The following is a 42,760-nucleotide window of genomic DNA, read 5'->3' on the forward strand; positions in this document are numbered from 1 at the left end:
TGATGAAAATGGTGACTTTGTTGTTCCAGTCAGCCCTGCATTAACAGATGGCAACACTGCTGACGTTATTGCAAAAGATGAAGCTGGTAATGAGTCTGAGCCTGTAGAAATCACGGGCGAGAAAGATACGATTGCACCTGCAGTCCCAACCGATGTTGTAATGGGTGAAGATGGTTTAACTGTTAGCGGTAAAGCGGAAGCTGGTTCAACTGTAGATGTAACCGACAAAAATGGTAACGTTATTGGTACGGGTACTGCAGATGAAAATGGTGACTTTGCTATTGAGCTTAAGCGTCCGGTAACGGATGGTGAGGTCGTCGATGTCACTGCGAAAGATCAGGCTGGTAATACATCTGAACCTACAGAAGTTACCGGTAATAAAGATACGATCGCGCCAGATGCACCTGAAGTTGCGATTGATGATAGTTATTCTATTTTAACTGTGAAAACGGAGCCGAATGCAACTGTAAAACTTTATGATTCTGAAGGTAATCCAATGCTAGATAGCAACGGTAATCCAATAGAGATTAAAGCGGATGCGAATGGTGATGTAACTTATGAGTTTAGTCCGGCATTAGAGCGCGGAAGCGAGCTTAAAGTCACTGCCACAGATGAAGCAGGTAATGAATCAGCACCAGTCGATATCATTGTTGGTGTTGATGAGATCTTTGGGGCGGTAGATAATAATGTTGACGTAATCTTGGATGCCACACCTTCTAGAGAAGAAAACCAAACTCCGAGTGATTTAAATAAGAAGGGCTTTACTGTTGCAAATGTAGGGCTTGGACCTGTACTGGGCTTGAATGTATTGGCTGATGTTATAAAAAATTCAGTTCAACTTGAAGTAGGTAAAGACCAGGTTCGTGAAGTCACTATGTATGGTGATGCTGGTGGTATTCAAGTCCTTGCCACGATGGATCTGTATGTTTATAAACTTAACGAAAGTACAGGGCAGTGGGAACAACAATCAGTTACAAAGAACTGGGTTATTTCTTATTTACTTGGAGGAAAGTCAAAAGAAACAGATTTCACTTTGACAGAAGGGAAATGGATGTTTGTGATGGCTGGTGGTGAAGGTATCCAAGCATTGACTGGATATGGTCTCAACTTTACTAAAGATGTCGTTTTGGATTATGCCAATGCTGAAAGTATTTCTGGTTCTGCTCAAGGAAATATGATTACAGATGATGATTCTGAGTATGGTAGTGATGAGGTACCAGCGGGTAGTACCGTTACCCAAATTAAAGCAGAAGATGGCGAATGGGTAAGTACTTCCACTAGCGGTGAAATTCAGATTGAAGGTAAGTACGGTACCCTGACTGTTAAAGCGGATGGTTCTTATACTTATACTGTAAATGAAGATTTCCGCGGCTATGGTGAAAAAGATGTATTTACTTATCGCGTTACTTCGCCATCAGGAAAAGTCTCTGAAGCTGAATTAACCTTTGAATTAGATCTGACAGCAAAAGAGGATCGTATTGAAATTGATAATACGGTTATTCTAGATGTAGATCCTATCATTGCGTTTGATTCTGATAAAAGTTCTATTGCAGATGCTGTCGGCTTTAAAGTGATTGATATAGGTTTGTTAGGACCTATTTTAAGTGCAGAAGCCTTAGGTGGTGCTGGTGCAATGGAGTTTAATGTTGGTGAAAACGAAGTTAAAGAGCTAACATTCCATGGTAGTGCTGGCGGTGCAGCTGTAGGCGTTGGCTATGATCTCTTTATCTATAAATTAGATCCTGCAACAGGCAACTATAATCAAGTCCATGTTCAAAAAGACTGGTTTATGGCTGTTTTGTTAGGTGGAGTATCTAAACAATTGACTTTACAGTTTGGTGAAGGTGAATATAAAGCACTGTTACAGAGCTCTGGAGGTCTGGGATTACTAACCGGTGCTGGATTATATGTCGATCATGAAACAGTTTATGATTATGGAAGTCCAACCAAATTCACTGGAACTGTAGAGGGTGATGCAACGCCAGAAGACTCAATCATTTTATTGAAAGTAGATGGAGAGAATCTAAAAGTTGGTAAAGAAACGGTCATTCAGGGTGAATATGGTAAGTTAGTAATTTCTTCTGATGGAACCTATACCTATACTGTTGAAAAACCAGATAATGCTCCTCTCGACTGGAAACCACCTTATGGTGAAGTTGATCGCTTTAAATTGGTGATGCAGGATGAAAATGGTAAAACTACTGTTGAGTACCTGAATATTAAAGTGGGTACGCATTCTGCTGAGGATGACTTTGATATTGTATCTGTGTCTGAAACGAACAAGGTGTCGAAGATTGAGTATAACGAAGTAGATAAAATCGGTGACTATGGAAAATCTTATACAAAAGAATTTGACGTAGCGAAACATGATTTAGATGCAGGCGTAACACTCAAAATTACTGGTAGTCCAACTATTATAGGTCCTCTAGGTAGTTATCTTGTTCTGACTTATACATTAACGAATGCGACAACAGGAAAGATATATTCTGATCGTGTTGAAGCGGCAAGAGGGAAGGACGGAGCGCTTGAGTTTACCTTAGACAATTTGCCTGAAGGAAAGTATAAGTTAGATATTACTGCGCAAAATGGTAACTTAGAGAGTATCCATTTTGTGACAGATGAGATCATTCACTCTGAAGAGTACATAACAACTGAATTACCAGAAATCAAAGGTGCTCTGTTTGCCAATGATGAAGGTATTCAAATACTTGATACGTTGAGCTTTGGCAACAAAGTTGTTTTTGTCAATGATCCTAATCAAGGTGCTCAAACTATTACAGTTGAAGGTAATTACGGTACATTGGTTATTGGAAAAGACGGTAGTTACACTTATACCCCTAAAGGTGGTGTATACGGCATTGAGAAGTTTGTCTATGAGACGACTTCTAAGGTAGGAACAATCGAAACAGCGATCCTAGAAATCAATGTTGGCAAAACCGTAACTGCATCTGAACATGCTGATAGTGTGGATAGTTCAGCAGGTAATGATAGCTTTACTATGGGAACAGGTGGTGACACTGTCATCTTCGATCTATTAGCTGACGATAATGTTGGCGGTAATGGTCACGATGTTTGGAGTGACTTCAGTATGGAAGAAGGTGATAAGATCCAGGTGAGTGATTTACTGAGTGAAGGCACAACACTTGCTGATGCCATTACATTAACTGAAGATGCAGAAGGTAATGTCGTCTTGAATATTGACCGCGACGGTACAGCTGGTACTAGCTATCAGTCAGAATCATTCTTAACTTTGGTTGGGGTGGAGAAGACAGATACATTGTTAGATGACTTAATTAATAACGGTCATTTATTTTAATTAAATTTTATCTGAGTAATGAAAAAGAGGGTCTCTAGAGACCCTCTTTTTTATTCTATATTCTTTAATATTATTTTTATAAGCGTTATACCTGTAAATGAAATATTAAATAATATACAATAAGGCTGATTGGCAGGGTTAAGTATGAGAGCAATATGGCTATATCTAAATATAATGATCTGCAGGGATTTAAAATAAAACTAACAGATTGGTTATTCTCATTAAGAGAGAATCAGCAAGATTTTTATAGTGTATTTTTTTCATATGGAGATAAAAGTATACGCTGTCGTGTTTGGAATACAGCGGATAAAAATTACGATAAAGTAGTTAAAAGAACTCTGAATTTTATCGATAAATTATATGAAAAGAATAATCGGCTTCCTGAATTTTTAAAGTTTGACTTTGCAAAAAATATTGAAGAAAGAAAATGGACAGATCTTGTTAAAGAAGTAAGTGAGCAAAAACATAATAATCATTATCGAAAAGGAATTGCTTTTGATGAAAATTTAAGTATTTGCTTTTTGGAGCAAGAGATTTATGCAAAAGCAATTATTCGAGGGGTTGTATATAATGAACCCAATTTTTTTGATGAAAAAAATTTAAATGATGCTATTAGAAAAAAATATACCAATGTTAAGCCAAATTATTCACTAAATAAAATTGAAAAAGTCTGGGTGTTTGATACACAAGCTGTTTTTTTTGAAAACAACCAATTGATAGATTTAATATCTACGGGTCCAGAAAATGGTATACGTATATTAAAGGGTAATAAAAAAGAACATATAAAAGAACTTGTTTTAAATAATGCCAAGTTTTTACATAATGAAATTTTAGAGAGTGGGAGGCTGGTTTATGGCTATTTCCCTGCCTATAACCGGGAAATTAAAAGTTATAATACAGTCCGTCACTGTACTGCCATATATGCCTTACTTGAAACACTTGAAGTCAATTATAATGAAACATATCTACCGAAAATTAGAACTGCTATGCAGTATGCCATTGATCATTTATATAAAGAGGTAGATGGAAAAGCCTTTATGATTGATGATAATGAACCTGATCTAGAAATTAAACTAGGTTCAAATGCCGCTGCAATTTTTATGTTTGCTAAATATCAGGAAATTATTGGCGACTCAAAATACCAAAAGTATGCCGAAATGCTTGCTGAAGGCATTCGCTTTATGATTGATGGTAAAGGGGAGACGACACATGTATTAAGTTTCCCATCACTTGCAGTCAAAGAAAAGTTCAGAATTGTTTATTATGATGGGGAAGCTGCTTTAGGTTTACTCAGACTCTATCAAATTAATCAAAACCCAATTTTGATTGAAACTGTTAAATTAATGTTTGAGCATTTTATTACTAAAAAATATGATAAGTATCATGATCATTGGCTAAGTTATTGTACCAATGAGTTAACTAAGATTTGCCCAGAAAAAAAGTATTTTGAATTCGGTTTAAATAACTATTTAAAACACATGGATTTTATTAAAAATCGTAAAACAGCATATGCAACATTTTTAGAAATGATGATGTCTGCATATAAGATGGTGGTGCGATTAAAAGAGCAAGGATTTACCAATTTAGTTAATATGGCTAAATTCGATGAACTAAAAGACTTAATAGAACTACGAGTCGAATTTCAAAGAGCAACAGGGTACTTTTATCCTGAAATGGCAATGTATATGGCTAAGCCTGAAAAAATTCTTAATGCATTTTATGTAAGGCATGATCGTTTTAGAACACGTATCGATGATCAGGAACATAATTTATCTGGGTATGTGGCTTATTTAAATTATTTTATTTAGAGGTTGATAATGTTCTTTTTTCTAAGTGCAGGAATTGGGGAAAAGCTAACCGGTATTGAGCATGCGATTTTAAAAAGAAAACATGTTTTTGATAGCTGTAGTTTAGCGCATAAGATTGTAACCTTAAATTACAACGCTAATTATTTAAAGAATTTAAATATCCATCATATTCGAGCCGATAGTTTTCTGAATTTATATGACGATTACCAATATTTAATTTTTGCTGCTTTGAGATCAAATACTTTAGAAGATTATTTGAGTCATATTGCAGGAGAGGTTACCCTAGAAAAAAACAATGCTAATACAGATGTAAAAGTATATATAAATGGGAATTACCTATTTTATATCCACTTTTTCTCAAATGGGAATATTTCATACATTAATTATTTTGATAAAGCGAGAACGAAATTCAAGCGAGCTTTGTATACGGAGTCAGGCTATTTATCTAAAGAAATCTATTTAGAGAAAAACCAAGTCAAATCATGTCTTTACTATAATCAGCAGGGGATTGTGGTTTTAGAGGAGCACTACACCCAAGATAATCAGCTTAGTTATTTAAGTCTAAAAGAATCCAATGGTTCATCTTGTTTTTTTCAAGATCGTGATCAGTGGATTAAGCATTGGTTTCAAAAAATTATTACCTCTTATAAGCAGCCCGTTTTTTATGTCGATAAAAACAGACTTTATAATCATATTTTAGTGGAGTTAAAGTCTCCTGCATTTAAGTTAATTTCGATTTTCCATAGCGTGCATGTCAGTAATCCTCAGAAGATGGGAGACGGGCGAATTAACTCCAATTACAAAATATCTTTAGCAGAAACAAATAAATTTGACGGTTATATTGTATCCACAGAGCAACAGCGGCAGGATCTTTGGGCACGTTTTGGTTCAGAATTAAAAATTTGGGTGATTCCTCCGACATTTGCCCACATAGAATCTGAACTCACTGTCAATGCCGTAGCATCCCCATTCAACGTCATTTCTGTAGGGCGATATTATGTAGAAAAAAGACTTCATCATATTATTCAGGCTGTTGAAATTTTAAAAGAAAAGTACCCTGAAATTCAGCTTGATCTTTATGGTTTTGGTGACTCTAGAGATAACTTTATATATGAAAAAGAAATTCGCAAATATGTAGATGATCACGACTTAGAGACGAATGTACATTTCAAAGGCTATGTGCACAATATCTCGGACAAAATCCGAAATGCACATGTCTCTGTTGTGACGAGTACAATAGAAGGTTTCTGTATTGGAATTTTGGATAGTTTAAGTGTAGGAACGCCTGTAGTGGCCTACGATATTAAGTATGGTCCAAATGCACTAATTGAACAAAATCTTTCTGGTGTTTTAGTTGAAAATGAAAATATTCAAGCCTTAGCTATTGCAATCGAGCAATGCTACTTAAACCCACATATGAGAACCCATGCGATTAAGTCGGCGAAAAAATATGATTTGAATGGCTATAAAAAGAAATGGTTAGATCATTTGTTGGAGTTGAGTTATGTATAACTATTTAGTACAAAAAAATGGTGTGTTATTGCCGCACTCCAAACCCCAATACGTCGATTTTTCTGACCAAAATGAAGGGCTAGGTCCACTTTTGGTGCTTTATGTAGTTTATAAGTTATTAGATGAACGTAAGTTAAGTTTGGATGATAGCGTTGAGATTACAGAGACGGCCCTCCAAGAAAGAGGGCGAGGTGTTGTTGGTTATGCATTACATGATAAAGTCAATTTATTACAAGTATTAATGCATTACAAAGTAACAGCGGGTGTAGATTCTCTATTTCTTTTGGCTCAGCATGTTTATAATAAGACCCAAAAGCGCATGAGCCATTATTTTGAAGAGTTAATAAAAAAACATAACTTGAGTCCAAATAGTGCCAAAAATCTTTCAGGTAAAAAGAATTCAAAATTTATTCAGCAATATACCTTAAATGATGTGCTTAAAATCGCTGAATTAATGACTCAAATTAATCCTTTTTATCTGCAAATTTTAACGCTGGGTAAAATTGCATATAAAGCTAGAAATTTTCTAAGCCCAACATTTTTACTCGATCAAGGCAAGGTTACTTACTTTTTCAGCTTTCTTAATATTTCCATAGCATGGCAAAAGCATACATCATCTGATTTTACGATTGTCATTACACAGGGAATCGAGAGTAGTTTTCAACAAGATTCTGTGATTGAACGGCACTTATTGGGCCATGAAGGGCTGGATCGACTTATTTCTGATTTAAATGTAGTGACTACCCTCAATCAAGATCGTGCCATTGTAAATATTATTGGCGATACCTATTTAGGTGAATATTACACTGAGCGACGTCGTAAACGAAAAGTATTTGATCCTTTATTGAATCATGGCTATGACTATAGCTTTGAAAAACTAAACTTTTTTTTAAATGCAGCCGATATTAATCTAGCCAATCACGAAGCATGTTTTGTAAATAATCAAATTCAATCTCCCTTGGTTGGATTGAAAAAATTTATATTGGGTGCACAGGATGTACCAACAGTCAATGCGCTTAAAAAAGCCAATATTCATTATTTATGTTTAGCAAATAACCACACTGCTGACTTTGGTGCAGTAGGTATCACACATACACTAAAAACGTTGCAAAATGCGCAAATACATTATGTAGGAGTAGGAGAAAATGAGTTTGAAGCATGCACGCCCATGAGAATTCAGATTAATGGTCGTATTATTTCTTTCTATTCTGGCTATTGGCATCGAGCCACTAACGAAAAAATATTTAAATTTTATGCCACACCTTCTTCTTCTGGTGTTGCGACCTTAGAAAGTGTGTTGTATGAAGCAGTTGCATTAGAAAAGCAAAAATATCCATCGCATTTTATTGTGGTGTTGGCACATTGGGGAGTAGATTTCTTACCGACTCAAGCCTATCAAAAAACACTCGCAAACCGATTGGTTCAACAGGGGGCAGATTTGATTCTAGGTCATGGTGCTCATACTTTACAGTCGATGGAAACGATCCAAGATTCAACCGTTATTTATAGTTTAGGTAATGGTATTTTTAATAGCGATGGTGAATATGATGGTTATCCAGATGCTTTGCCATTTGGCATGATTGCACAATTGATTTTTGAGAAAGATAGTTTAAATCTACGCCTATTGCCAATTCAATCTAATAACCGTGAAACCATGTGGCAACCCGATTTTGTACAATTAGATGATTTTAATCAAGTGGCTGATTATTATGGAGATATCGATTTTAATGCTATTAACCGCGCGCAATGGCCCTATTATTTCGAGAAAAAAATTCTCTAGTTTAGCGGGACTTTAATTTTTGATAATGTTCTTTAATGATCTGAATTTGTTGATCATTAAAGCCTATATTACGTTGCCCACCACTGCCGTCACAGCCACCTTTACTTGCCATCAAGTTAGTGGTGTCTTTAAATTTTGCACCTTTAACACAAACATGACGTAAACCAAAGGCATGTCCCATTTCATGGGGGAGAGCAGCTTGAATGTTGTAATTTAGTCGCTCCCAATCAAGTAGTATGATAGGTCGTCCATTGTTATGAAAGCCCCAACTATCTGCTGCCTTAAATCCTGATTTTGAGCTGTAGCTATCAAAAATAAATATATAAACTTCAGCTTCTTTACTCTTTGATGGAAAGCACTGCCGGAAAATTTTAATAAGTGCCGGTCGTTCCATAGGTTTAGGGCTTTCTAAAAGATGGCTGAGTTTGCAGTTTAATTGTTTGAATTTTTGATATGGAATGTATTTATTTAACTCGAATTTAAAAATGGGTTGATTTTTCTCAGTGACAAAATAGCGATTTAAAATATCTACTTCTTTTTTGATTTGGCTTAGGTTATCAAATTTTTGGGCTTCAACGTGGTTAGTTGAAAATACAAAATTTACTTTAATAATGGGAAGTGCCATCGCACATTCTCCAAGAAAGAATAGAGGAATAGTTGCTAGTATTTTCATATTAATCATATTATTTTTCGGTGGTGTTTCAAAAAGTATGCTGAGAACAATATGGCTTTTGATAAAATAGAGGTATGAAAATAACGCTACAAATCAAATGTCCTACCTGTCTAAGTAACAATATAAAGAGAAATGGCATCAAAGTAGATGGGAACAAAACCATCAGTGCAAAGATTGCAAACGTCAGTTTATTGGTGATCATGCATTAAGCTATCAAGGGTGTAACTCAGGTATTACCGGCAAGATATTACATTTAATGGTCAGAGGAAGCGGTGTAAGAGATATTGCTGAAGTCGAGCGTATCAGAATTGGCAAGGTATTACGAACCTTAAGTGAATCGATCTATCAGATTCAGCCTAAACAAAGTCACTACGAATGTCTTGAAGTCGATGAACTTTGGACTTTTGTAGGGAATAAGCAAAATAAACAATGGCTTATTTATGCCTACCATCGAGAATCTGGAGAAATTGTTGCTTATGTTTGGGGTAAGCGGGATTTAGCAACGGTTCAACGTCTTAGAGCTAGACTTAAAAAGCTTGGGGTTCAATATGCTCGAATTGAGAGTGATCACTGGGATAGTTTTATCACAGCATTTCAATGTTGCAAGCAAGTGATCGGTAAGTTTTTTACCGTCGGTATTGAAGGTAACAATTGTAGAATTCGTCATCGAATCAGGCGTGGATTTAGGAGAAGTTGCAACTTTTCTAAAAAGCTCGAAAATCATTTTAAAGCCTTTGATTTGACTTTCTTTTACCTTAATAACGGATTTGTTTAACGCCAGCATACTTTTTGAAACACCACCGATTTTAAATTAGAATAACTAAAAACTATAAAAAATTGGAAGAATAAAATTTAAAAAGATATTTTATTACAAATGCTTACTAACTTTATTTTGATTTGTGAAATAAAAAATAAAAAAGTGTTATAACTATTTGTATTAATATTTTGACCTAATTTTGTCATGAGTTTTGATCAAACGATAAAAATACTCTCGTATTTTTTTATCAATTTGTTCTACCCTTATCAACCAAAACAGAAGACTTGGAATACATCAAAGCTAAGCTGAAACAACTAGAAAAAATCAGGCCAGGCAACAACAAGAGTAAGCAGAATAATTTTAAAAAAATTTATGTAAAACTCTGGCATCGTATTTTAGAACTTTTGAAAACAGATAGAGCAGTACGTGCAAATGTCCAATATATTCCGCAGATTCAGCTTATTTGCGATATGGAAAAATATATCGATTCAAAAATGGCATTAGAAATTTTTAATACACGTAAGGAACTCACTACACCACTACTACTTGAATTTTTTGACATACGTAACGATGAAACGAGACAAAAAGTCATGGAGAAATGTTCTAAGAAGCAGCTTGGTATGATCGAGACTTCAACTTTAATCAATGCAGAGCAAGAGTGAACGAATGGAAGTTCAAAAAAAGAGAGAACGGAGACAAGATCTCTTTTTAACACAATACCAAGAGTACAGAACAAAGTTTATTTCGCATGCTGTATTTGATGATTTAGATGAAAGTGATAAGCAGACTTTTAGTGATTTTGGAAAAACTGCGCATAAGGTTTTTCACGAGATAATTAAAGCGCGTAAACTGGGTGAAGAATATCGAGTTGCAGCCTTAAGCTTTTTTGCTTCGGGTGATGTATTAGACCATGCTGGATGGTCATACCTCATTTTGAGAACGAGTTATTTTGTTGAAGCGCTTTATATAAAATTAGCCGTTATCCCAGATTCCCAAGCTAAACAAAAAGAAATTTTTGATTTATTTCGATATATTGCAAAATCAATTCTACAACAAAGTGAAGAAAGTTCTTTAAAATACGAGAGTAAAAGGCTCTTAGAATACTTTATAGAATATATGTTAGAACTCGAACAGGACAAGGTGACGAGTGACTGGGAGAGTTTCCTTAAGAATAAAATAAATCAAAAATTGCCCGAGTTCACTCAAACTAAGGTGCTAAATTATATAAATGACTTAAAAATTATCTTTAAACGATTAAAACAAGGGAGGATTGTAAAACGCTCGCGTCGTAAAAAAATAAAAATTTCAGATTGGCCGACAAAGAAAAAATTAAGAAGTTTCCAAAAGAAGAGAGAACAAAGACAGCTTATTAAAGGATATCCAGCATATATTCAAGCTCGACAGGAGATCTTTTATGCTGATGATGGAGATGTTGAATTTATAGATGAGGGGATTGCTGTACATACAACATCTAAATCTACAGCTCGTTTTAATACAGTATTGAACAATCATAGTGAACATTTGATGAGGCATCGTCAAAGACGTCTACAACCGTTTGTAACCAACACAAATTACATGAGCAAAGATGTGATTCAACATCTTATCTATATTTTGAAGGGTGAGTTATATAATGCTCCTACTCAAGATTCAGCGATTGCAGCAGCATGCTTATTGAGTTTAGCGACGGGTTTATCACCAAGGCATTTGCTTCAATATAAACAACTGATTGATGAGGGAGTGCTTATTAAAGGTGGTAGTTCTAAAAAGCCGGAGTATCGACTCAGATTACATTTAGATATTACAAAACAAAAAGTTGAAACTTTAAAGATTCACCAACTGAATAAAACAGTGACGCATGATCTCCATGTATCAAGCAGTTGGTTTGAATATCTTATTTTGAATGGATCACAACAGGTACTTACAGTACAAGAGATCAATCAAAGACTCAAAAAATGGACTCAGAATCAGGGGCTAGGTTCAATTACTGTTGAGAAACTCCAAGCCCAGCTGTATTTCTATATTTTTCACCGTACTTTTAATGAATATATTGCCCATGTGCTATCGGGCAAAGATAGCACCCATGAGCTACCGAGTAGTTTCTACAATGGTGTGAGCGCATCGGAATTGAATCAGCATTATTTGATCTACTTAGAGACACTCAGTGTTGAAGAAACGAAAACAGAAATTGAAATGCTTAAAGAGCAGTTTGTTAAACATGAACCTGCGTCTATATCACGTTTTGGTAGCCAATTAGCACTCAATCAAAATTATGTTGGTCAATTTTTTACACGATTACATGCCATTTGCGTTGATAAAATACAGATACATCAACATATAATTGAGCGAATTAATGCCTATAGTGCTTGGATGTGGCATATCAGCTTATTGTGTCTAACACGCCGTCCTCGGGAAAACTTATTAGGAAAGTATAGTGACTACGACTTAAAACTAAAGTTGTTGTATGTAGATGATAAGCAAAACAGTCAATCACGAAAAGATGGTCGCTATATACCGCTCCCAGCATTTTTTATCCAAGCTTTTAAACGTTATACGCAATTTTTAAATACGGTCACTCAGCAGTACGCAGAGCTCCTCCGATTTGTATTTGGGAAAAAGATTACATTGCAAGATTTGTTTGGCCAAGTGATCCATTACCCGAAATCGTTACCGACCACTGCTGAGGAATGGGCAAGTAAGAAAATTAAGATTGCTGCGCTTAACCGAAGTTGGATTAATGACTATATTGAAGGTCATCAACTCAGCAGTTTATATAATAACTGGCTACGACACTTTGATATGAATATGTTGATGGAGCAAGGTTTGGCTTTTAATGTCATACAAGCAGTTTATGGACATGATCAGCGTAATCAGGAGCTCTTTTATCGCTATTCATCTGCATCTTTACCACAATATATCAATCAATTTACCCAAAATATTGATCGCATGATTAAGCAATTGCAGATTGAGCATCTGTCATACATTTCAGTACTACAATCTGAGGGCTTATCATGAGTATAGATGAGTCATTGATTCAAAAAATTCAGGTTCAGGTTGATTCTGTATTTGCCGAAATGAAAAGTCAGATTAAGAGTTTAAGAGACCGACCTGAATTATTAGATAACACACTAAATACCTTGTGGTACGAGTTTTATGATGAATTTATTTGTTTTTTAGAGCAGAAGAAATTTACTCGGAAAGATACTCAAAAACCGTATATTCAAGCTATTGAAAAATATTTTTTATCTTTGCGTCAGACCTATTTATCTCAAGCAAAGAATGCGTATCCAATCAAAGTATGGCCTAAAACTACTTTTCTAAAACCTATACCCAGACAACTTCGTAGTACTGAATCACATCTTCGGCAAGGACAAAAACATTATCATATTGCTATAGCCTTAAAATCCTATTGGAATTGTCCATACAAGGATGAAGTTACTCCGGAATGGTTATGGGGGAATTTTTATTTAAGTCTGATGTACTGCTCTGGCTGTACTGATCTAAGTCAATTAACAGCAATTGGTAATACCCTGGTCAACGCTATTGTCAAAGATGAACTCCAAATCTGTACTAAACTTTATCATGCTGGATATAAAACAATCATCCAACCACTCGCACTGCATTATCGAGTACCACAGCGTGCTTATGGTAATCAAATCGAAAATAGACAGGTGTATCAGTGGCGTTATATTTGGCTTAATCCCTATGCACAGTTGTTTATACAAGGGATAAAACAGCATGGCTCTCAAGCCTTGAATCAGCAGATGCAACGATACGTTTTGGAGTCTATCTCTACTGTATTAGGGAAATTACCTAAAGAAATTGATTTGAGTCATCAGATCGTAGGTCTGAAAAAACTACTACGCCATAATGATAAACAGTTAGCAGAGCTTCGTTCACTTACACCTTTTGATCATTCAAACTTAGCCATTGAGCTTGACTCTTATTCGGGCTTAGATATGTGCTTAAGCGAGGTTATGCGAGGTCGTCTCAAAACGGTGTCGTTAACACCTATTGATCAGGCGAGAGCATGGTTAGATCACAACATCTTGCAGACGCAGTTAACACATATTGAGCGGGATATACCACTACAGACAGAAAAGGCGGTACCAGACTTAATTACAGCTCACCAGCAACTCAAAGAAATTCCATTTGAATTGATGCTATTTGAAAAAGAACAGACTGAAGTTGATAAGCGTCAGAAACGGCAGCGTAAAAGTGAACGTGTGAAATGGATCAGATGGACAAGCATTCAGAAGCGACTAGAAGAAAAGAAGCCTCACGTTGGCCTGTATGAAAAAAATCTAATAGAAGCACAGCTCAGGCTACTGGGTTGGATTTTTCATCTTAAGTCTCAAAAGATGAAACTCAATAGCATCGAGCGGTATTTAAGTAGTATCGCTAAAGATTACTTATTCCATGTCTATATGTTCCCAGGTGATATAGATAACATGGATCAAGAAGATTGTGAGGAACTGTACGACGCTATCCTAGATAGTATTGATGATCGAGATCAAGCCAAACGTGAGACTGATCCTAAGGCCAATCACGGACGTGCACAGTATGCATTTGGCAGACTTAAAGCATTTCATCAGTTTTGTATGAAACAATACCGTGTCCCTAAGGTCGGTACCTTTCAATACAATGATTATCATCGTGTACAATTTTGTCATGCCAAATTAATTAGCCCAAAATTGTTCAATCAGCTTAAACAGGTACTAAGTTTAAAGATTGAAAAATGTCAAACAACTAAAGAGCAAGCGTATCTTTTTCAGCTACAGCTCATGTATTTACTCGCATTTCGTTTGGGGATGCGATTGAATGAAATTAGGGGACTTACATTGGCAGAGGTCATTTGTCCTGAACTGATTTGGCGTAATGATACGCTGACCAAACCTGTGCAGATCCGTTTTAATTTACGTAACAATGTTTATCGGAAACTCAAAAGCCAAAACGCTAAGCGTCAGCTTGATCTGAACGCCGTCATGCTCGATGAAGAGTTGGCATTAGTACAGCAATATCTAAAACAATGTATTACACATAATCCAGCGAAAACTAATCATGCGGACAAATTGATTTTTGCCCAAGATGGCGAAATTTTAAGTGAAGCTTATATTAGTGAAATGACCCAAGTGATTTTTGATGAGATATTGGGTGAAGGGCATGGTTATACTTTCCATAACTTTAGACATAGTGCCGCGAATCATTTAGCAATCGCTTGGTTAGGCTCAAAAGAGATGATCATGACCTATACGGATTACACTTGGAGCCGGTGTAAAGTCATGCGTCAGCATTTATTTGGAGAAACTGCAATTCAGCATGAAGCTGTCATACAACATAAGTGGCGGTTACTAGCTGACTGGATGGGGCATGCAAACATAGAGCAAACAGCATCTCACTATCTACATGTGCTGGATTTGTTGGTGATAGATCGAATTTATCATTTGCCTTGTACAATTCATCGGGACACGATCAAACTGATACTTCAAAATGACTTAACAAGTGCTAACACAGAAATTGTAGATCTTAATCATATAATACGAAAAGGCCAGTATTTCGATTTTTATCATGCCACTTATGCACTCAAAAAAGTGGATTCAGTTAAACCTGTTCAGCCTAAAATAAGTAAAAATGTATCTGTATCTACCATCATCCATGATTACATTAAATATAGAGCTTATGAGGACCATGATTGGGTATTACGCAGTAAAAAGCTCGCTACTAAGTGGATGGCGGTAAAAAAGCCTCAAAATAATGAGGATTTTAGTGAAGATGAACTCATCTCCTTATATGAAAAAGCCTTAAAGAAAGGTTTTGAAGCAAAGCAATGCGTAGAGATTTCAGCACTGCCAAAGCGGGTTCAACATCAGGTTTTAGAAGCCTTGAGTATTTTAATTGAACATGGAAAGCTGAGAAAAAACTTTATTCATTTTCAATATCGTTTTGATAAGCAAAATAGGCCACGTGTCGATTGGTCCATTCAACATCTGATTACGGGACTGAAGTATTTACTCCCTGAGGATACGCAGCTAAAAGTTGATAATGATCCACCGGATAAGTCACAAAAAAGTCGTGAAGTGAAATTAAGCTTTATCAATGAAAACAATAAAAATACGACACTTTGTATTGCGTTTATTATGTTGATACATGCGATTCAGCAAGAAAAATTGAGCATTTAAAATGAATTGTTTTAATGTGTCTAAGGCAAGCTGTATTGAATATAAATCAATATAGAAAGGGACGAGCGATATCGTCGCTGAAGTTGTAGGTTAAAATCGTTTCTCAATGATAAGCGAACTCTGATATCGTATATATACATGGCTGAGATGTATCCAACTGAATGAAAACAATAGATTATTACAATAAACAGGCTGATCAATTTATAAAGTCGACCTTGAATGTGGATATGGAAGCACTATACCAACCTTTTTAGAGCAATTAGCACATGATGCCTACATTTTAGATTTAGGTTGTGGCTCAGGTCGGGATACTTTGGCTTTTAGAAAAAAGGGCTATTACGTAGATGCGATTGACTATTCTGAAGAACTTGTAAAAAAAGCGACTGAACTTACAGGGTTGAAAGTACGTTATCAAAGTTTTTATGACTAGCAGAATATGAAACATATGATGGTATTTGGGCATGTGCCTCTTTACTACATTGTGCTCGTAATAGACATCTCTGATGTTTTAAAATGTATTCATGCTGCATTAATGAATAGTTCATCTTCATATCAGCATGTTGAAGAGCAAGATCTTGAAAAATTTGCAGATTATTGGATAGGTCTGTCACCAATTCTCATTCATAGTTTGCCAGTTACTTGTATTCCTAGTAGACCACTTTAATTAAAATTAGGAATTTCATTCACTGGATATATTAATGTTAATGGATTTGATGTTAAAGAAATGAAGCCAAAACGCTGATAAAATTCCATCGCTTTTTGATCTTTTGCATGTATTACAACAAAATTTACACCAATAATTTGAGCAACTTTTGAAACTTGTTTGAGAGCATGTGCTAAAAGCACTTTTCCAATTCCTTGCCCTTGAGTCACTTTATCAACGGCAAAGCGACCTACAACAACACAAGGGAGTGGATAACGAGGTAAGCGTTTGGTGAGTACGGTATCTACTAAATCGAATCCAATAGAGGTACTAGATAGACAGTAAAACCCTATCACATTTGAAGCATGATCAACAGCAACATACGTTTTACTTGTCCCTGATTTCTGATGTTGGGACGCATATTGTTTAATGAACTTATTTAAGTCATCTTGCCCACAATTAAATGATTTTCTTTGGTGATGAGTTTGTAAAATCTCAATTCTCATCTAATAAACCCATTAATTTCTTCATTTCATCGTTTGCTGGGCGTGGATTTTCAAGCAAATTCATTAACATATCACGATCAGCATTATTTACTTTCAACTCATGGTTAGATTTAAGTAAGTCTTTTGCTCGTTCAAAGGAGGATTGCAGCATAAAAGAACTTACACTGAGGCCTAATAAATTCGCAGCTTGCTCAATCACATTCTTTGCATCTGCTGTTGAACGAACATTAATTCGTTCAGTTGCTAAATTAGCCATTTCTTCACCAATAAGTACATCATTTTGATGTACAAATTATAACATATCAAGATGTAGCATCAAGAGTTAAATTTTTCGTACTGATCTGAGGATATTTGATTAGAAAATAACTGGTTTACCAGAAACAGGAATGAGTGGTAGGCTTACAAAAGAATCCGCAAAAAATTAGTAAGATGAAATATTGACATCCTCCCCCTTAAAAGAGGGTGATTCCTACAGCTAGACGCTTATGGGTAATCCTCCCATAAATAACCGAAGTTAAAAGTAGAGGTTAAGCAGCCATGAGAGGTGGCTTTCCTTTGTTGGCTTGATGTGGCCTTTCATGGTTGTAATGCCTGAGTAGCACTGCTACGCAAGAGTTTGTTGCATAATCTTGCACTTCATCCAAAGTATCAAATAAATGTTTGCTCAGCCAACTATAACGTATGGTTCGATTATAACGCTCAACATATGCATTCTGTTGTGGTTTGCCTGGTTGGATATATTCAATACGAATACCTTGTTCGGTTGCCCAACGTACAAATTCGTTACTGATAAACTCTGGTCCGTTGTCGCATCGGATCACTAAAGGCTTTTCCCGATATTCCAGTAACTGATTGAGTGTTCGAATCACTCGCATTGCTGGCAATGAGAACCCCACCTCAATCGCTAAACCTTCACGACGGTAATCATCAATCACATTCAATAATCGGAACTTACGACCATCAGCAAGCTGATCGTGCATGAAATCTAATGACCAAACCTGATTTGCACGGATTGGCTCTTTCAGTGGTTCAGGTGCATGTCTTTTCAGCCTTCTTCTTGGTTTAATGCGCAGATTTAATGCCAATTCACAGTAAATACGGTAAACACGCCTTGCGGAGCAGTGCTCCTCATTCCAATCGTAATTTTCAACATGGCGTAAATAAGAGAAACACAGACTAAAACCCCAATCGGTGTTTTCCTCTGTCAGCTCAATGAGCTGTTGCGCAATGAGTGCATTATCATCACTATGTTTAGACTGATAACGGTAGCAGGTTTCACTGATGCTAAATGCACGGCAAGCTAGGCGAATGCTAATAGCATGCAGTGCTACTGCCTGTTGTGCCATCTGACGCCGGTGAGATGGCTTCACCACTTTTTTGACATCGCTTCCTGGATGATCTCTGCCTTTAATCGTTCCTCAGCATAAATCTTTTTAAGTCTTGTATTTTCTGCTTCCAACTCTCTGAGTCGAGCCATTAATGATGTATCCATACCACCATATTTGGCACGCCATTTATAGAAAGTAGCATTACTCATACCGTGTTCACGACAAAGGGCAGCTACGGGTGTCCCAGATTCAGCCTGCTTCAAAATGGACATGATCTGGCTATCAGTAAATTTAGATGTTTTCATGCAGAATCTCCTGCTCGTATCTTAAGAGAAAATTCTACTTTTAGATCCTATTATTTTTAGGGGGGATTACCATGGCTTGGATCCGTATGCCTATTTAAGGGATGTGCTGAAAAGGCTGCCGACGCATAAAGCGACCCAAATAGAAGAATTACTGCCACATCGCTGGAAATCCAACTCAAATTAAAAAATAGGCATGGGGTTCAGCGGACGCTTACAATTATTTTTCATTCACTATGTTTGTAGGCTCACCTGCCACATTCCAGAAAAAAACCGAGACATTAAGCTCGGTTTTCAATAGAACTCTAAATTTTAAAGATACTGTTCTAAAAAGTATGCAAAAAATAGGAGGAATGTACCTGAAATACCTGACACAATAACCAAATAATGTAAATAAAAGAATAAGGGATAATTTTTCAACATTTCTTTTAGTTGTGAATCACCTATTTTTTGATATACATTATTCCCATAGTAAGCTTTAAATGAAGTATTAAACTTTATATTTGATATTTCTCTCCAATAGGCACTGGGCAACATACTCAAATGAAAGAAATCAAAGGGCTCCATCAATCTTGTAAATCGTTTCTCATTCTTATATAAAATTTGGCAAATTCCTTTTAGATAAATATTGGTATAGATATAAAGGCTTATGAAAAATACCCACAGCAAAATAAAAAATAAAAGCCCCAACGTTATGAATGGAATCTTTTTAAATAAAATTAGTATAATTTCCATACTTATTTGCTTACATTTTCTTCAATAACATCATAAGCCGTTCCTGCACCCCATCCAACAATCTCAGCTGTACCTTTAGCGGCAATAGCAGCTCCAGCAGCAACAATACCAATTAATCCTGTTCCACCTGTCGCAAGTCCGACAATTAAATAACTTGCATAAATTCCAAAACCAATACCAGCGCCAACTTTAGCAGTCTCAACAACTGTTGTTCTTGCTTTGTCTTCGGGTGCAGCTTCATACACTTTTATGCTCGAACCTACAACATCCGTAGCAATAGACACATAACCCGCTATCTTTAGTTGTGTCGCAAACTTACCTATTTTGCCCATTTCTTTGGCGTATTCTTTGAGTCCACCTTTAAAGTTATTGTCTCTAACCAATGCCGATTGCTTCAACATACGGCGCATATTGGTAGTTTTAATCGACTGATCCCAACGCAAGAATTTCTTAGTTCCTTCGTTATCTAACTCCCTATACAAGTTTGCATACTTCTGTTTGAACTGGGTAAAGTTTTTAGGGTTTGCTAACCCTAAGCCTTTGGCTTGTTCTTCAGCATACTTTAGAGCGAGTTCACCATGTATTCGATATTTTCGACTGGTTTTCTCTTCTGCCATTACTAAGGCAGCATCTGAAAGGTCTCTTATCTACCTCCCCCCAATAAATCAATACTTTATCTAAATATCTTGCTGTAAAATATATCCTGCTACTAAAAGCAATAATCCCAAACCTGATGAAATAAAAATAAGATATTGAAAAATAAAGTAAAACCTATACCCACTAAGCAACTCTACTAACTGCTCCTTATTTAACTGGTAATAAAACTCCTTGCCATACAACTTTTTAAAAGATTTATTATATTTAATATTTAATACCTCTCTCCAAAAAGTAGTTGGTAGAAAACTAAGGGCGATAAAGTCAAAAGGTTCTAAAGGACTACTATATTTTTTCTCATTATTAAATATAATTTTGCAAACACCCCTTAAATTAATATTTAAATATATATAAAATACCAAATACATGAATATAGAAAGAAGAATAAATATAAAACCAAAAGCGAACAAGGCAAATATATGATCTGAAACCAATAAGTTGATAATTTTATTCATTTATACTTTCCACTTTATCATGGCTGTGTTGCACAAAGATTTCATAACTATATGATTTTAAAAGTTTTGATTGTTTTTTGATCCAAAATTAAATTTATTTAAATCAGATGCTTACATATTTATGCAACAAAGCCTCAATAACATCATAAGCCGTTCCTGCACCCCATCCAACAATCCCAGATGTACCTTTAGCGGCAATAGCAGCTCCAGCAGCAACAATACCAATAACAATTAATCCTGTTCCACCTGTCGCCAGTCCGACAATTAAATAACTTGCATAAATTCCAAAACCAATACCAGCACCAACTTTAGCAGTCTCAACAACTGTTGTTCTTGCTTTATCCTCTGGTGCAGCTTCATACACTTTTATGCTCGAACCTACAATATCCGTAGCAATAGACACATAACCTGCTATTTTAAGAAAAAAACCGAGACATTAACTCGGTTTTCAATAGAACGCTAAAATTTATTTAAAAAATATACTTCTCTAATCCTACACCCAAAAATAGAAGACATATACCGAGAAAACCTGACAACATGAAAGAGTAATGAAAATAAAAGAACATTGGATAATTTCTCAACAACTCTGTTAACTGAGAGTCACCTATTTTGTAATATACATTATTCCCATAGTAGGCTTTAAATGATGTATTAAATTTTATATTTAATATCTCTTTCAAATATGCACTGGGTAAGATACTCAAATAAAAAAAATCAAAGGGTTCCATTAATCTTTTAAATCTCTTCTCATCCTTATATACTATTTTACAAATTCCTTTTAAATAAATATTGGTATAAATATAGAGAATTATTAAAAAAAACCATAGTAAGACAAAGAAAAAAAGACCTATTAAACTAATAAATAAACCTGGTCTATCTTCAAACATGGACAATAAAATTCCCAACATTATTTATTCCTAGCTTCATCCACATAGTCATAGGCTTCACCTACAACATATCCTGTAAGTTCTGATGCACTTTTTGTAGCAAGTGCAGCAGAAAAAGCAACTATACCAACTACCACTAATGCTGTTCCACCCGAAGCTAAACCAATAACCAGTACGGTTGAAAGTGCACCTAAGCCAATACCAGTACCAACTTTAGCAGTCTCAACCACTGTTGTTCTTGCTTTATCCTCTGGTGCAGCCTCATATACTTTTACGCTTGAACTTACAACATCTGCACCAATAGACACATAGCCTGCTATCTTTAGTTGTGTCGCAAACTTACCAATTTTGCCCATTTCTTTGGCGTATTCTTTGAATCCGCCTTTAAAGTTATTGTCTCTAACCAATGCTGATTGCTTCAACATACGGCGCATATTGGTGGTTTTAATCGACTGATCCCAACGCAAGAATTTCTTAGTTCCTTCGTTATCTAACTCCCTATACAAATTTGCATATTTCTGTTCGAACTGGGTAAGGACAGAGTTTTACGCTCCATTTGATAAAGTGTGACGATCTCAGGTCTATACTAAACGCAACTAATCAACCTCCTATGAAAATCGTCAGAACTGGTCAAGATGTCATGGAGTTTTTAGAGGATTGATTTTTAAGACATTGTTTTATTTTTATTTGATCAGTGTGATTTTAATGAAGTATTGCGGGATTATTACTCAATTTTAATTTATGTCATAATTTATTAATCTTAATTTCAGATAAAAATCAAGGAAAAAATTAATGTCGAGAAAGGTAATAATGACTACAAATGAAAGACATCTTCAAGCATTAAATCAAATGCGTGCTAGCTACCGTGGTGTACAGCTTTTAAGGCAAGATAGAACTAGATTTATGCAAGATGAGTCTATTGTTCAATCCAGCTTATCTTCTACAAGCGATAGTAGGTATCCTGCATGTGATGAATTATCAATAGAAATGGATGATAGAGATGTGTTGAAAGAAACTGCTGAAGCTATGTACGCATCTACAGGTGATACAATTTGGTTAAGCTTTTAAATATAAAATTTAAGTGCTTTATATCGTTTCAATGAGCAGAGTTCAAAATTGCTTGAGTACGTCGTCAATTGATATTTCCTCTTCTACATAGAAAACACCATTTTGGTCTGCTTTCATTTTTTTAATAGTATTACCTTGGATTTTATGGATGTCTAGTAGATCTTTAAGTATTTGATCTGCAATTTTATTTTTCCAATCATTTTCTGGGTCTAAAGGATTCGACATGAGTTTCTCCTAGTTCATGGTGTAGAAGCTAAATCAACAGTTCTATAGGATGTAAGATATTAGAGTTGGTTTAAATTGCTTCAATACGAGTATGACTACTTAAACTTCGATGATCAAATTTTCTCTAAACCCATTTTTACCTTGCTCTGGCGGATAACCCAATGGATTGATCACTAATCTACATCCATCGACTACAGTATCCACTGATGTATGCGTATGTCCTGCAATCCATAACTTAAAGCCTTTTATATCTAAGTCATTAATAAAATAGGGATTGAGTGCAGATGCAACAGGATGCGTACCCCAATATGGATCAAGACAAGCTAAATGAGGCGGGAAGTGAGTAATGACAATCACATTATCTTGATCCTTAAATTTCATAATATTTTCATGATATTTTTTAAATAATTCTATGTAGTCATTAGCAGTTATCGTTCGATGATCACTGTCAATCATGATTTGATCGAAATCATAAATCGATTGTTCAGCATCTTTTTGGGACTGTAAAAGTACCTCAGGAGATGTAAGTGGTGAATTGGAGCGAAAGTTCGTAAATAACGTGCCACCTACAAATATTTTATCTTGAATTTTCATATGGTTGTCATCAAGTAGTGCATTTTTTGGGTAGTTTTCTTTCAAGAAATTCACGACTGAACTGTAGTTAGAGCTGTAGTAATCATGATTACCTAAAACAAAGATAAATTTTTTATTCAGAGATTTACATTTTTCGGCAAACTCAATTGCACCACTTAAGCGATTAGAAAAATCGCCAGCGTGAATAATGACATCAGCTTGCTCTGATATTGAATATTTGGAATTGTGAGTATCCGATAAAATTTGCAGTTTCAATCTACTTCCTTTATTAAATCACGCTGCTTAAATATATAGAGTTTCATTGCGATCAGTTTACATCAACTAAATATTAGAAATTATAAGATACTCATCTGTATCCTTAAGCCTATAAAAATATAGGTAATTATTTTTGAATCAATTGATCAAATATTAATCATAAAATTTGACCAATTGAATTTATGCACATAAGATAAAGATGTTACAGCAAAATCTGTGACCAGGCGTGGAAACCTGAATTTACTACAGAAGCAGTAAACCGCTTTGGCGGTTTTTTGCGTTAACTATGTTTAGTCTATCGTAATGGTAGGCCAAGCAGGGCAGTCTATGACTGGCCGTCTTCTGTAGTACGGTATTTCCACCCCTGTTTGGCTTGCCTCCATCTCGTGGAAAAGTTGGAAGCTTGTTTGTAATTAATTACTACAGGAACTAGACATGAACACTTTCTATAATATCCCTTATTTTCTCAAAGCTATTTCTTCTGTTCTTAAAGAATAAAATTTTCGAAATAAATTTTCGTCATGTTTAATTAATTCTACTTTTATAAATTTCGTAATCTTACGAGATATAGAGAAGTATTGCATAGAGAAAATAAAATGGCCCGTACTAAGCTTTTAACCAATATTATTCAAAGAAAAATGATGGTGCCTGACGAAATGTCGCACTCAAATCTGCACCATAACTTTGAAATATCACTTTATGACTTCGCCAACCATGAGATCCTAGAAAAACTATATAAAGCAGACAATCAACGCTCCACAGAGTGTTGGAGCCCTGCTGAAATTCAGGAGTTTATTCTAAACTGTTTGAATGATCGTAATGTCAATTTATGTGTTCGCTATTGGAAAGATGCTGCTGGTAATATTTATATCATCGATGGTGGGCACAGGATTTCAATCATTTATGCTTGGATCAAAAGATACTTTATTGATGAGCAAGTAATAGGAGCCCCAAAATTCACGGCACCACAAAAACGAGATATTCGTCAGATTCGTAATCGATTAGGTGAATTAGCTGATTTTCAAGAGTTATGTAGCGATTCTGAGTTTCAGCAAAAATTAAAATCAACCAAAATTAATTTTATTGAAGTGATTGGGACGCCTGAGGAAGCTCGAAAAGCCTTTTGTTCAATCAATTCGGATACGAAGCGATTAGATCCAGATGAAGAATATCATTTACAAAATAGGGGGAGTGATGCTTTTTATGTGATTTATGCGTGTTGTTATATAAACGATAATAAATCTAACTTGGCTGAACTGAATTACGAGCGGATAAATGAAGTGATCACTTTGGGTGAGCAAATTCATGATCATCTTTTTAAGATAATACTTTTAGAGCCGGATTTAACACACGGTAAAAAAATCGGCTTGGTCAATGAACTCCTGAATATCATGTGTGGTGATACTTGTCAGAATACTGTGAGTATAGACCAAGGTCAGCGTGTAGAAAATTTAATGCTAAAGCTTAGAGTTGTACTGTGTCGTATCGCTACACCACCGATTAGTATTCGGATTCCAAGTTTGGGCTTACACCCAAAACTATATTTTTATAAAGATAATCGTTTTCAAGTGACATCCTTTTTGGCTTGGTTCTCTATCGTCTATGAAATTGAAGAAGATTGTTTTGAAATACAGAATAAGAAGTTAGATTTTATTGGTTTTACCCGAGCACGCCGTGGTGTTGAAAGTTTAATTGAAAAAATTCCTGTGGCGATCAAAGAAACTGTCGGTAAGTTTGGTAGCGGGATCAGATCACATGAGCGATTGAAAAACGTCTATCAAGCATTTATCTGTATTGGACTCAATATGGATTTAGATTTCGAAGATGAAGTTTGTTTGAACACCGTCATTCTTTCGATGAGTCAATCATTTGATTATATTAATTTTAATAATTTTTACCTTGAACGTTTTGGTGGTGATTATGATGAGACCATTGTGGATGATGTTGTGAGCTTTGTGAAATCAGTAAGACTAACAAAGAAGAAAAAACCTCTAAATTTTTCACTCGCGACCAAAAGAAATCTTTATCAACGTGAGGAAAGGAAAACATGGAGCTATTGCGAAGTATGTGATAGCGCTCTATACCTTGAATCGACTGAAGTAGATCATCGAGAATCGAAAGCAGAAGGTGGTTACGGTGTTTTAGAAAATGGAGCAATTATTCACCCGATATGTAATCGTTTTAAGTCAGATCGTGCTTTGGAAGAAGTAAGAGCAGATTTATTTGACTAAAAAGATAAGGGAGCAAATGCTCCCTTATCTTTTTGTTTTTTAGTAGACTGGGGGTCAGTGTTTAGCCTAAGCAACCAATATGAAAACAATAGACTATTACAACCAATACGCAGATCAATTTTTACAAGCCACGTTGTATGTGGATATGGAAAGCCTATACCAACCATTTTTAGCTGAGTTACCAGATTCAGCACGCATCCTGGATTTAGGCTGTGGCTCAGGGCGTGACACTTTGGCTTTTAAAAATAAAGGCTATCAGGTAGAAGCGATTGACTATTCAGAAGAGCTGGTCAAAAAGGCAACGATACTGTCGGGTGTTAAAGTGAAACTCCAAAGCTTCTATGATTTAAGTGGGGTTGCTATCTATGATGGAATTTGGGCATGTGCATCTTTGTTGCATTGTGAGCGCAGTCGATTAGTTGAGGTTATTGGAAAATTAATCTCTGTTTTGAAGCCAGGCGGTGTGCTGTATATGTCATTTAAGTATGGCAATAGTGATCGAGAAAAAGAGGGGCGTCAATTTACGGATTTAGATGAGGCTCAAGCAAATGATTTACTTGAGCAGTTTGATAATGTTCAACAGATACAGCAATGGATCACGGTAGATCAGCGACCTGATAGACAAGAAAAATGGCTTAATCTGCTTTGGAAAAAACATGCTTAATTTTATTCCCACTGCACAAGAACAACTCAAATTTCTAAAGAATATTCAGCTGATTTTACAGTCAGGGAGTTTTAGTAGTACTTATAAATTTGCATTGCTAATTAGCCTAAGCCGATTGGCAATTGAAAAAGGTGAAGACTTAGGCGAGAGCTTAGCTCTTGAATATACCGATATTGCTGAAAAATTTATTGAGTTGTATTGGAAGCAGGCTGTGCCATATACCTTTAATGATGAAGGGCAACTCATCTTAAATCAAAATAATGGTAAACAAGCTGCCATTGTGAATCGCATTATACAGCTTCGGCAAAGCTACTCTTCTTTGGGGTTATTAAGACGAGATTCATTGGTGTGGTTGAAGCTAGTTAAAGATGTCGCTCGCACTGTAAAAGACATGCCAGTCCGCTACTTGCAAAACATCAATGGTCAAAATTTTGAGTTTTTATATCAGCTTGATCGGTGTGGAAAGCAGCTCATCCTTTTGCCTCAAGTCATGTTTTGTTTACGACAGTTCAGTGAAATCATCGAAGAGCTTTGCCAGAAACGTTGGATTGACTATATCCGTAAGAACAGCAGCAATGCACCTATTTTGAATCAGTTGCCGAATCTTGAACAATTCATGTTTGAGCCGAGTCGGAACCAATTAAATGCTGTGGCTAATGTGTTGGTCGAGCTACAGAACTGTAAATGCTTCTACTGCAGTAAACCGATGCGCAATGGCAATTACGCCGTTGATCATTTCATTCCTTGGTCTATGTATCCATCAGATACAGGTCATAACTTCGTGTTGGCAGATTCAAGCTGTAATTCTAAGAAAAGTAATCTACTCGCATCTGATGAGTTTTTGCATAAATGGCAGGAGCGAAATGAAGAGCAGAATTTGATTATTGTGGATCGGATATCAGTGCTCGGTTTTTTGACGGATAAAGAGCGGTCGCATAAGGTGGCTGAGTGGGCTTATGCACAAGGAAAAGAAAATAATTATTTGATGTGGACGGGGTAAATTTATAAGGAAGTGAAATGGCACGTTATCAGTATGCAAAAAATGAACATGGTGAAATTGTCAAAGCAGTTGATTTAGTCGGACAAGAAGAAAAATCTGAATACATTTGCCTGGGCTGTGACAATCCTTTAATTGCTAAGGTGAATGGCAAAATCAAGAAACCTCATTTTGCCCATAAGACTGTACTAGAGTGCAAGGGTGAAACTTACTTACACCGTTTGGGTAAACGTGCTTTTTTTGAAACATATCAAAAATGTTTAGCTGAAAATGAACCATTCTACATTACTTTTCATGTGCCTAAGAAATGCCAAAAATTTAAAAGAACCATTCGAAAACATTGTGATCTTGGTTATGCAGAGAAATGCTTTGATCTCACAAATTATTTTTCACAAATACAAGTTGAGAAGAGGCATGACCAGTTTATTCCAGACCTATTGTTAACCCGTCAAAATAATGCCGAAGATTGTATTTATATTGAAATTGCTGTGACTCATTTTTTGAGTGAGAAAAAAGAAAGCTCAGGCAAACGAATTATTGAAATACCATTAGATTGCGAAGAGGATGTCGAAAAAATATATAGGGCAGATTTAAAGCCAAGCGATGCTCACTTTTTGGGATTCAATCAAGAAAGTGCTCCAATCGTTGATGCTGATTGTAAATGTATGCACAAACGGTATTTTTTATTTCTTGTTTGGAATTCAGGTAAGGCTTGGCTAGGTTTGGAATATTTAGCAGATATAAAAGCTAAGTTATCGAAGTATCAAGATAAAATTGAATATAGCAATATTATTGAAACTGATTTGGAATTTGAGAACTCAAATGTACTGATGGGTTATGCACATGGGGATATGTTTATTTCACAGTTAAAACTTGCGGTTGAAAAGAAAGTACCTGTGAGGAGTTGTTTTTTGTGTAAATATAGTGGTGATAATTATAACTATACAGAAGGTCTACCTATCTATTGCAAAGCGAAGAAGAAGGCCTGTAATTCTAATCAGGCTGCGGAATGTGATTGGTATCGGCTGGCATAGGAAAAAAATAAATAAAATGATGGTTGTTTAATTTTTAACCTAATTTGTTGGGTTTTAGGCAAAATTGAGAAATTTCTTTCTTCATAATTCTTACATCGGTCTAGAAACGCCATGACATTCGTATATGTAAGGAGATAAAGATGAGTAAAGCAGGCTGGCCAAGTACCACAGGGAATCCTTCAGGCGGTGGTCGTGATAATAATCCACCACGTAAATAGGGAGCGCTACGAATGCACTTAAGATTGCAAGTAGCAGGTCCAAAAGGAGTTGGACTTTTTTCACCTGAAACTGTTGATGAATTGGAAACAATGTTAGGACATAAAGTTGTTCTATTAAAAGAACCACGTTCAGAATTTGGACTCGGTAGTGTTGTGAATGTCTTTAAGACTGCACAGTCTTTGAATATGCATTTAGACATTGGTGATAAAGATGATACATGGGATTTTCTTTTATTAGCTTATAAGCCTTTTGATAAATCAATTTTGAAAATTTATAAGAATGATGCGCTTTGGAAAATCAGACGTAGTTATGAAACTTTCCCAAGATGGTCACAAATTGATTATGAAGAAGCTGTGGAGTTCTTTAATGAGATTTCACAAGTAGCAGGCTGGCCTAGCACCACCGGGAATCCTTCAGGTGGTAGTCGTGATAATAATTCACCAGCTAAGTGATAGATCATATGAAAATTAAATTATTGGTCTCTGAAGCAAATGGCAAATATTTGTACGAACCTAAAACTGTTGCTGAACTTGAGCATATCTTAGGTGCGCCAGTTGTGCTTTTGAAAAAGCCGATCTATGCATTGGGGCTTGGCTGTGTGATTAATGTGTTTAGAACAGTTCAAGCTTTAAACATTAGGCTTGAGGTTGGTACAGCAAAGGATGATTGGGGTTTTATCATTCGTCCTGAGAATAACTTTAATCCAAGTACGGATATTGTTTACGAAGAAAATGCTTGGCGGCAGATTAGAAATTCACATACGGACTATCCTTTGTGGTCACAGATTGATTATGAAGATGTAGTAGCTTTCTTTAAGGAAATTCGTTTCGGAGGAGGTTGGCCGAGTAAAACAGGCAACTCCTCAGGTTCAGGTCGCTACAATAATGTCTAAGTGACTTTAGCTACATCATTAAACTGGGTAGGCCACTGAAAAGTGGCCTTTTTGCCATTGGGTACATAGAACATTTTCCATAAATCCATAAACTCACGAGTAGCGCTGAGTCCCTGTAAAACCTCAGGAGAATTTGTTTTCTGTGCTTCGTAGACTAGGAATTGGAAGTAATAGATAAGCCATAGAGCATTCATATCATTGAAGCTTATGAAATCATCATCCTTGATGGTTCGTGAAAGTAGAAAACGAGCATTCGATTCTGAAACTTTTTCATAATTTTCATCGCTAAAGAAATCACTCACATCAGAAGCAAATTTAAAAAATAGATCAATATCGGTTAAGTAGCAGAAGCGATCTTCAGCTCTCATTTTTTTTAGTAATTGACGCATCGTTTTAATACTTGGGTGCTCTGTACCATCATTGTCACTGTCATCATCAACGAGTTCTGTATTCAGATATTTGTCAAATGAGCTGATCGTCGGGAGTTTCTCTAATGGTTTTTTATTTGCGTGTGAGGCTAGTGAGTAGATGATGAAATCGGAAAAACTACTGGATGGACCATAGGGTTTATTTTTCTTAAAACGAAACTTAAACAACTGCGTAAAGCATAATGGCTCCATATTACTGTCTAAGGTTAGGATTGCATCAAGATGAATGAAGAGCAACATAATCAGATGAATCGGTTGTTGCATTTTTTCTAATGAAAGATAGTTATGTTCATGTCCTGTAACCACAATACTTTGGATAAAGCGATGCAACTCAGCAATACTTTGTTCTGAAAAACCAGTCAGTTCAGCTCGGTCGAATAGCGCAACATGCTTATTCCAATTTTGATACATCTCATTTTGCAAAGGGTAGAGCGATAGGCATTTCAAAATATACGCAAATGTGATCTGGATATTTTCACCCTGATCAACCACTTGACTGGAGTTGCTATCTAAAATATCTAACCCAAGAGCTTCACAAAGCATGCCCTTTAATTCAATAGGTGAAAGATCTTCTTCGATGGAATCTGCATTTTTAACCAATCGTTCTATATTGCTTTCAAGCGTTTGATCAAACTTTTATAGTATTGAAAAATTAAATTGTGTTAAATCCATGAAATACCTTTGAATTAAGTGGTGATCTCAGCGACAAGCTTTGGAGTATTATCCTGAAGTTACCCATATATACACTGCCACAAGACTTTAAAATAGTGTTAAATACGGGCATTAAAATTTAATACTTTATTTGGGTTCTTATGGATCATTCAGTACATAACAAATTGGTTTCATTTATCTGGTCGATTGCTGATGACTGTCTTCGAGATGTCTATGTACGTGGTAAATATCGTGATGTCATTTTGCCGATGGTGGTATTACGCCGTCTGGATACTTTATTAGAGCCGACCAAAGATGCAGTACTCGAAGAAGTCCGCTACCAACAAGTCGAAATGGAACTCACCGAGTTTGATGATGAGCCACTTAAAGAAGCATCAGGCTATGTGTTCTATAATACTTCTAAATGGACATTACGTTCACTGTATACCGCGGCATCAAATAACCCTGAAATTTTACTGGCGAACTTTGAAGAATATTTGGAAGGTTTTAGCGACAACGTTAAAGAAATCATTCAATGCTTTAACCTGTACGCTCAAATCCGCCACATGTCACATAAAAATGTGCTGTTAGATGTGGTCGAGAAATTCTTATCGCCGTACATTAACTTAACCCCTGAAGATGTAGTTGATCCAGACGGCTACCGTTTACCCGCATTGACTAACTTAGGTATGGGTTATGTCTTTGAAGAATTAATTCGTAAATTTAACGAAGAAAATAACGAAGAGGCGGGTGAGCACTTTACTCCACGTGAAGTGATTGAGTTAATGACACATTTTGTCTTTGACCCAATTCAGGAAAAATTACCTTTAACCATCACTGTCTATGACCCTGCATGCGGTTCAGGTGGGATGTTGACCGAAGCACAAAACTTTATTGAAGAGCGTTATAGCGTTGAAAATGGCAACCGTGATGTGCTTTTGTATGGTAAAGAGATCAATGACGAGACGTATGCAATCTGTAAGTCAGACATGATGATTAAGGGTAATAACCCTGAAAATATTCGTGTTGGTTCAACACTGACAACAGATGAATTTGTTGGCACCAAGTTTGACTTTATGCTGTCAAACCCGCCGTATGGGAAGAGCTGGGCATCTGAGCAAAAGCATATTAAAGATGGTTCAGATGTAATTGATCCACGTTTCATCGTGAAATTAAAAGACTATTGGGGCAATGAAGAAAGCTGTGATGCCACACCACGTTCAAGTGATGGTCAGCTTTTATTCCTCATGGAAATGGTCAATAAGATGAAATCGCCTGAGCATAACGGCATTGGAGGTCGTATTGCTTCTGTTCATAATGGTTCAAGCTTATTTACCGGTGATGCAGGTGGTGGTGAAAGTAATATTCGTCGTTATATCATCGAAAATGACTTATTGAATGCGATTGTGCAGTTACCAAATAACTTGTTCTATAACACAGGTATTACCACTTATATTTGGTTGTTGTCGAATAACAAACCAGTACAGCGCAAAGGCAAAGTACAACTGATTGATGCAAGTTTGATGTTCCGTAAGTTGCGTAAAAACTTGGGCAATAAAAACTGTGAATTTGCGCCTGAACATATTGCTGAAATTATGCAGACTTATCTTGCAGGTCAAGATGTAGAGCGTCAGCTTGATGCAAAAAATGATCCTATAGGTATTGCAAGCAAGGTGTTTGATAACCAAGACTTTGGTTATTACAAAGTTAATATTGAGCGTCCAGACCGCCGTAGCGCACAGTTTAGTGCAGAGCGTTTGCAAGGTTTACGTTTTGATAAGTCTTTGTCTGAGCCGATGGAATATATGTATAGCACCTATGGCGATGATATTTATAGCGAAGCGAAGCTTGATGCGGTGAAAAAAGAAGTATTGGCATGGTGTGAAGATCAAGAGATTAGCCTTAACAATAAAGCGCAAGCCAAGCTGTTTGATGTGAAGCATTGGAATGCTTTAAAAACAGCGTTGGAGAATGCGTTAAGCATCATGCAACAGGTGGGTACAGATGAGTTTTCAGACTTTAACTTATTTAAGAAGAAAGTTGATGAAGCGATCAAAGCTTTAAAAATTAAGCTGTCGAATTCTGAAAAGAACAACATTTTAAATGCGGTCAGTTGGTATGATGAAAACGCAGAAAAAGTGGTGAAAAAAGTCGTGAAGCTGAATGACGCTGAGCTTGCCGATTTGCTTGCACACTTGGGCTGTACAGAAGCAGATTTGGCTGACTTTGGTTATTATGCAACAGTGAAAAAAGGCGAATTTACCACCTATGAAAGCAATAGCGATTTGCGTGATAGTGAATCTGTACCGTTAAAACAGCAGATTCATGTGTATTTCTTAGATGAAGTAAAACCGCATGTGGCTGAAGCATGGATTAATTTAGATTCTGTGAAGATTGGTTATGAGGTGAGCTTTAATAAGTATTTCTACCAACATAAGCCTTTACGTTCCTTAGAAGAGGTAGCTCAGGATATTTTAAGTCTTGAAAAGCAAGCGGATGGTTTGATTGCACAGATTTTGGGTCTTTAAGGGGAAGCATGATGTTTGAAAAATATGATGCTTATAAAGATTCGGGTGTGGATTGGTTGGGGGAAATACCTAAGAATTGGCAGGTTAAAAAATTAAAGCATATAGCTAGCATGAAAAGTGGTGATGGTATTACCAACTCACAGCTTTTAAATAATGGTCTCTATGAGGTTTACGGAGGTAATGGTTTTATTGGATATACTAATAAATTTAATTGTAGTGGTAAAACTATCGTTATTGGTCGTGTAGGAGCATTATGTGGTAACGTTAGATATATTAAGGAAAATAAATATATAAGTGATAATGCTTTAATTTTGAAAGCTTATAACGATCAAAATTATGATTTTATAGCATTAATTTTGCAAAGTGCTAATTTGAATAAATTAAGTACTAGTAATGCTCAGCCACTTATTACTGCTACTAAAGTAATGAATTTAGGTATACCTGTGCCAAATACTTTGGAGCAGGAAATGATAGTCAATTTCTTAGATCAAAAAACATCAGAAATCGACCAAGCCATTGCCATTAAAGAACAGCAAATTGCGTTATTGAATGAACGTAAGCAAATTGTGATTCAAAAAGCGGTGACTCAAGGTTTAGATCCAAATGTACCGATGAAAGATTCGGGTGTGGAATGGATTGGTCAAATTCCTGAGCATTGGGAAATAATAAAAGTAAAAAACTTGTTTAAGCTAATTATTGAACCTGCACCTAAAAACAACGACTTAGAACTTTTATCTGTTTATACAGATATAGGTGTCAAACCTCGTAAAGAATTGGAGGAACGAGGAAATAAGGCATCTACTACAGATGGATATTGGAAAGTTAAAAAAGGCGACATCATTGTCAATAAATTGTTGGCGTGGATGGGTGCAATTGGCTTATCTAATTACGATGGAGTTACAAGCCCAGCGTATGACATATTGAGAGCAACTAAGCCATTAAATCCATATATTTATCATTTGTTGTTTAGGTCTCCAACTTGTAGTGCAGAATTGAAAAAACATTCTCGGGGAATTATGGATATGAGACTGCGTCTGTATTTTGATAAGTTTGGTGACGTATTAGTACCTTATGCTCCAATTGCTGAACAGAATGAAATCATTAAATATATTGAAGTAGAAGAGCAGAAAATTAATGCAGGAATTGAATTAATCAATCAGCAAATCGAAAAGTTAAAAGAATATAAAACCACACTTATTAATGATGCTGTCACAGGCAAAATTAAAGTGGCATAAAAAATTTAAACCTAGCGAACTTCGGTTGGCTAGGTTTTTTAATATTTCGGGGGGGATATGAGCTTATATACAGTAGACACAGCCAACAAAAAATTGAAACCATTAAATGGTACAAAACTCAGCGAACAACAGCTTACAGAGCGTTACGACTTACAAGAATGGTTAGTGAGCCACCCTGAAGCATTGGGCGAAGAACTGCTGATTATCCAAAAAGAATTTGATGGCTTTGATGGCACAGGCGAACGCTTAGACCTGTTGGCCTTAGACACCAAAGGACAGCTTGTACTGATTGAAAACAAACGTGATGACAGTGGACGTGATGCCGTGTGGCAGGCACTCAAGTATGCGTCTTATGTTGCACCGTTTACGGCAAAAGATATTATTAGTGTTTATGCAAATTATATGAGTAAGTATCGACCCATTGATCCTGATTTGAATGCCGATGCGTATGAGCCTGAACATGTTCATCACACAGCACGTGTATTGATTGAAAAATTTCTAGGTGAAAACTCTGATATAGATTGGATGAGTAAGCTCAATCCTAAAGCAACTCAACGCATTATTCTCGTTGCAGGCGAATTTAGAAAAGAAGTCACCAATACTGCGCTTTGGTTAATTGAGCGCGAGATTGACGTTAAATGTGTAAAGGTTTCGCCATATATATTGAATAGTCAGTTATTGGTCGATATTCAGCAAATTATTCCTGTACCAGAAGCATCAGAATATATGGTGCGTTTAAGCCGTAAAGATGCGGAAATCAAAGTCATTAAAGAAAGAGAAAGTTCACTTGGACAATTGAGAATAGCCTATTGGACACAGTTGTTAGAGGATTTTCAAAATCGGAACTTTGACCTTTTCCGCAATGTAAATCCAGTTGGTGCAGGATGGCGTAGTGCAGGTGCAACAATTGCACAGTGTAACTACAACTTGATTTTCGCCCAAAAAGAACTCCGTGTAGAACTTGAGTTTGCAACGAGTAGTACTGAACATAATAAAAAGCTCTTTGATTTCTTCTATGCACGTAAAGCAGAAATTGAGCAAAGTTGTGGTCTACAGTTAGATTGGCGTAGATCAGAAGATCAAAAATTATCAAAGATTGTAATTGCTAACGCCGTAGAAGGTTATAACAAAGCATTCTGGCCTGAATATATTCAATGGCATTTTGAACACGTGCAAAAGTTTGAGCAGGTGTTTAAGCCGTATATGAAAGATGCGTATCAAGTAATTAAGTAAGAAAGCATAGATCTAAGAATTGAAAATTGAGGGTGGGTTGTGTCAGAACAACAAGGGTTGATTAAAGTCGCAGTGTGCAGTGTGGCACAGTTGCTCAGTGGTAAACACATTAAAACAGAAAATCAAAGATATATTCAGGGGCAATTGAGCATTCCTGAGTATCAGCGCCCCTATGTGTGGGGTGAAAAGCAAATTGATAAACTGATTGAAGACCTTAAAGATCATCAAGAACAATTTACTGACAGCCCTTATTATCTTGGAAGTGTGATCTTACATGAACAAGATGGATATTTAAATATTATTGATGGGCAACAGCGCTTAACTACACTTGCTTTACTGGGCTATCTAAATGCTGAGCTTGATGATGTATCACTCACTTATCAAGCAAGTTTGAGTATTCAGCATATAAAGCAAAATTTACAGTACCTTGAAAAAAATCGGAGTAAATGGGAAGACTACATAAACTTTGAAAGTATTGTTGTATCACTTGTAGTCACTGAATCTGAAGATGATGCTTATAAGTTTTTTGAAACACAAAACACAGGTGGGGTAAGGCTCACAGGACCAGATATTATTAAAGCGCATCATTTGAGAGCTGTACCTGTCGATTATAGAAATCATTATGCGAAAGAGTGGGAAGATTTAGGTGAGTTACAAGGCATAGTCATGACGCTATTAAGAGGGCGTTATTGGAATAGTCTGAAAGGGCGAACAGTTCCGTTTTATCAAGAAAAACAAAAAATTCGAGATGAAGTAGTTGAAGAGTTTGCCAACCGAACCCTAAAACATCAAGACGATGTTGCTTATGGTCTTATGCGTGTGACATATACACCTATGACCAAACAAGCAAAGCAAGATTTACAAAATAGTTACCAGCTTAGACAGCCGTTAAATGAAGGTATCAATAGTATTTCCTATATGGAATACTTTCAAAATTTATACCGTAAATATTATAAAGATTTAAAAGTCAGCTATTTACCAGAGTATTCTAAGTTTATTCATTGGTTAAAAGAACTGGAAGGTTGTCGTTTCCTAGAAGAACTTTTCGTCACTGGGTTGATGTTATACATCAGTCAATTTGGTGAGTATAAGCTAGGTGTCTTTGCTAAGAAGTTTTTTAGGGTAGCCTATTCAAAACGTGTCAGCAATAAAAAAGCAGTAAGGGCAGATTCTATTCCAGAGTTTTTAAGAGAACATAAAGTCTTAGATCACATCGCTTATAGTTTTACGCCAGAGCAAATATTCGAAGGTTTGGATTACTTTAATTTAAAAGTGGATCAGGATGGACTCAATGAAAACACGGTCAAAAGACATTTTGTTGAAGAAACGAATACACACTTTGGATTAGGAATACGCCCAACTCAGTATGCTGAACAATTTGCAGACCAGTTGAGCCAAAAGATACGGAATTTGGGGTAATAAGAATGAATCAAGCAGTAAATACAGAGCTTTTATGTTTAAGGCACGTTGTAGATGAGAACTATCAATTCATTATCCCTAGCTATCAACGTCCGTATGTATGGAGTTCAATTCATATTGAAGATTTACTCAATGATATTGAGCAAGCATTCAAAAATAAAGAAGCTCATTATTTTATTGGTACGACATTGTCATCAAAAAAAGATCATTCAACTTATGAATTAATCGATGGGCAACAGCGCACAACAACATTGATGTTATTTGCTTTGGCTTGCCATGATTACAAAGATTCAGTGTTAAAAGGGCATTCGATACTAAAAGTGTCGACTTATGCTAAAAAGCCAAGATTGCATTTTGAAATTCGGGAAAGAATTGAATCTTATTTGGGTTCTCAAGTTGGGCTTGATGGATTTGGTAAGCCATCGCAAGATCAACTGGCTGAAGATGCTTATTTGAAGCATATACATGCAGGTCTCGAATACATAAAACAAAGACTAAAAAAGATTAGTGAGAGTGAGGTAGAACTTAAGGAATTTATAGACTACATCTTTGAAAATGTAAGATGGATTAATAACATTATCCCTGAAAAGACTGATTTGAATAAACTGTTCTCGAGTATGAATACTTCGGGAATACAGTTAGAGCCAGTGGATATTCTGAAATCCAAAATTTTTAAAAAAATTACGAAGAATAAGAAGCTTTATGAGGCAATTTGGGATGCTTGTCAAAATATGAATACATATTTTGAACGGGTGTTACGTAAAAAGATTGAAGCTTCATCATGGAATAAATTGAGTTATGAGGATCTTGAGCAGTATGATGCAGAAAGCATGGTGTTTGAGGTTGAATCTGAAAGTTCTAAAAAGTCATTTTTGAAAGGTTTATCTATTCAAGAGATAGATAGTAAACGTAATATTTCAAATTATGAAAATGATAGTGAAAAAGAAACAGAACATGAAGATCAGATAGAAGCAGATATTCCGGAGGAAAGTAAAAATCATTGTCGATCTTTTATTAGCTTCGAGTTGTTATTAATTCATGCATTGCGTATCTACAAAGTGTTAAACGATGAGAATGATATTGAAGAGCGTTTGATTGCTTCAAATTTACAAAAGATTTTTAAAGACTTTGTAATTCAAGCCAGTGAGAAAGAGATAAAAGATTTTTTAGATGTATTATGGCAAGTGCGATATCAATTTGATACGTGGTGTGTGAAGTGGCTAGAGAATGAAGATAGTGGTGGTGAGGAATTACGTTTAACTTCGATAAATCGACAGAAAAAGACAGAAGCTAAAAAAGCATATTTTAATAGGACAAAGAAAGAACATTCTGCTTTAGAGCTTTTACAAAGTGTGCGAATTTTTACAGGTGAACGTAGTGCTCAGTATTGGTTAACGCCATTTTTAATTGGTTTAATAAATGCTGATTCTTCTTTAGACCAAGATGATGTCGTTGAGTGGTTAGAGAAAATTGATAATGATTTATCTTTGGCAGTAGATGACATCACTCAAAAAGTAGCGAGTTATCAACTTTGTCTTGAGGATGAAATAGGAACAAAAGACTGGAAAGAGCTCCAAGACTATCTAGAAAGTCAAAAAGGGACTTCTTTTGAACATTACTGGTTCCAAAAATTAGAATATGTTTTATGGAAAAACTATGGTCGTCGTACGGAGAAAAAATTTAGAAACTATCGTATCACTGCAAAAAACTCAGTAGAGCATGTACATCCACAAAATGAGAGATTTGGGGCTGTATTGACGGAGTCATATTTGCATGCTTTTGGAAATTTGGTTTTACTCAGTCCAGGACAAAACTCAGAATATAGTAATAAGCCTGTGACGGTTAAATTGGCAGAATTTGAGAGAAAGCCATCATATGATTCGTTAAAGCTTAAATATTTATTTGATACTTTTAAGAAATCAGAAAGTAAAAATTTAACTAAGTCAGTTATTCAGATGCATCAAGATCGAATGATTGAGTTGCTAAAAATGCATTATTGTGGGGTTGAGGGTAATAAATAAAATGGTCAGTTTAACCAATGAACGTGCTTTAGAAATGGCAATTGAAAAAGCGCTGACTGGAACATGCCTTGAGAATATCAAATCAGGTTTAACCGACATTGCTCAACCTCATCATGGCTTTGTATCAGGTTCACCTGCAAACTTTGACATGCTGTATGCGCTAGATACCCAATATTTCTGGCAGTTCTTAGAACAAACACAAGCTGATGAACTGGCAAAGATTCAAAAATTTAACCCCCACGATTGGCAACGAAAAATCTACGAACGCTTTGATCGAATGATTCGAAAGCATGGGGTGGTTCATCTACTTAAAAAAGGTCTCGCCGTAGATCAAGCGCATTTTCAGTTGATGTACCCAGCGCCGTTGGCAAGTAGTTCTCAGAAGATTAAAGAACGATTCAAGCAGAACATTTTCAGTGTGACTCGCCAATTACGTTACTCAAAAGCCAATCCATTACAAGAAATTGATATGGTGGTATTTGTAAATGGTATTCCGATTATTACCTTTGAATTAAAGAATGAATGGACAGGGCAAAATGCTCGTTATCATGGGCAGAAGCAATATAAACAAGATCGTGATATCACACAGCCCTTATTGAGCTTTGCTCGTTGTATTGTACATATGGCTGTCGATACCGATGAAGTCTATATGACTACGAAGTTGGCTGGAGCGAATACCTTTTTCTTACCTTTCAACAAGGGCCATAACGCAGGTGCAGGAAATCCGCCAAATGCAGAGGGGCATAAAACAGCATACCTCTGGAAAGAGCTACTTTCAAAAGAAAGTTTGGCAAATATCGTTCAGCACTTCGTACGACTAGATGGGGATGAGAAAACCTTATTAGATAAAAGGAATCTGTATTTCCCACGTTATCATCAACTCAGTGTAGTACGCCGTCTCATTCATGATGTTTCAACACGTGGCGTAGGGCAGACATATCTTATTCAACATTCCGCAGGTTCAGGTAAGTCAAACTCGATTACATGGGCAGCATTTCAGTTGATTGAAGCCTACCCAGTAGAAAAAGACATTGCAGGAAGCCGAGGGCTAGAACATCCCTTATTTGATTCAGTGATTGTGGTGACGGATCGCCGTATTCTGGATAAACAGCTTAAAGAGAATATCAAGGAGTTCTCTGAAGTTAAGAATATTATGGCACATGCCCATAAGTCATCAGAGCTGAAATCTGCTTTAGAAAATGGCAAAAAGATCATTATTACCACGATTCAAAAATTCCCTTTCATTATCGATGGGATTGCAGATTTAAGTGATAAACGTTTTGCTGTGATCATTGATGAGGCACATAGCTCTCAATCTGGTGTTGCACATGACAAAATGAATGAAGTCATGGGTAAAGCCAATGAAGACAGTGATGGTATAGATGCACAAGATAAAATCTTAAGTGCAATGTTGGCACGTAAGATGAAAGGCAATGCCTCCTATTTTGCCTTTACTGCAACGCCAAAGAACACGACTTTAGAAAAGTTTGGTGAAAAGCAAGCAGATGGTTCATTTAAACCTTTTGATCTGTATTCGATGAAACAGGCGATTGAAGAAGGGTTTATTCTAGATGTCTTGTCCAATTACACAACATATAAGAGCTTCTATGAAATTGAGAAGTCGATTCTAGACAATCCATTATTCGATACTAAAAAAGCGCAGAAAACCTTACGAAGCTATGTGGAGAAAACACAACAGACCATTGATATCAAAGCTGAAGTTATGTTGGATCATTTCATTCAGCATGTGGTAAATACTAAGAAATTAAAAGGTAAAGCTAAAGGGATGATTGTGACTCAAAATATTGAGTCTGCCATCCGTTATTACAAAGCGATTGACCGACTACTTGAGCAAGCAGGCTATCCATTTAAAGCGATTATTGCTTTCTCTGGTGAGAAGAAAGTGGATGGTATTGAATATACAGAAGCGATTCTCAATGGATTCTCTGATAATGACACTAAAGATATGTTCGATCGTGGCTATGTGGGTGACAAGAAGCCTGTAGGCGTGAATGAAGATCAGTATCGCTTACTGATTGTTGCCAATAAATACCTCACTGGATTCGATCAACCAAAGCTTTGCACGATGTACGTTGATAAAAAGTTGGCGGACGTCCTTTGCGTTCAGGCACTTTCTCGTTTAAACCGTTCTGCCCCTAAATTGGGTAAGAGAACAGAAGATCTATTTGTGCTTGATTTCTTCAATGAAATAGAAGATATCAAACAATCATTTGATCGTTTCTACACTTCGACCACATTGTCACAAGCGACTGATATTAATGTACTTAACGAACTAAAAGATGAGTTGGATACTGTTGGAGTATATGAATCTACTGAAGTGGAAGATTTCGCTACGAAGTATTTCGATTCAGTCGATGCAGAAAAATTAAGCCCGATGATTGATATCGCCGTGGCACGTTTTGATGCTGAATTAGAACTCACTCCTGAAGATAAAGCTGATTTCAAGATCAAGGCAAAGCAATTCGTGAAAATTTATGGACAGATGGCTTCAATTTTGCCATATGAAGTTCCAGCTTGGGAAAAGTTATATTGGTTCTTAAAGTTCTTGATTCCGAAACTCAAAATTGAAGATCCAGAAGCGGATGCCTTGGATGAGTTGTTAAACTCAGTTGATTTAAACTCATATGGATTACAGCGTAAAAAACTGAATGAGCAAATTGAGTTAGATGCTGAAGAGACAGTTCTAGATCCGACAAATTCGAATCCTCGTGGTGCTCATGGCGGTGAAACTGAAGAAGATCCATTAGATGAAATCATTAAAACGTTTAATGAACGCTGGTTTGGAGGTTGGGCTGCAACGCCTGAAGAGCAAAAAGTAAAATTTGTGAATATCTTAAAACAGATAAAAGAACATGCTGATTTTGAGAGTAAGTATTTGAATAACCCTGATCCGCATACCAAAGATTTGGCTTTTGACAAGATTATGAATGAAGTGATGTTACGTCAAAGAAAGATTGATATGGATATGTATAAGCAATATTCAAAAGATACTGCCTTTAGAATGTCATGGAAATATAGCCTGCAACAGGGTGTTATGAGGTAAAGAGGATTGATATATGTGGAATTGGATACAAGAAGAGTTCTATACGTTTCTGATGGTGCTAGAGCGCTATCCAAAGGTTTGGATACTTCCTTGTGTCTTTTTCTATTTTGTATCGCTGTTATCACATGGCTTAATGGTCAACTCGGACATTATTTTGAGACAAGAAGCGTGACGCAGATGACGCCTTTTATAGATCAATTCATTGTAAATTGTTACGATAAAATTCGTGGGAAAATAGTGAATCGGTATTTGATATTTGGGACGTTGGTGTTGTTTGCTATTGGATATCTGAGAGCAAGGAAGAAATGTTATTGAAGTTTTATTAAGCAAAAAATCTTAAAATTTAGAAGATGGGGATTAGTTTTTATTAAATATGAATGGCTCAACCAACATCATCTGACAGTGCCATCGAGTTCTCCCACCGCCAAGGCCATCAATTACACTCTGAAGCGTTGGCCAGCTTTAAGCCG

General features: G+C 36.1%; 34 protein-coding genes and 2 pseudogenes. 24 read left to right on the plus strand and 12 right to left on the minus strand.

Going from position 1 to position 42,760, the window contains the following annotated elements; translation table 11 throughout:
- The 4 genes from AC25JC_RS15725 to AC25JC_RS15740 all read left to right on the plus strand — a co-directional run.
- Nucleotides 1–3,316, plus strand: a 3,316-nt coding sequence (locus AC25JC_RS15725) for a BapA/Bap/LapF family large adhesin (protein WP_486924395.1), incomplete at its 5' end; no start/stop codon positions are given.
- A 155-nt stretch (nucleotides 3,317–3,471) separates the two neighbouring features.
- Nucleotides 3,472–5,124, plus strand: coding sequence for a poly alpha-glucosyltransferase (locus AC25JC_RS15730; RefSeq protein WP_486924396.1), 1,653 nt, complete (start codon nucleotides 3,472–3,474; stop codon nucleotides 5,122–5,124).
- A 9-nt stretch (nucleotides 5,125–5,133) separates the two neighbouring features.
- Nucleotides 5,134–6,636: a glycosyltransferase gene (locus tag AC25JC_RS15735; RefSeq protein ID WP_249681918.1), complete on the plus strand. Its 1,503-nt coding sequence runs from the start codon at nucleotides 5,134–5,136 to the stop codon at nucleotides 6,634–6,636.
- Complete coding sequence (locus tag AC25JC_RS15740; protein ID WP_486924397.1) at nucleotides 6,629–8,416, plus strand: CapA family protein; 1,788 nt, start codon at nucleotides 6,629–6,631, stop codon at nucleotides 8,414–8,416. The genes AC25JC_RS15735 and AC25JC_RS15740 overlap by 8 nt, the downstream gene beginning before the upstream one ends.
- 1 nt (nucleotide 8,417) lies before the next feature.
- On the opposite strand, the gene AC25JC_RS15745 is transcribed toward AC25JC_RS15740, so the two are convergent.
- Nucleotides 8,418–9,041, minus strand: a complete 624-nt coding sequence (locus AC25JC_RS15745; RefSeq protein ID WP_486924398.1) for a metalloprotease — start codon at nucleotides 9,039–9,041, stop codon at nucleotides 8,418–8,420.
- 122 nt (nucleotides 9,042–9,163) lie between these two features.
- Between AC25JC_RS15745 and AC25JC_RS15750 the strand changes: the two genes are divergently transcribed.
- The 5 genes and pseudogenes from AC25JC_RS15750 to AC25JC_RS15770 form a co-directional block, all read left to right on the plus strand.
- Nucleotides 9,164–9,864, plus strand: a protein-coding gene (locus AC25JC_RS15750; protein ID WP_486924399.1) for an IS1 family transposase whose coding sequence is annotated in 2 segments (ribosomal slippage) — nucleotides 9,164–9,242 and nucleotides 9,242–9,864 — 702 coding nt in all. Because the reading frame shifts where the segments join, the coding sequence is not laid out codon by codon here.
- A 266-nt stretch (nucleotides 9,865–10,130) separates the two neighbouring features.
- On the plus strand, nucleotides 10,131–10,508 hold the full coding sequence (locus AC25JC_RS15755; protein ID WP_486924400.1) for a hypothetical protein: 378 nt from the start codon (nucleotides 10,131–10,133) through the stop codon (nucleotides 10,506–10,508).
- A gap of 4 nt (nucleotides 10,509–10,512) precedes the next feature.
- Entirely contained in the window at nucleotides 10,513–12,858 is a 2,346-nt protein-coding gene (locus AC25JC_RS15760) for a hypothetical protein (protein WP_486924401.1), read from the plus strand.
- On the plus strand, nucleotides 12,855–16,022 hold the full coding sequence (locus AC25JC_RS15765; protein WP_486924402.1) for a site-specific integrase: 3,168 nt from the start codon (nucleotides 12,855–12,857) through the stop codon (nucleotides 16,020–16,022). The genes AC25JC_RS15760 and AC25JC_RS15765 overlap by 4 nt, the downstream gene beginning before the upstream one ends.
- 161 nt (nucleotides 16,023–16,183) lie before the next feature.
- Nucleotides 16,184–16,517 (plus strand): annotated as a pseudogene (locus tag AC25JC_RS15770) (class I SAM-dependent methyltransferase); the annotation flags it as partial.
- 165 nt (nucleotides 16,518–16,682) lie between these two features.
- Here AC25JC_RS15770 and AC25JC_RS15775 read toward each other — a convergent pair.
- The 3 genes from AC25JC_RS15775 to AC25JC_RS15785 all read right to left on the minus strand — a co-directional run bounded on the left by AC25JC_RS15775 (nucleotide 16,683) and on the right by AC25JC_RS15785 (nucleotide 18,804).
- Nucleotides 16,683–17,171, minus strand: coding sequence for a GNAT family N-acetyltransferase (locus tag AC25JC_RS15775; RefSeq protein ID WP_019383654.1), 489 nt, complete (start codon nucleotides 17,169–17,171; stop codon nucleotides 16,683–16,685).
- The gene (locus AC25JC_RS15780) at nucleotides 17,161–17,427 is read right to left on the minus strand and encodes a type II toxin-antitoxin system TacA family antitoxin (RefSeq protein ID WP_286435225.1); all 267 of its coding nucleotides are present in this window, start codon (nucleotides 17,425–17,427) and stop codon (nucleotides 17,161–17,163) included. The genes AC25JC_RS15775 and AC25JC_RS15780 overlap by 11 nt, the downstream gene beginning before the upstream one ends.
- 271 nt (nucleotides 17,428–17,698) lie before the next feature.
- A protein-coding gene (locus AC25JC_RS15785; RefSeq protein ID WP_486924403.1) for an IS3 family transposase occupies nucleotides 17,699–18,804 on the minus strand; the annotation gives its coding sequence in 2 pieces (ribosomal slippage) (nucleotides 17,699–18,552 and nucleotides 18,552–18,804; 1,107 coding nt in all).
- A 70-nt stretch (nucleotides 18,805–18,874) separates the two neighbouring features.
- Between AC25JC_RS15785 and AC25JC_RS15790 the strand changes: the two are divergent.
- Nucleotides 18,875–18,988 (plus strand): annotated as a pseudogene (locus tag AC25JC_RS15790) (transposase domain-containing protein); the annotation flags it as partial.
- 550 nt (nucleotides 18,989–19,538) lie between these two features.
- Here the strand turns inward: AC25JC_RS15790 and AC25JC_RS15795 are convergent.
- From AC25JC_RS15795 to AC25JC_RS15815, 5 genes are all read right to left on the minus strand, one after another.
- Nucleotides 19,539–20,153 carry a hypothetical protein gene (locus tag AC25JC_RS15795; RefSeq protein WP_486924404.1) on the minus strand — a complete coding sequence of 205 codons (615 nt, stop codon included), beginning with the start codon at nucleotides 20,151–20,153 and terminating at the stop codon, nucleotides 19,539–19,541.
- A 60-nt stretch (nucleotides 20,154–20,213) separates the two neighbouring features.
- A complete protein-coding gene (locus tag AC25JC_RS15800; RefSeq protein ID WP_486924405.1) occupies nucleotides 20,214–20,645 on the minus strand; it encodes a hypothetical protein in 432 nt (143 codons plus the stop codon).
- Nucleotides 20,646–20,748: 103 nt separating this feature from the next.
- Nucleotides 20,749–21,048, minus strand: coding sequence for a hypothetical protein (locus AC25JC_RS15805; protein ID WP_486924406.1), 300 nt, complete (start codon nucleotides 21,046–21,048; stop codon nucleotides 20,749–20,751).
- Between the two features lie 67 nt (nucleotides 21,049–21,115).
- Nucleotides 21,116–21,553: a hypothetical protein gene (locus tag AC25JC_RS15810; RefSeq protein ID WP_486924407.1), complete on the minus strand. Its 438-nt coding sequence runs from the start codon at nucleotides 21,551–21,553 to the stop codon at nucleotides 21,116–21,118.
- Nucleotides 21,553–21,999 carry a hypothetical protein gene (locus AC25JC_RS15815; protein WP_486924408.1) on the minus strand — a complete coding sequence of 149 codons (447 nt, stop codon included), beginning with the start codon at nucleotides 21,997–21,999 and terminating at the stop codon, nucleotides 21,553–21,555. Before AC25JC_RS15815 ends, AC25JC_RS15810 begins: the two co-directional genes overlap by 1 nt.
- 343 nt (nucleotides 22,000–22,342) lie before the next feature.
- On the opposite strand from AC25JC_RS15815, the gene AC25JC_RS15820 reads away from it, so the two are divergent.
- On the plus strand, nucleotides 22,343–22,600 hold the full coding sequence (locus AC25JC_RS15820; RefSeq protein ID WP_486924409.1) for a hypothetical protein: 258 nt from the start codon (nucleotides 22,343–22,345) through the stop codon (nucleotides 22,598–22,600).
- Between the two features lie 42 nt (nucleotides 22,601–22,642).
- On the opposite strand, the gene AC25JC_RS15825 is transcribed toward AC25JC_RS15820, so the two are convergent.
- A complete protein-coding gene (locus AC25JC_RS15825) occupies nucleotides 22,643–22,825 on the minus strand; it encodes a hypothetical protein (RefSeq protein ID WP_486924410.1) in 183 nt (60 codons plus the stop codon).
- A 99-nt stretch (nucleotides 22,826–22,924) separates the two neighbouring features.
- The gene (locus AC25JC_RS15830) at nucleotides 22,925–23,674 is read right to left on the minus strand and encodes a metallophosphoesterase family protein (protein ID WP_486924411.1); all 750 of its coding nucleotides are present in this window, start codon (nucleotides 23,672–23,674) and stop codon (nucleotides 22,925–22,927) included.
- Nucleotides 23,675–24,270: 596 nt separating this feature from the next.
- Between AC25JC_RS15830 and AC25JC_RS15835 the strand changes: the two genes are divergently transcribed.
- The 6 genes from AC25JC_RS15835 to AC25JC_RS15860 all read left to right on the plus strand — a co-directional run bounded on the left by AC25JC_RS15835 (nucleotide 24,271) and on the right by AC25JC_RS15860 (nucleotide 29,711).
- The gene (locus tag AC25JC_RS15835; protein WP_486924412.1) at nucleotides 24,271–25,905 is read left to right on the plus strand and encodes an HNH endonuclease; all 1,635 of its coding nucleotides are present in this window, start codon (nucleotides 24,271–24,273) and stop codon (nucleotides 25,903–25,905) included.
- Nucleotides 25,906–25,984: 79 nt separating this feature from the next.
- The gene (locus AC25JC_RS15840) at nucleotides 25,985–26,569 is read left to right on the plus strand and encodes a class I SAM-dependent DNA methyltransferase (protein WP_180109964.1); all 585 of its coding nucleotides are present in this window, start codon (nucleotides 25,985–25,987) and stop codon (nucleotides 26,567–26,569) included.
- A complete protein-coding gene (locus AC25JC_RS15845; protein WP_486924413.1) occupies nucleotides 26,562–27,569 on the plus strand; it encodes an HNH endonuclease domain-containing protein in 1,008 nt (335 codons plus the stop codon). The genes AC25JC_RS15840 and AC25JC_RS15845 overlap by 8 nt, the downstream gene beginning before the upstream one ends.
- A 17-nt stretch (nucleotides 27,570–27,586) precedes the next feature.
- Entirely contained in the window at nucleotides 27,587–28,600 is a 1,014-nt protein-coding gene (locus tag AC25JC_RS15850; protein ID WP_486924414.1) for a competence protein CoiA family protein, read from the plus strand.
- Between the two features lie 230 nt (nucleotides 28,601–28,830).
- Nucleotides 28,831–29,271, plus strand: coding sequence for a hypothetical protein (locus AC25JC_RS15855; protein WP_486924415.1), 441 nt, complete (start codon nucleotides 28,831–28,833; stop codon nucleotides 29,269–29,271).
- Between the two features lie 8 nt (nucleotides 29,272–29,279).
- Nucleotides 29,280–29,711, plus strand: a complete 432-nt coding sequence (locus tag AC25JC_RS15860; protein ID WP_130145285.1) for a hypothetical protein — start codon at nucleotides 29,280–29,282, stop codon at nucleotides 29,709–29,711.
- Here the strand turns inward: AC25JC_RS15860 and AC25JC_RS15865 are convergent.
- Entirely contained in the window at nucleotides 29,708–30,739 is a 1,032-nt protein-coding gene (locus tag AC25JC_RS15865; RefSeq protein ID WP_486924416.1) for a hypothetical protein, read from the minus strand. The genes AC25JC_RS15860 and AC25JC_RS15865 overlap by 4 nt on opposite strands.
- Before the next feature lie 212 nt (nucleotides 30,740–30,951).
- Between AC25JC_RS15865 and AC25JC_RS15870 the strand changes: the two genes are divergently transcribed.
- Genes AC25JC_RS15870 through AC25JC_RS15900 form a run of 7 tightly spaced genes read left to right on the plus strand, consistent with a single transcriptional unit; the run spans nucleotide 30,952 to nucleotide 42,462 of the window.
- Nucleotides 30,952–33,318 (plus strand): type I restriction-modification system subunit M, encoded by a 2,367-nt coding sequence (locus AC25JC_RS15870; protein WP_486924417.1) that lies wholly within the window; start codon nucleotides 30,952–30,954, stop codon nucleotides 33,316–33,318.
- A gap of 8 nt (nucleotides 33,319–33,326) precedes the next feature.
- Complete coding sequence (locus AC25JC_RS15875; RefSeq protein ID WP_486924418.1) at nucleotides 33,327–34,553, plus strand: restriction endonuclease subunit S; 1,227 nt, start codon at nucleotides 33,327–33,329, stop codon at nucleotides 34,551–34,553.
- 57 nt (nucleotides 34,554–34,610) lie between these two features.
- Nucleotides 34,611–35,786 (plus strand): DUF4268 domain-containing protein, encoded by a 1,176-nt coding sequence (locus AC25JC_RS15880; protein WP_486924419.1) that lies wholly within the window; start codon nucleotides 34,611–34,613, stop codon nucleotides 35,784–35,786.
- A gap of 39 nt (nucleotides 35,787–35,825) precedes the next feature.
- Entirely contained in the window at nucleotides 35,826–37,205 is a 1,380-nt protein-coding gene (locus tag AC25JC_RS15885) for a DUF262 domain-containing protein (RefSeq protein ID WP_486924420.1), read from the plus strand.
- A 5-nt stretch (nucleotides 37,206–37,210) separates the two neighbouring features.
- Entirely contained in the window at nucleotides 37,211–39,226 is a 2,016-nt protein-coding gene (locus AC25JC_RS15890; protein ID WP_249682120.1) for a DUF262 domain-containing protein, read from the plus strand.
- A gap of 1 nt (nucleotide 39,227) precedes the next feature.
- Complete coding sequence (locus AC25JC_RS15895) at nucleotides 39,228–42,290, plus strand: type I restriction endonuclease subunit R (RefSeq protein WP_249682124.1); 3,063 nt, start codon at nucleotides 39,228–39,230, stop codon at nucleotides 42,288–42,290.
- A gap of 13 nt (nucleotides 42,291–42,303) precedes the next feature.
- On the plus strand, nucleotides 42,304–42,462 hold the full coding sequence (locus AC25JC_RS15900; protein WP_249682127.1) for a hypothetical protein: 159 nt from the start codon (nucleotides 42,304–42,306) through the stop codon (nucleotides 42,460–42,462).
- The last annotated feature ends 298 nt before the right edge of the window (nucleotides 42,463–42,760 follow it).

This window comes from Acinetobacter sp. P37 (genome assembly GCF_057480965.1).

What these genes read in the sequence shown, in the direction of transcription:
- AC25JC_RS15730 (WP_486924396.1), top strand. Translation starts at nt 3,472, where the DNA reads ATGGCTATATCTAAATATAATGATCTGCAGGGATTTAAAATAAAACTA.
- AC25JC_RS15735 (WP_249681918.1), top strand. Translation starts at nt 5,134, where the DNA reads ATGTTCTTTTTTCTAAGTGCAGGAATTGGGGAAAAGCTAACCGGTATT.
- AC25JC_RS15740 (WP_486924397.1), top strand. Translation starts at nt 6,629, where the DNA reads ATGTATAACTATTTAGTACAAAAAAATGGTGTGTTATTGCCGCACTCC.
- AC25JC_RS15745 (WP_486924398.1), bottom strand. Translation starts at nt 9,041, where the DNA reads ATGGCACTTCCCATTATTAAAGTAAATTTTGTATTTTCAACTAACCAC.
- AC25JC_RS15760 (WP_486924401.1), top strand. Translation starts at nt 10,513, where the DNA reads ATGGAAGTTCAAAAAAAGAGAGAACGGAGACAAGATCTCTTTTTAACA.
- AC25JC_RS15765 (WP_486924402.1), top strand. Translation starts at nt 12,855, where the DNA reads ATGAGTATAGATGAGTCATTGATTCAAAAAATTCAGGTTCAGGTTGAT.
- AC25JC_RS15775 (WP_019383654.1), bottom strand. Translation starts at nt 17,171, where the DNA reads ATGAGAATTGAGATTTTACAAACTCATCACCAAAGAAAATCATTTAAT.
- AC25JC_RS15780 (WP_286435225.1), bottom strand. Translation starts at nt 17,427, where the DNA reads ATGGCTAATTTAGCAACTGAACGAATTAATGTTCGTTCAACAGCAGAT.
- AC25JC_RS15795 (WP_486924404.1), bottom strand. Translation starts at nt 20,153, where the DNA reads ATGGCAGAAGAGAAAACCAGTCGAAAATATCGAATACATGGTGAACTC.
- AC25JC_RS15800 (WP_486924405.1), bottom strand. Translation starts at nt 20,645, where the DNA reads ATGAATAAAATTATCAACTTATTGGTTTCAGATCATATATTTGCCTTG.
- AC25JC_RS15810 (WP_486924407.1), bottom strand. Translation starts at nt 21,553, where the DNA reads ATGTTGGGAATTTTATTGTCCATGTTTGAAGATAGACCAGGTTTATTT.
- AC25JC_RS15820 (WP_486924409.1), top strand. Translation starts at nt 22,343, where the DNA reads ATGACTACAAATGAAAGACATCTTCAAGCATTAAATCAAATGCGTGCT.
- AC25JC_RS15825 (WP_486924410.1), bottom strand. Translation starts at nt 22,825, where the DNA reads ATGTCGAATCCTTTAGACCCAGAAAATGATTGGAAAAATAAAATTGCA.
- AC25JC_RS15835 (WP_486924412.1), top strand. Translation starts at nt 24,271, where the DNA reads ATGGCCCGTACTAAGCTTTTAACCAATATTATTCAAAGAAAAATGATG.
- AC25JC_RS15840 (WP_180109964.1), top strand. Translation starts at nt 25,985, where the DNA reads ATGAAAACAATAGACTATTACAACCAATACGCAGATCAATTTTTACAA.
- AC25JC_RS15845 (WP_486924413.1), top strand. Translation starts at nt 26,562, where the DNA reads ATGCTTAATTTTATTCCCACTGCACAAGAACAACTCAAATTTCTAAAG.
- AC25JC_RS15850 (WP_486924414.1), top strand. Translation starts at nt 27,587, where the DNA reads ATGGCACGTTATCAGTATGCAAAAAATGAACATGGTGAAATTGTCAAA.
- AC25JC_RS15855 (WP_486924415.1), top strand. Translation starts at nt 28,831, where the DNA reads ATGCACTTAAGATTGCAAGTAGCAGGTCCAAAAGGAGTTGGACTTTTT.
- AC25JC_RS15860 (WP_130145285.1), top strand. Translation starts at nt 29,280, where the DNA reads ATGAAAATTAAATTATTGGTCTCTGAAGCAAATGGCAAATATTTGTAC.
- AC25JC_RS15870 (WP_486924417.1), top strand. Translation starts at nt 30,952, where the DNA reads ATGGATCATTCAGTACATAACAAATTGGTTTCATTTATCTGGTCGATT.
- AC25JC_RS15875 (WP_486924418.1), top strand. Translation starts at nt 33,327, where the DNA reads ATGATGTTTGAAAAATATGATGCTTATAAAGATTCGGGTGTGGATTGG.
- AC25JC_RS15880 (WP_486924419.1), top strand. Translation starts at nt 34,611, where the DNA reads ATGAGCTTATATACAGTAGACACAGCCAACAAAAAATTGAAACCATTA.
- AC25JC_RS15890 (WP_249682120.1), top strand. Translation starts at nt 37,211, where the DNA reads ATGAATCAAGCAGTAAATACAGAGCTTTTATGTTTAAGGCACGTTGTA.
- AC25JC_RS15895 (WP_249682124.1), top strand. Translation starts at nt 39,228, where the DNA reads ATGGTCAGTTTAACCAATGAACGTGCTTTAGAAATGGCAATTGAAAAA.
- AC25JC_RS15900 (WP_249682127.1), top strand. Translation starts at nt 42,304, where the DNA reads ATGTGGAATTGGATACAAGAAGAGTTCTATACGTTTCTGATGGTGCTA.